Annotated in this window: 61 protein-coding genes and 1 riboswitch (2 of these 62 cut by a window edge); of the genes, 37 read left to right on the top strand and 24 right to left on the bottom strand. The window is 59.8% G+C overall.

What is annotated here, in order from left to right; all coding sequences use genetic code 11:
• The 10 genes from OF385_RS16460 to OF385_RS16415 form a co-directional block, all read left to right on the top strand.
• On the top strand, window positions 1–1,227 hold the 3' portion of the coding sequence (locus tag OF385_RS16460; RefSeq protein ID WP_264276375.1) for a M18 family aminopeptidase. The gene continues 54 nt to the left of window position 1, outside the view; the window shows 1,227 of its 1,281 coding nt (coding positions 55–1,281); its start codon lies off the left edge, out of view; it ends in the stop codon at window positions 1,225–1,227.
• A gap of 27 nt (window positions 1,228–1,254) precedes the next feature.
• Window positions 1,255–1,869 carry an LURP-one-related/scramblase family protein gene (locus OF385_RS16455; protein WP_264276374.1) on the top strand — a complete coding sequence of 205 codons (615 nt, stop codon included), beginning with the start codon at window positions 1,255–1,257 and terminating at the stop codon, window positions 1,867–1,869.
• Window positions 1,870–2,020: 151 nt separating this feature from the next.
• Entirely contained in the window at window positions 2,021–2,473 is a 453-nt protein-coding gene (locus OF385_RS16450) for a helix-turn-helix domain-containing protein (RefSeq protein WP_264276373.1), read from the top strand.
• 77 nt (window positions 2,474–2,550) lie between these two features.
• Window positions 2,551–4,641 carry an acyltransferase family protein gene (locus OF385_RS16445; RefSeq protein ID WP_264276372.1) on the top strand — a complete coding sequence of 697 codons (2,091 nt, stop codon included), beginning with the start codon at window positions 2,551–2,553 and terminating at the stop codon, window positions 4,639–4,641.
• 170 nt (window positions 4,642–4,811) lie between these two features.
• On the top strand, window positions 4,812–5,108 hold the full coding sequence (rpsF, locus tag OF385_RS16440) for a 30S ribosomal protein S6 (RefSeq protein WP_022874531.1): 297 nt from the start codon (window positions 4,812–4,814) through the stop codon (window positions 5,106–5,108).
• A 55-nt stretch (window positions 5,109–5,163) separates the two neighbouring features.
• Window positions 5,164–5,736: a single-stranded DNA-binding protein gene (locus tag OF385_RS16435; protein ID WP_022874532.1), complete on the top strand. Its 573-nt coding sequence runs from the start codon at window positions 5,164–5,166 to the stop codon at window positions 5,734–5,736.
• Between the two features lie 61 nt (window positions 5,737–5,797).
• Window positions 5,798–6,037, top strand: coding sequence for a 30S ribosomal protein S18 (rpsR, locus tag OF385_RS16430; RefSeq protein WP_013350683.1), 240 nt, complete (start codon window positions 5,798–5,800; stop codon window positions 6,035–6,037).
• Between the two features lie 17 nt (window positions 6,038–6,054).
• The gene (rplI, locus tag OF385_RS16425; RefSeq protein ID WP_264276371.1) at window positions 6,055–6,513 is read left to right on the top strand and encodes a 50S ribosomal protein L9; all 459 of its coding nucleotides are present in this window, start codon (window positions 6,055–6,057) and stop codon (window positions 6,511–6,513) included.
• 229 nt (window positions 6,514–6,742) lie between these two features.
• A complete protein-coding gene (locus tag OF385_RS16420; protein ID WP_264276370.1) occupies window positions 6,743–7,048 on the top strand; it encodes a helix-turn-helix domain-containing protein in 306 nt (101 codons plus the stop codon).
• Window positions 7,049–7,274: 226 nt separating this feature from the next.
• Entirely contained in the window at window positions 7,275–8,750 is a 1,476-nt protein-coding gene (locus OF385_RS16415; RefSeq protein ID WP_264276369.1) for an acetyl-CoA hydrolase/transferase family protein, read from the top strand.
• Here OF385_RS16415 and OF385_RS16410 read toward each other — a convergent pair.
• Genes OF385_RS16410 through OF385_RS16400 form a run of 3 tightly spaced genes read right to left on the bottom strand, consistent with a single transcriptional unit; the run spans window position 8,747 to window position 10,871 of the window.
• Window positions 8,747–9,811, bottom strand: coding sequence for a PQQ-dependent sugar dehydrogenase (locus OF385_RS16410; RefSeq protein WP_264276368.1), 1,065 nt, complete (start codon window positions 9,809–9,811; stop codon window positions 8,747–8,749). The two genes, OF385_RS16415 and OF385_RS16410, sit on opposite strands and share 4 nt — an antisense overlap.
• A gap of 7 nt (window positions 9,812–9,818) precedes the next feature.
• Window positions 9,819–10,409 (bottom strand): dihydrofolate reductase family protein, encoded by a 591-nt coding sequence (locus tag OF385_RS16405; protein ID WP_264276367.1) that lies wholly within the window; start codon window positions 10,407–10,409, stop codon window positions 9,819–9,821.
• 45 nt (window positions 10,410–10,454) lie between these two features.
• A complete protein-coding gene (locus OF385_RS16400; protein WP_264276366.1) occupies window positions 10,455–10,871 on the bottom strand; it encodes a PaaI family thioesterase in 417 nt (138 codons plus the stop codon).
• A 449-nt stretch (window positions 10,872–11,320) separates the two neighbouring features.
• Window positions 11,321–11,438: riboswitch (SAM riboswitch) on the top strand.
• Window positions 11,439–11,535: 97 nt separating this feature from the next.
• On the opposite strand from OF385_RS16400, the gene OF385_RS16395 reads away from it, so the two are divergent.
• The 4 genes from OF385_RS16395 to OF385_RS16380 all read left to right on the top strand — a co-directional run bounded on the left by OF385_RS16395 (window position 11,536) and on the right by OF385_RS16380 (window position 16,262).
• Window positions 11,536–12,036 (top strand): flavin reductase family protein, encoded by a 501-nt coding sequence (locus tag OF385_RS16395; protein ID WP_264276365.1) that lies wholly within the window; start codon window positions 11,536–11,538, stop codon window positions 12,034–12,036.
• Between the two features lie 656 nt (window positions 12,037–12,692).
• Window positions 12,693–14,048 (top strand): replicative DNA helicase, encoded by a 1,356-nt coding sequence (dnaB, locus tag OF385_RS16390; protein ID WP_060703562.1) that lies wholly within the window; start codon window positions 12,693–12,695, stop codon window positions 14,046–14,048.
• A 61-nt stretch (window positions 14,049–14,109) separates the two neighbouring features.
• Window positions 14,110–14,853 (top strand): ZIP family metal transporter, encoded by a 744-nt coding sequence (locus OF385_RS16385; RefSeq protein ID WP_264276364.1) that lies wholly within the window; start codon window positions 14,110–14,112, stop codon window positions 14,851–14,853.
• Between the two features lie 23 nt (window positions 14,854–14,876).
• Window positions 14,877–16,262 carry an MFS transporter gene (locus OF385_RS16380; protein WP_264276363.1) on the top strand — a complete coding sequence of 462 codons (1,386 nt, stop codon included), beginning with the start codon at window positions 14,877–14,879 and terminating at the stop codon, window positions 16,260–16,262.
• On the opposite strand, the gene OF385_RS16375 is transcribed toward OF385_RS16380, so the two are convergent.
• Both OF385_RS16375 and OF385_RS16370 read right to left on the bottom strand, forming a co-directional pair.
• Window positions 16,259–16,591, bottom strand: a complete 333-nt coding sequence (locus tag OF385_RS16375; RefSeq protein ID WP_264276362.1) for a GNAT family N-acetyltransferase — start codon at window positions 16,589–16,591, stop codon at window positions 16,259–16,261. The genes OF385_RS16380 and OF385_RS16375 overlap by 4 nt on opposite strands.
• A 17-nt stretch (window positions 16,592–16,608) precedes the next feature.
• Entirely contained in the window at window positions 16,609–17,610 is a 1,002-nt protein-coding gene (locus tag OF385_RS16370) for a pirin family protein (RefSeq protein WP_264276361.1), read from the bottom strand.
• A 105-nt stretch (window positions 17,611–17,715) separates the two neighbouring features.
• Between OF385_RS16370 and OF385_RS16365 the strand changes: the two genes are divergently transcribed.
• The 4 genes from OF385_RS16365 to OF385_RS16350 all read left to right on the top strand — a co-directional run bounded on the left by OF385_RS16365 (window position 17,716) and on the right by OF385_RS16350 (window position 20,617).
• Window positions 17,716–18,177, top strand: a complete 462-nt coding sequence (locus OF385_RS16365) for a MarR family winged helix-turn-helix transcriptional regulator (RefSeq protein WP_264276360.1) — start codon at window positions 17,716–17,718, stop codon at window positions 18,175–18,177.
• 86 nt (window positions 18,178–18,263) lie between these two features.
• Complete coding sequence (locus OF385_RS16360; protein WP_264276359.1) at window positions 18,264–18,521, top strand: hypothetical protein; 258 nt, start codon at window positions 18,264–18,266, stop codon at window positions 18,519–18,521.
• 190 nt (window positions 18,522–18,711) lie between these two features.
• On the top strand, window positions 18,712–19,899 hold the full coding sequence (locus tag OF385_RS16355) for a sensor histidine kinase (RefSeq protein WP_264276358.1): 1,188 nt from the start codon (window positions 18,712–18,714) through the stop codon (window positions 19,897–19,899).
• A 46-nt stretch (window positions 19,900–19,945) separates the two neighbouring features.
• Window positions 19,946–20,617: a response regulator gene (locus OF385_RS16350; protein WP_264276357.1), complete on the top strand. Its 672-nt coding sequence runs from the start codon at window positions 19,946–19,948 to the stop codon at window positions 20,615–20,617.
• A 22-nt stretch (window positions 20,618–20,639) separates the two neighbouring features.
• Here the strand turns inward: OF385_RS16350 and OF385_RS16345 are convergent, their stop codons facing one another.
• The 12 genes from OF385_RS16345 to OF385_RS16290 form a co-directional block, all read right to left on the bottom strand.
• Window positions 20,640–21,557, bottom strand: a complete 918-nt coding sequence (locus tag OF385_RS16345; RefSeq protein ID WP_264276356.1) for a hypothetical protein — start codon at window positions 21,555–21,557, stop codon at window positions 20,640–20,642.
• Window positions 21,554–22,807: a M16 family metallopeptidase gene (locus OF385_RS16340; protein WP_264276355.1), complete on the bottom strand. Its 1,254-nt coding sequence runs from the start codon at window positions 22,805–22,807 to the stop codon at window positions 21,554–21,556. Before OF385_RS16340 ends, OF385_RS16345 begins: the two co-directional genes overlap by 4 nt.
• Window positions 22,804–23,679, bottom strand: coding sequence for a hypothetical protein (locus tag OF385_RS16335; RefSeq protein ID WP_264276354.1), 876 nt, complete (start codon window positions 23,677–23,679; stop codon window positions 22,804–22,806). Before OF385_RS16335 ends, OF385_RS16340 begins: the two co-directional genes overlap by 4 nt.
• On the bottom strand, window positions 23,679–24,311 hold the full coding sequence (locus OF385_RS16330; RefSeq protein WP_264276353.1) for a flavoprotein: 633 nt from the start codon (window positions 24,309–24,311) through the stop codon (window positions 23,679–23,681). Before OF385_RS16330 ends, OF385_RS16335 begins: the two co-directional genes overlap by 1 nt.
• A gap of 93 nt (window positions 24,312–24,404) precedes the next feature.
• Window positions 24,405–24,578 (bottom strand): hypothetical protein, encoded by a 174-nt coding sequence (locus OF385_RS16325; RefSeq protein ID WP_264276352.1) that lies wholly within the window; start codon window positions 24,576–24,578, stop codon window positions 24,405–24,407.
• Between the two features lie 65 nt (window positions 24,579–24,643).
• A complete protein-coding gene (locus OF385_RS16320) occupies window positions 24,644–24,799 on the bottom strand; it encodes a hypothetical protein (RefSeq protein WP_022874556.1) in 156 nt (51 codons plus the stop codon).
• 46 nt (window positions 24,800–24,845) lie between these two features.
• A complete protein-coding gene (locus tag OF385_RS16315) occupies window positions 24,846–25,001 on the bottom strand; it encodes a hypothetical protein (protein ID WP_022874556.1) in 156 nt (51 codons plus the stop codon).
• A gap of 70 nt (window positions 25,002–25,071) precedes the next feature.
• Window positions 25,072–26,022, bottom strand: a complete 951-nt coding sequence (locus OF385_RS16310; protein WP_264276351.1) for a T3SS effector HopA1 family protein — start codon at window positions 26,020–26,022, stop codon at window positions 25,072–25,074.
• A 2-nt stretch (window positions 26,023–26,024) separates the two neighbouring features.
• Entirely contained in the window at window positions 26,025–27,122 is a 1,098-nt protein-coding gene (lxmK, locus tag OF385_RS16305) for a class V lanthionine synthetase subunit LxmK (RefSeq protein WP_264276350.1), read from the bottom strand.
• A gap of 37 nt (window positions 27,123–27,159) precedes the next feature.
• Window positions 27,160–27,288: a hypothetical protein gene (locus tag OF385_RS16300; RefSeq protein ID WP_264276349.1), complete on the bottom strand. Its 129-nt coding sequence runs from the start codon at window positions 27,286–27,288 to the stop codon at window positions 27,160–27,162.
• 50 nt (window positions 27,289–27,338) lie between these two features.
• Window positions 27,339–28,238 (bottom strand): ABC transporter permease, encoded by a 900-nt coding sequence (locus OF385_RS16295; RefSeq protein WP_022874560.1) that lies wholly within the window; start codon window positions 28,236–28,238, stop codon window positions 27,339–27,341.
• Window positions 28,235–29,209, bottom strand: coding sequence for an ABC transporter ATP-binding protein (locus OF385_RS16290; protein ID WP_264276348.1), 975 nt, complete (start codon window positions 29,207–29,209; stop codon window positions 28,235–28,237). Before OF385_RS16290 ends, OF385_RS16295 begins: the two co-directional genes overlap by 4 nt.
• Before the next feature lie 527 nt (window positions 29,210–29,736).
• Between OF385_RS16290 and OF385_RS16285 the strand changes: the two genes are divergently transcribed.
• Window positions 29,737–30,186, top strand: a complete 450-nt coding sequence (locus OF385_RS16285) for an SRPBCC family protein (protein ID WP_264276347.1) — start codon at window positions 29,737–29,739, stop codon at window positions 30,184–30,186.
• A gap of 17 nt (window positions 30,187–30,203) precedes the next feature.
• Here OF385_RS16285 and OF385_RS16280 read toward each other — a convergent pair whose 3' ends face one another.
• Complete coding sequence (locus tag OF385_RS16280) at window positions 30,204–30,575, bottom strand: nuclear transport factor 2 family protein (RefSeq protein ID WP_264276346.1); 372 nt, start codon at window positions 30,573–30,575, stop codon at window positions 30,204–30,206.
• A gap of 10 nt (window positions 30,576–30,585) precedes the next feature.
• Window positions 30,586–31,350 carry an SDR family oxidoreductase gene (locus OF385_RS16275; RefSeq protein ID WP_264276345.1) on the bottom strand — a complete coding sequence of 255 codons (765 nt, stop codon included), beginning with the start codon at window positions 31,348–31,350 and terminating at the stop codon, window positions 30,586–30,588.
• Window positions 31,351–31,548: 198 nt separating this feature from the next.
• On the opposite strand from OF385_RS16275, the gene OF385_RS16270 reads away from it, so the two are divergent.
• Entirely contained in the window at window positions 31,549–32,562 is a 1,014-nt protein-coding gene (locus OF385_RS16270) for an AEC family transporter (protein WP_264276344.1), read from the top strand.
• A 305-nt stretch (window positions 32,563–32,867) separates the two neighbouring features.
• Window positions 32,868–33,089, top strand: coding sequence for a hypothetical protein (locus tag OF385_RS16265; protein ID WP_264276343.1), 222 nt, complete (start codon window positions 32,868–32,870; stop codon window positions 33,087–33,089).
• 16 nt (window positions 33,090–33,105) lie between these two features.
• Here OF385_RS16265 and OF385_RS16260 read toward each other — a convergent pair whose 3' ends face one another.
• Complete coding sequence (locus OF385_RS16260; RefSeq protein WP_264276342.1) at window positions 33,106–33,300, bottom strand: hypothetical protein; 195 nt, start codon at window positions 33,298–33,300, stop codon at window positions 33,106–33,108.
• A 322-nt stretch (window positions 33,301–33,622) separates the two neighbouring features.
• Between OF385_RS16260 and uraD the strand changes: the two genes are divergently transcribed.
• From uraD to OF385_RS16225, 7 genes are all read left to right on the top strand, one after another.
• Entirely contained in the window at window positions 33,623–34,117 is a 495-nt protein-coding gene (gene uraD, locus OF385_RS16255) for a 2-oxo-4-hydroxy-4-carboxy-5-ureidoimidazoline decarboxylase (RefSeq protein ID WP_264276341.1), read from the top strand.
• 26 nt (window positions 34,118–34,143) lie between these two features.
• Window positions 34,144–34,500: a hydroxyisourate hydrolase gene (uraH, locus tag OF385_RS16250; protein ID WP_264276340.1), complete on the top strand. Its 357-nt coding sequence runs from the start codon at window positions 34,144–34,146 to the stop codon at window positions 34,498–34,500.
• A 4-nt stretch (window positions 34,501–34,504) separates the two neighbouring features.
• Complete coding sequence (gene pucL / locus OF385_RS16245) at window positions 34,505–35,428, top strand: factor-independent urate hydroxylase (RefSeq protein ID WP_264276339.1); 924 nt, start codon at window positions 34,505–34,507, stop codon at window positions 35,426–35,428.
• A gap of 75 nt (window positions 35,429–35,503) precedes the next feature.
• The gene (locus tag OF385_RS16240; protein ID WP_264276338.1) at window positions 35,504–37,039 is read left to right on the top strand and encodes a nucleobase:cation symporter-2 family protein; all 1,536 of its coding nucleotides are present in this window, start codon (window positions 35,504–35,506) and stop codon (window positions 37,037–37,039) included.
• Between the two features lie 59 nt (window positions 37,040–37,098).
• Window positions 37,099–38,061 (top strand): ROK family protein, encoded by a 963-nt coding sequence (locus tag OF385_RS16235; protein WP_264276337.1) that lies wholly within the window; start codon window positions 37,099–37,101, stop codon window positions 38,059–38,061.
• 70 nt (window positions 38,062–38,131) lie between these two features.
• Entirely contained in the window at window positions 38,132–39,343 is a 1,212-nt protein-coding gene (locus tag OF385_RS16230) for an MFS transporter (RefSeq protein WP_264276336.1), read from the top strand.
• A 154-nt stretch (window positions 39,344–39,497) separates the two neighbouring features.
• Window positions 39,498–40,103 carry a malonic semialdehyde reductase gene (locus OF385_RS16225; protein WP_264276335.1) on the top strand — a complete coding sequence of 202 codons (606 nt, stop codon included), beginning with the start codon at window positions 39,498–39,500 and terminating at the stop codon, window positions 40,101–40,103.
• A gap of 90 nt (window positions 40,104–40,193) precedes the next feature.
• Here the strand turns inward: OF385_RS16225 and OF385_RS16220 are convergent, their stop codons facing one another.
• The 3 genes from OF385_RS16220 to OF385_RS16210 all read right to left on the bottom strand — a co-directional run bounded on the left by OF385_RS16220 (window position 40,194) and on the right by OF385_RS16210 (window position 43,489).
• Window positions 40,194–41,207: a sugar phosphate isomerase/epimerase family protein gene (locus tag OF385_RS16220; protein ID WP_264276334.1), complete on the bottom strand. Its 1,014-nt coding sequence runs from the start codon at window positions 41,205–41,207 to the stop codon at window positions 40,194–40,196.
• The gene (locus tag OF385_RS16215; RefSeq protein WP_264276333.1) at window positions 41,204–42,376 is read right to left on the bottom strand and encodes a Gfo/Idh/MocA family protein; all 1,173 of its coding nucleotides are present in this window, start codon (window positions 42,374–42,376) and stop codon (window positions 41,204–41,206) included. The genes OF385_RS16220 and OF385_RS16215 overlap by 4 nt, the downstream gene beginning before the upstream one ends.
• 105 nt (window positions 42,377–42,481) lie before the next feature.
• Window positions 42,482–43,489, bottom strand: coding sequence for a LacI family DNA-binding transcriptional regulator (locus OF385_RS16210; RefSeq protein WP_264276332.1), 1,008 nt, complete (start codon window positions 43,487–43,489; stop codon window positions 42,482–42,484).
• A 327-nt stretch (window positions 43,490–43,816) separates the two neighbouring features.
• Between OF385_RS16210 and iolC the strand changes: the two genes are divergently transcribed.
• The 8 genes from iolC to OF385_RS16170 all read left to right on the top strand — a co-directional run bounded on the left by iolC (window position 43,817) and on the right by OF385_RS16170 (window position 53,987).
• Window positions 43,817–44,809, top strand: a complete 993-nt coding sequence (iolC, locus tag OF385_RS16205; RefSeq protein WP_264276331.1) for a 5-dehydro-2-deoxygluconokinase — start codon at window positions 43,817–43,819, stop codon at window positions 44,807–44,809.
• Window positions 44,810–44,811: 2 nt separating this feature from the next.
• Window positions 44,812–45,741 (top strand): deoxyribose-phosphate aldolase, encoded by a 930-nt coding sequence (locus tag OF385_RS16200; protein ID WP_264276330.1) that lies wholly within the window; start codon window positions 44,812–44,814, stop codon window positions 45,739–45,741.
• A 30-nt stretch (window positions 45,742–45,771) separates the two neighbouring features.
• Entirely contained in the window at window positions 45,772–47,703 is a 1,932-nt protein-coding gene (iolD, locus tag OF385_RS16195) for a 3D-(3,5/4)-trihydroxycyclohexane-1,2-dione acylhydrolase (decyclizing) (RefSeq protein ID WP_264277957.1), read from the top strand.
• A gap of 43 nt (window positions 47,704–47,746) precedes the next feature.
• The gene (locus OF385_RS16190) at window positions 47,747–49,261 is read left to right on the top strand and encodes a CoA-acylating methylmalonate-semialdehyde dehydrogenase (RefSeq protein WP_264276329.1); all 1,515 of its coding nucleotides are present in this window, start codon (window positions 47,747–47,749) and stop codon (window positions 49,259–49,261) included.
• 29 nt (window positions 49,262–49,290) lie between these two features.
• Window positions 49,291–50,211: a sugar phosphate isomerase/epimerase family protein gene (locus OF385_RS16185; RefSeq protein ID WP_264276328.1), complete on the top strand. Its 921-nt coding sequence runs from the start codon at window positions 49,291–49,293 to the stop codon at window positions 50,209–50,211.
• Window positions 50,212–50,253: 42 nt separating this feature from the next.
• On the top strand, window positions 50,254–51,267 hold the full coding sequence (locus OF385_RS16180; RefSeq protein WP_264276327.1) for a Gfo/Idh/MocA family protein: 1,014 nt from the start codon (window positions 50,254–50,256) through the stop codon (window positions 51,265–51,267).
• 7 nt (window positions 51,268–51,274) lie between these two features.
• A complete protein-coding gene (locus tag OF385_RS16175) occupies window positions 51,275–52,159 on the top strand; it encodes a sugar phosphate isomerase/epimerase family protein (protein ID WP_264276326.1) in 885 nt (294 codons plus the stop codon).
• A 340-nt stretch (window positions 52,160–52,499) separates the two neighbouring features.
• Window positions 52,500–53,987, top strand: a complete 1,488-nt coding sequence (locus OF385_RS16170; RefSeq protein WP_264276325.1) for a sugar porter family MFS transporter — start codon at window positions 52,500–52,502, stop codon at window positions 53,985–53,987.
• A 54-nt stretch (window positions 53,988–54,041) separates the two neighbouring features.
• Here the strand turns inward: OF385_RS16170 and OF385_RS16165 are convergent, their stop codons facing one another.
• Window positions 54,042–55,043: a LacI family DNA-binding transcriptional regulator gene (locus tag OF385_RS16165; protein WP_264276324.1), complete on the bottom strand. Its 1,002-nt coding sequence runs from the start codon at window positions 55,041–55,043 to the stop codon at window positions 54,042–54,044.
• 96 nt (window positions 55,044–55,139) lie between these two features.
• Between OF385_RS16165 and OF385_RS16160 the strand changes: the two genes are divergently transcribed.
• Window positions 55,140–55,435: the start of a Gfo/Idh/MocA family oxidoreductase gene (locus OF385_RS16160; protein ID WP_264276323.1), read on the top strand. The gene runs 796 nt beyond the window's last position; only the first 296 of its 1,092 coding nucleotides appear in the window; it begins with the start codon at window positions 55,140–55,142; its stop codon lies off the right edge, out of view.

The following is a 55,435-nucleotide window of genomic DNA, read 5'->3' as shown; positions in this document are numbered from 1 at the left end:
ACTTCCCCTTCCAGCTACCACGCGGCAGCATCGGCCGCTAAGCGCCTGGACGCTGTCGGGTTCACCGGCTTGAACGAAGCCGACGCTTGGAACTTGGTGCCAGGATCCTACTATGTGGTGCGCGACGGCGCGATTATCGCGTGGGTTCAGCCCGAGGCGGCGACCGCAACTTCCGGATTCCATATTCTCGGAGCCCACACCGACTCACCCGGTTTCAAGCTGAAGCCAAAACCCACCTCGGGATCCAATGGCTGGTGGCAGGCCGGCGTTGAGGTATATGGCGGGCCGTTGCTGAATTCTTGGCTGGACCGCGAACTGGTCCTCGCCGGACGCCTGGTGTTGAAAGACGGCAGCGAGCACTTGGCGCAGACCGAACCGATCCTGCGCATCCCTCAGCTGGCCATCCACCTCGACCGCCAGGTCAACGAGGGCCTGACCCTGGACAAGCAGACCCACACCAACCCCATCTTCGGAGCCGGGGACTTGGCTGATGCCGACATCCTGGCTGTCCTCGCCGCCTCCGCCGGTGTGGATCCAGCACAGGTGGCCGGTTACGACATTCTCACGGCCCCGGCACAGCGTGGCGAGGTCTTCGGCCACGGCAAGGACTTCTTCGCCAGCGCCCGGCTGGATAACCTCACCTCGGTGCATGCCGGAATCATCGCCCTGGTTGACCACTCGCGGAAGCCATCGGGACAGCACATTGCCATGCTGGCTGCTTTCGACCATGAAGAACTGGGTTCCAGCTCCCGTTCGGGTGCCTGTGGTCCATTCCTTGAAGAGCTGATCAACCGCATTCAGGCGTCGCTGGGCGCCGGGGTAGACGACCAGGCGCGCGCCTTGGCTAATTCGGTATGCCTTTCGGCCGATGCCGGCCATGCGGTGCACCCGAACTACCCGGAGCGCCACGACCCGGCCAACCGCCCGCAGGTCAATGCTGGTCCGCTGTTGAAGATCAACGCCAACCAGCGTTACGCCACCGACGCGGTGGGTGCTGCCGCCTTCGCCAACTGGTGCGAGCGTGCCGGCGTTCCTTACCAGGAGTTCGTCTCCAACAACCGGGTCCCTTGCGGTTCGACTATCGGCCCATTGACAGCCACCCGGTTGGGCATCCGCACCCTCGATGTGGGTGTGGCACTGCTGTCCATGCATTCGGCACGCGAGATGTGTGGCGTCGATGATCCTTGGTACCTGTCCAAGGTGACGCGCGAGTTCTTCGGGGCCTAGTTCGCCCAGCGAAGAAGGTCGGTAGCCATGCCGGCCTTCTTCGCGTTCCAAGTGCCTTGTGGCAAAAAATTTATCGGTGGCATAATCATCAGCATGACGATTTTTGCCCAAGACAGGCTCATTTTTCAGCAGACGAAGAACTTCTCGAAGAATGACTTTGCGATCCTCGACGCCGCTGGCATGCAGATTGCTCATGTTGAAACCGGTGGTAGCTCCCTGGGGCGGATGCTTGCCGGTGCCCGGGAGCTCACCGTCTTCGACGGCCCGGAGAAACCGGTCATCAAGGTCAAGGACACCATGACCATGGGGCGCGATCGTTTTGAAATCCTTGACGGAAACGACAATCCGTTGGCCAGCCTGGTCAAGCGGATCACCCTGTTCAAAACCAGGGTCACCATTTCCATGCCGGGTGAAGAACTCGTGCTGTCGGGCAGCGTATGGGATTTCGATTTCCAGATCTCCAGTCCCCGCGCAGTGCTTGGCACCGTCACTCGCCAGTGGTCCGGAATGGGCAACGCTTTGACGGGCAAGTCCACTTACGCGCTGCAGTTGGCCGGCCAACTGAGCACACAGCACCGCCAAGCGATTATTGGCTCGGTCTTAGCGCTGGACCTGATCAGAGAAAAGCAGCAACGCAATTGATGCCTCAACGGGTATATTCAATCAGGTCAGATCAATCCAGGAATTACCGGGCTGTCGGGTTGCTGACGGGTAACTGTCGTGCTCTTGTCGTGGTGGATTCGTGCCTCTTCTCGGTAGCTTTAGTGCCATGAATTAATCACGTATTGCAGAATTGCGTCGCGCCAAGGGCTGGACCCAGGAAAGCGGAATCACCGTGCGGACCATCCAGCGGCTTGAGGCCGGCAACGATGCGAGTTTGGAGTCCATCTCGCTGGTGGCCAAGGCACTGGATGTCCACGTGGGTGAATTGTTCCAAAGCGTTCAAACATCTCATTTCTCCCAAGCCGTCGAAGGACTTGAATCCCGAACCCGGGCCGAACAGGAGCGACGGAATTCCATCACCCACGGAATCATGATGATCTTCAATGCCCTTGGCATTGTGGTCACCTTCGGAACTGTCATCCTGGGAACCGCGGGAGGGCTCGGCGGGTACATCTGGCTGCTCATTCCGCTCTACTGGGGTGCCGGCAAGGTCCTTCTGGGTGCCATCGTTCGGCTGGTGGTCGATCCCAAGCTGAATGCCAAATTTCCGTTGTCCTCGCCCGCCCAGAGCGGGGACAGCTGAGCTTCCCATCTGCCGTTATCCGGGCAGATACCGTTTGATTACCTGTTGTTCATCCGGAACTGGTCAGATCGAACAATATGAGTTCGAATTCCGTGCAGGTCAAAAATTTCAGAACAGAAATCCAAGCGCTGCGTGCACTGGCAGTCCTGCTGGTGGTCGCCTACCATCTGGAACCCAATGTGGTTCCCGGCGGATATATCGGCGTTGACATCTTCTTCGTTATTTCCGGATTCCTGATTACCTCGCACTTATTGCGTGAAGCCGAACGCACCGGGCGCATCAAGCTCTCGGCATTCTTTGCCGGCAGGGCCCGGCGCATCCTGCCTGCAGCTATGCTGGTCATCCTTCTCGTCGTAGCGGCAGGGTTCATGATCTTCCCGAAGACCCAGTGGGGCACCTTGGGAACCCAGGCGCTAGCCTCGGCGTTCTCCGTGCAGAACTGGGTGCTGGCCGCTGACTCCGTGGACTACCTGGCCGCCGAGCAGGCAGCCGGCCCATTGCAGCACTTCTGGTCCCTTGGCGTCGAAGAGCAGTTCTACCTGATCTGGCCGCTGCTGATCCTCGCAGTGTGCTGTCTGGTCAAGACCACCATGCCGGGATCCCATTCGGATCACTTCGCCGCCCGCCGCCGTTGGCTGTGGCTTGTTTTCGGAGCGGTCGCCCTGCTGTCCCTGGGCTACTCGGCTTACGCAGGATACTCCGGAAACTCTGCCGGGTATTTCGTGACCACCACCCGCATCTGGGAACTGGCTATTGGAGGTTTGCTGGCCCTGGGCGTGCAGGCGCATGAGAAGGATGCGCTGCGGCTGCCGCGGTGGGCCACCGCATGGTCCACGCGAAACCTGGCCGTGCTGGTGGCGCTGATGGCCATTGGCATCGCTGCCTTCAGCTACGACGGGGCCACTATCTTCCCTGGCATTGCCGCGGCCGTGCCGGTATTCGGCTGCGCGGTGATCATTGCCGCCGGCAGCACCCGGGGCCCAGGCTCGCTGCACCGCCTTGTCAATTGGTCGCCGGTGCAGTGGGTCGGCCTGGCTTCCTATTCGCTGTATCTCTGGCACTGGCCATTGATCGTTTTCTATACCGAGCTCGCCGGGGCAAAGCCCAAGCCCCTGCAGTCACTCGCCCTGTTGACCGCTTCGCTGCTCCTGGCTTGGGCCAGCTTGAAGTTCGTGGAAACGCCGATGCGCCACCTGCGCTTACTGGCCGTGTCCCCGACGAGGTCATTGATTGCCGGCGCGGCCATGATCGCGGTGACCGCATCGGTGGCCCTGCTTCCGGGCGCGACGCAGGAGCGCTTGGTCAAGCAGGAACAGCGGGTAGCTGCTGCGCTGGCTGAACAGCGTCCCGAAGGTTTCGGTGCTGCTTCGCTCGGCCATGGGGCTCCGGCCTTTGTCACCGATCAGCACCAGGTGGTTCCGGTGCCAGCTGAGGCCGCCAAGGACCTTCCCGATATCGGCAATTGCGTGCAGAATCCGCAGTCCACGCAGATCAAGGAATGCGAGTTCGGAAACAAGGATGCCACCTTCACGGTAGCCCTGGTGGGGGACTCCCATGCAGCCCACTGGTTCGAGGCGCTCAACGAATATGCCAAGAGCAAGGGGTGGAAGGTCGTCACCTATCTGAAGAACTCCTGCCCCTTGAATGAAGCGCAACGCAAGGCGGATAAGGACGGAAGCATCAACTGCCAGGAGACGTATGAACAGAGCATGGATGCCCTGACCAAACGCAAGGACATCAACGCGGTGGTCACCTCCAGCTGGGCAGGTTCCACGTTCGTCTCCGATCCGGCCCAGGGCTTGGCGCAAACATGGGGCAAGCTCGAAGATGCCGGGATGCCGGTCTATCCCATTGTCGACACCCCGCGGCCACCACAGGATTCCTATGCCAGGGACTGCGTCGAGCAGAACATCGAGAATCCTGAAGCCTGTTCCTTCCCGGAAAAGGGCGCCTTCGGCAAGGCTGATGCCATCAAGGCGGCCGCCAAGCTGGAGCCGCGGGTCAAGCTGTTGGACTTCAGTGACCAGTTTTGCGTTGATGGCACCTGCCCGGCCGTGGTTGGCAATGTGCTGATCTACCGGGACAAGCACCACATCAGCGATACGTATATGAGCACGCTGGTCCCGATCTTCGGCCAGAGGCTGCAGCAGGCCATCGATTCCAATTAGCCATCCATGATCTAGGACACGAAGGCTTATGCTTGCGCGATGTTCTCGGGTAGGATTGAAAGGTCTGTGCCACTGCATGCCCGAAAGTTGGGCGTCTGGTGCATGGATAACGCAAGAACCTCCTGTTGCGGAAATACCGCGACCGTTTAGCCCAAAGGAGGTGGGTTCACATGCGTGCTTATGAACTTATGGTCCTCATTGATCCAGAGGTCGATGACCGCACCGTAGAGCCAACCATCGAGAAGTACCTCGAGGTTGTTCGCTCCAACGGTGGCACTATCGAAAAGGTTGATATCTGGGGTCGTCGCAAGATGGCTTACGAAATCAAGAAGAAGGCAGAAGCCACTTACGTAGTGGTGAACTACACCGCAGAACCAGCCGCTTCCGCTGAGCTTGAGCGCCAGCTGAAGATCAACGAGCAGATCCTGCGCCACAAGGTCACCCGCCCGGAAGAGGCTCGCGTTTAATTACGCAAAACCTTCCGTCGTAAGAAATAGCGTTCAATCTTTTTAAGGAGAGTCAATGGCAGGCGAGACTGTTATTACCGTTATCGGAAACCTGACCGCCGATCCGGAGCTGCGTTTTACGCCATCCGGTTCAGCCGTAGCGAACTTCACGATCGCTTCGACTCCTCGCACCTTTGACCGCCAGTCCAATGAGTGGAAGGACGGGGAAGCCCTGTTCTTGCGCGCATCGGTGTGGCGCGAGGCTGCAGAGAACGTCGCTGAAACGCTGACCAAGGGCATGCGCGTCATCGCCCAGGGTCGTTTGCGTTCACGTTCTTACGACACCAAGGAAGGTGAACGTCGCACCGTGATGGAGCTTGAGGTCGATGAAATCGGCCCATCGCTCCGTTTCGCGTCCGCCAAGGTCACCCGCACCCAGCGCTCCGGCGGTGGCAACGGTGGCTTCGGCAATGGTGGCGGTGGAGGATTCTCCAACGCACCACAGCAAGGTGCCCCAGCGCAGCAGCCGCGACAGCAGCAGCCGCAACAGGGTGGCGGATGGAATGCTCCAGCCGCTGACCCATGGAGCACCGGCGGAAACAACGGTGGCGGCTGGGGCAACCCAGGCGCTGACGAACCGCCTTTCTAAACAATATTTATTCACCATCCCGCAGATCACTCTGCGGGCTCCAAAGCTAAGGAGCTCCACGATGGCTAAGGCTGAAATCCGTAAGCCCAAACCAAAGTCCAACCCCTTGAAGGCCGCTGACATCACTGTCATCGACTACAAGGACACCGCATTGCTGCGCAAGTTCATCTCTGACCGCGGAAAGATCCGCGCTCGTCGAGTGACCGGCGTGTCCGTTCAGGAACAGCGCAAGATCGCACAGGCAATCAAGAACGCACGTGAAGTAGCCCTGCTGCCTTACTCCGGCGCTGGCCGCGGCTAAGGAAGGGATATAACATCATGGCAAAGATCATTTTGACTCACGAAGTATCCGGTCTCGGTGCTGCTGGCGATATCGTCGAGGTAAAGAACGGCTACGCCCGTAACTACCTGCTGCCACGCGGCTTCGCAATCGTCTGGACCGCTGGCGGTGAGAAGCAGGTGGAGTCGATCAAGGCTGCACGTGCTGCTCGCGCTGTTGCAAACCTTGAGGATGCTCAGGCACTTGCAGCTAAGCTGAAGTCCCAGCCGGTGAAGATCACCATCAAGGCTGGTTCCAACGGCCGCCTGTTCGGTACCGTCAAGACCACCGATATCGCTAACGCCGTAGAGGCTGCCGGTCTGGGCAAGATCGACAAGCGCAACATCGAGGTCAACGACCACATCAAGTCGACTGGCAACTACACCGCAACCGTTCGCGTACACGAGGACGTCGTTGCAAACCTGCGCCTGCAGGTTGTTGCTGCCGCAAAGAAGTAAGTCTTCTAGACTCACCTTCTGACCAACGGGTGGCGTGCATTCCGCAAGGAACGCACGCCACCCGTTGGCGTTTAATCCCGCGAACTCGACGTCACCGCCGGTTCGTGAACAATTCATCGCTTCTTCGCACGAGTTCCCGGCCAGCATCGGCGGGTCCGCGGTCTTCAGCCCATAACCTCTTAACAGATGGCAATCCTCGTCGACACAACCAAAGGAGATGGTGGAAGATATGGGTTTTGCATATGCCGATCCGCAGGCACTGACCGAGGAACAACGCGTCGCGCTCGCTGAGCACCAGCACACCGTGCGCCACCAGCCGCGCGAGCTGACCCTGAAGGAACTGCGCGAAGAGGCGAAGCTGACCCGGGCCGAACTGGCCGCACGCCTCAAGCTGCCCGTGGAGCGGATCCAGCGGCTGGAAACCGGCGACCTGGGCCGCGTGCAGCTAGCCACCTTGCGCCGATATGTGCAGGCACTTGACGCCCGAATCGAGATCACGGCCATTCGCGGCGACTCCCAGGCATCCCTGGCTTAGCCGCGCGCCGGAGCACGCTGGGGTAACCGGCCACCGCAAATAGCGGGCAACTCATCGAGAAAAGCGCCACCCACCGCTCTATCGGCCCATTCGTAGTCTGACTTGCCGGCGATAACGGCTAAAGTATTCCGGTGAGATGCAGGTTATAGACCTACGTCACAACGGAGTTTCGAAGGGGTTTATTTTGCACGAGCGTATCCAACACCGGGCCTTTGCTGATCGTCTGATGAGCGCCGAACAGGCGGCAGCATTCATCAAGCCGGGCATGACCGTAGCCATGAGCGGCTTCACCGGTGCCGGATACCCGAAAGCCGTTCCCGGCGCCCTGGCCGCCCAGATGGAACGCCAGCACGCAGAAGGCAAGGACTTCAAGATCAACGTGCTCACCGGCGCCTCCACCGCCCCTGAGCTGGACGGTGTGCTGGCCAAGGCCGAGGGCATGAACCTGCGCCTGCCCTACATGTCCGACCCGGAGCTGCGCCGCCGCATCAACGACGGCAACATGGAGTACATGGACATCCACCTCTCCCATGTCGCCCAGCACGCCTGGTTCGGCTTCTACGGCAAGATCGACGTGGCCATCGTGGAAGCCGTGGGCATCACCGCCGACGGCGACCTGATCCCCTCCAGCTCAGTGGGCAATAACAAGACCTGGCTGGAAATGGCCGACAAGGTCATCATCGAGGTCAACGAGCAGCAGTCCGCGGCCATGGAAGGCATGCACGATGTCTACTACGGCACCGCGCTGCCACCGCACCGCAAGCCCATCAACCTGACCACGGTGCGCGACCGCATCGGCCAGAAGTACTTGGACGTGGACGTGAACAAGATCGTCGCCGTGGTGAAAACCGATGCGCCCGATCGGCTCAGCCCCTTCGCCCCGGTGGATGAGACCAGCGAGAAGATCGCCGATCACCTGCTGGGTTTCCTGGACTCGGAAATCCGCGCCGGCCGCCTCTCCGAGAAGCTGCTGCCCCTGCAGTCCGGCGTCGGCAATATCGCCAACGCGGTGCTCGCCGGCCTGGCCCGCGGCGGCTACAAGGGCCTGAGCGCCTATACCGAGGTCATCCAGGACGGCATGCTGGAGCTGATCAAGGACGGCACCATCGAGTTCGCCTCCGCCACCAGCTTTTCGCTGTCTGCCGAGGGCATCGCCGAGTTCAACAAGAACGTGGAGCACTACCGCGAACGCATCCTGCTGCGCGCCCAGGAGATCTCCAACCACCCGGAGATCATCCGTCGCCTGGGCTGCATTGCATTGAACGGCATGATCGAGGCCGACATCTACGGCAACGTGAACTCCACCAACGTGCTCGGCTCCCATGTCATGAACGGCATCGGCGGCTCTGGCGACTTTGCCCGCAACGGCTACCTGTCGGTGTTCATGTCCCCATCCACTGCCAAGAGCGGCAAGATCTCGGGCATCGTTCCTTTCGCTTCGCACGTGGACCACACCGAGCACGACACCATGATCCTGATTACCGAGCAGGGCCTGGCCGATTTGCGCGGCCTCTCGCCCAAGCAGCGTGCCCAGCTGGTCATCAACAACTGCGCGCACCCCGAATACCGTCCACTGCTGCAGGACTACTTCGATCGTGCCTGCAAGGACAGCTACGGCAAGCACACCCCGCACCTGCTGGGCGAAGCGCTGAGCTGGCACCAGCGCTTCCAGGAAACCGGAGACATGCGCCCGGCCAGCTAGCCGTCGGCCTGGCCAGGGTGGATGCGCACGATCCGGTCATCGCCAGGACCGGGCCGGCCACGCCCGTCGGTGTTGTTCGTCAGCACCAGCAGCGAGCCGCCAGGATCCACCAGCACATCGCGCAGCCGGCCGAGCCGGCCATCAAGCAGCTCATGCTCGGTGGCCGGCGCGTGAAGTGCCACCGTCCGCAGCACTTCGCCGCGCAGATTCGCCAGGTAGGCGGTGCCATCGAGGATCGCCATGCCGCTGGGGCTGGCCTCGGAGGGTGGCCACTGCGCAATCGGGTCGGTATACTGCCCATTTGCGCCGTCTTTCCCCTCGACTTCGGGCCAGCCATAGTTCCCGCCGGCCTCGATGACGTTCAGCTCGTCGAAGGTGTTTTGCCCGAATTCGCTGGCGTACATGCTGCCATCATCGCTCCATGCCAAGCCCTGCACATTGCGGTGCCCATAGCTGTAGACGAGGGAATTCTCGAAGGGGTTGTCTTCCGGGATGCTTCCATCGGGTGCCATGCGCAGGATCTTGCCGCCCAGCGCCTGCAGGTCCTGGGCCTGCCCAGGGTTGGACGCATCGCCCACGCTCGCGTAGAGCATTCCATCCGGACCGATGGCCATCCGTCCGCCGTTGTGGATATTGGCCGAGGGCAGGGAGTCCAGCAGGGTCTGCGGAGCCGATAAAGACAGGTGGCCGGCGCTGCCTTGCACGGTGAACTGCTGAATGCGGTTACCGGATTCCGCGGTGGAATAGGCGTAGAGCTTATCCGGGGCGAGGAAGGCCAGGCCCAGCAGCCCGCCTTCGCCTTTGGCTGCGAGATCATTGATCCGGGAAACTTCACGGTGCTGTCCGGATTCCGCAACCTCCAGGATCCTCCCGGAATCGCGTTCGCTGACCAGCAAGGTGTCCTTGACGTAGACCATGGACCACGGAGCTTCCAAGCCGCTGGCCAGTGGTTTTGAAGTGGTTTGCGATTCGGCAGCGGGAAGTGGAGGTGGTGTTGGCGCGGAGCATCCGGCGAGGAACACTGCGCCGAGCAGCAGGCAAGTGCCCCGGATAGGCTTCATCGGGCGGCTATGCGTGCGCCGGATGATGGCGCGTCGGGCGATACGTCAGTTCCTGGATCCGACCATCCAAAAGCTTCGAATCGACAAGTTCCAAGTCATAGTCGTCGACCCCGCCGAGTACCGGAGCAGAGCCGCTATGCCCGGTCAGCACCGGGAAGATGCTCACCTGGATGAAGTCCACCAGGCCTGCCGCCAGCAGAGAATGGTTCATGGCCAGGGAACCGTGGGAGCGCAGCGGCACATCTGAGGTTTCTTTGAGCTGGGCGACAACGTCCAAGGCATCCGAACGCTCCAGCGTGGCATTAGGCCAAGACAGCGGCTCTTCCAAGGTGGTGGAGATGACGGTGGCCGGCTTGTCGTGCAAAGCCACGCCCCACGCGTCTTCAACCTCGGGATTCATCTCGATTTCTGCCCAGAAGAGACTGAATAAGCGGAAGGTGTTCGCACCGAAAACCATGCGGCATGGAGGAGTGTAGAGCCCGAGGCGATGGGCCAACAGCTCTGGCCCTTGTTTTCCCCAGTAGCCGCCCCAATCGCTGCCGGCACTGCCGAAGCCATCAAGGCTGCTGAACACGTCAAAGGTATAGGTGGCACTCATGGTAAGCCTCCGAAACTGATCCGCTGGGTGCCACCTAGGATACGCTCAGGCGCTGGGCATATCTACGTTTTGGGTGCGCAATTGTCCGCGCGAGAGTTCCTTTCCACTGGCCTCATCGGTGATGACAACTTCCCACAACTGCTGGGTTTTGCCTTGGAACAGCGCCTTGGCAGCAACCTGCACGCGCGCACCGGTGGAGGGACGCAAGAAGTCGGTGGCATTGTGCACGCCGACGGCGAATTGCCCGCGTTCGGCCACCGCGTAGCTGGCTCCGACGCTGCCGGCGCTTTCAACGATCGAGGCATACACCCCGCCATGCACTACGCCCCACGGAGTGTGGTGGTTTTCGTTCAGATCGGCATGTCCGCGCACGGACGTGGCGGTGATGTCGTCAAAGACCAGTCCGATGCTCTCGGTGAAGCGGCTGGTCTTCTCGGGGATTCGCGGTTCTGCGGAACTCATGGGTGACTCCAAAGGTGTAAGGCGCTGGGCTGCCGCACAACGGCCTAGGCTCGCAATACGTTCTTTTGCACTTTACCCGTAGATGTCCTGGGAAGATGATGGTGCGCTTCACCCAGTGGGTTCAGGCAGCTGCCCCGATATGAGCAGGGCACGCTTGGTCTCCCATGGTGCTCGAGCGGGAAATTCGGTTCCGCTACGGCGGGCGGTTTGATAAAAGCGGCGAAGGCGCAGCACCTGGTGATGCTGCCTGGCCGTCATAGGTTATTGCATTACGGCGGCGATCACATGAGCGGCTCGAGTTGCCACGGTGGGCGTGGGTAGTTCTGATGAACAAAAGGCTGTTCCAGCCCCTCAGAAGCATCTTGGTGTCGAATATTTTGTTGAATATTGCGATTTGCGAAGTGAATTGTTTGACGGTGGTTCGTCATGAGCCATATCGTTTTAAGCAGAATCAAGAGCATCAGCTAAAAGCCCTGGCTTGCTGATCGGCAACCCTCTCAACGGTAGTGGGGTGCTCCAGGTGAGGATTCGGTTCTGCTCCAAATGGCGTCAGAACAAGTACCGCGCACGGCGTGAAATCTCAGGGACAAGCACATTCGGAAGCTTCCGATCCGCCAAGTCCACTGGGTCTGACGCGGTGGGCAAGACCCGAAGGAATCGAGCCATGTCATTGAATCGTGAACTTGACCCGCTAACCCTACGCAGGGTTTTCGCTCAACATCCCTCAGGCGTGGCCGCTCTGTGTGCAGAAGTGGACGGCGTAAAAACCGGCATCGTTGCATCCTCATTCACTGTGGGGGTTTCGTTGGAGCCGGCATTGGTGATGTTTGCAGTCCAGAAGACCTCCAATACCTGGCCGAAACTGCGTGGGGCCAGCCACATCGGTGTTTCGGTTCTCAGCGATCTTAATGGAGGGGTCTGCACGCAGATCGCTTCGAAGAAGGGCGATCGATTCCTCGGTGTGGATACCGTGGTTTCTGAACAGGGCGCCCTGTTCATCGAAGAGTCCACCCTCTGGCTGGAAACATCGATTTACAACGAGGTTGAGGCAGGAGACCACTGGGTTGTGCTCTTGGAGGTGCACGGGCATCACGCATCTCAGCACTCGCCGCAGATCTTCCATGATTCTCGATTTCATTCGATCCCAGTTTCTGAACTCGTCTAACGTTTCCAAGCAGTAGGCGCATCAAGGCCTGTTGTGGATCACCTAGGTGATCCACAACAGGCCTTGATGCATTTCGTCATGCGTTGAATGTGAAGCAATAGTTATCCACGGTGTGGATAGGTGGGCCACTGTGAAAATGTGGACTACCGATAGTCTGGCGCAGGATATTTCCTCATTAATTGAGATGACTAAGGGTTTTGCCTATGCACCCACATCCACACAGTTATCCACATGGCTGTGGGTACAGTGTGTAGAACTATGCGAAAAACGCGAAAATCTCTGAATTTCGGTCGTTTGCGGCTGTTGATAACTATTGGCGGCATAGCGGTAGGTTCAATAAAATCTCTTTCTGTCCACAGTTGTGAAATTGTGAAAGGCCTAATCAGAAGCTGTTACGGTTGGGTAGTCGACATTAATCCACAGGTTTCTCCCCAGCTAGTGAACAGGCTAGTCCACAGATGAGGGTATGTTATGCACAGAGGCTGTGGATAATGGGGTTTACGTGGGTGAACATCAGCCCTACTGTTGGCCTTGGGACAGAAATATCCACAGTTGTTCATCATTGAACTGTCGGTCTCAACTGACAAGATGGACCGTTGCCATAGGGCAAGGATGAATTTTCCCAGTGGGGTCAATAGGGGATGGAAGTGTCTGTAATGAGTGCTGAGCCGGTATACGAAGGACGAGAGTCCGATGCTGGACGCAAGCCGCCACAGGATGTCGAAGCAGAGATGTCCGTGCTCGGCGGCATGATGCTATCCAAGGACGCCATTGCTGACGTTGTCGAAGCGCTCCGCGGAACCGACTTCTATCGTCCGGCCCACGAATCCATCTACGAGGCAATCATCGATTTGTACGGTCGAGGCGAGCCAGCCGACGCCGTGACCGTAGCCGACCTGCTGACCAAGCGCGGTGAAATTTCCCGCGTTGGCGGGGCCGCCTACCTCCACAATCTTATTCAGCAGGTGCCCACCGCGGCCAACGCCGGATACTATGCAGAAATCGTGCGTGAGCGTGCCGTTCTGCGACGCCTAGTTGATGCCGGTACCCGTATCGTCCAGATGGGCTACTCGCCAGACGGCGAAGTCGACGCCATCGTCAACGAAGCCCAGGCCGAGGTCTACAAGGTCGCGGAAAACCGCAGCAGTGAAGACTATGTCCGTCTTTCTGACATCATCGAAGGCACTGTCGATGAAATCGAAAACGCCGCCAATGCCGGTGACGGTATTACCGGTGTGCCTACTGGATTCTATGAATTCGACGAACTGACCCAGGGCCTGAAGGGCGGGCAGATGATTATCATCGCCGCCCGTCCGGCAGTGGGTAAATCAACTTTTGCCTTGGACTTTGCCCGGTCGGCAGCCATCAAGAACAACATGGCTACGGTCTTCTTCTCCTTGGAAATGGGCCGCAATGAAATCGCGATGCGCCTGCTTTCCGCAGAGGCATCCATCCAGCTTCAAGACCTGCGTAAGGGTTCGGTCGAAGATGCGCAGTGGACCAAGATTGCCACCACTATGGGGCGCTTGAATGAGGCGCCGCTGTTCATCGATGATTCGCCGAATATGTCCATGATGGAAATCCGAGCGAAGTGCCGTCGCCTGAAGCAGCGCAACGAGCTGCGCATGATCATCCTTGACTACCTGCAGCTGATGAGCTCGGGCAAGCGAGTGGAATCCCGTCAACAGGAAGTCTCCGAGTTCTCGCGTAACCTCAAGCTCCTGGCTAAGGAACTGGATGTTCCGCTGATTGCGTTGTCGCAGCTGAATCGTGGTTCCGAGCAGCGTACCGATAAGCGGCCAATGGTTTCGGACCTTCGTGAATCAGGTTCCATCGAGCAGGACGCCGACATGGTGATCCTGCTGCACCGTGACGACGTGTATGACAAGGAAAATCGCCCCGGCGAGGCCGATGTCATCATCGCAAAGCACCGTGCTGGTCCCACCAAAACCATCACCGTGGCATTCCAGGGCCATTACTCGCGCTTCAGCAATATGTCCTCTGAGGGTTAATCCCAGTCAGAACCAATATGGCACCTACTAAGACGGCGGATTGCTGGCTATAGTAGGTGCCATGTTCGCTTCTTTGCAGGCTTTGCTGTGGGGTACGGTGGCTGGTTCGGCCTTGCTGCTGGGATCGGGTGCCGCCTGGTGGCTGAAAATCCCGAAAATCTGGGTCTGCGCGATCATGGCCTTCGGCGCGGGAGTCCTGGTCAGCGCGCTGAGTTTTGAGCTCGTGCTCGAAGCGTTTGAGACCGGAGGATTGATGGCTACCGTGGGCGGTGTACTCGCTGGCGCCGCATTGTATTTCTCGGCCAACCGGGTATTGGACTGGCGCACCAAGAAGCGTCAGAAGGCCTCCGGCAACACCAATAGCGACAGCTCATCCGGAAGCGCATTGGCCGTGGGCGCGCTCATTGATGGCATCCCCGAGTCGGTGGCTCTGGGACTGAGCGTTGTCGCGAGCGCGAGCATCAATCCCGCCATGCTCATCGCCATCTTCATATCCAACGTGCCCGAAGGCCTAGCCAGTACGGCTCAAATGAAATCAGCCGGCCGCAAGGGTTCATCCGTTGCCATCCTGTGGGGATCCATCGCGATTTCCTGCGGTCTGGCTGCCTTTTTCGGTGCGCTGCTCATGCAATCCATGCCTGAAGAAGCCCTGGCCTTTGCCACGGCCGTGGCCGCTGGCGGAATCCTGACCATGATTGCCGACACGATGATCCCCGAGGCCTACGCTGTCGAACATGATTACACCGGGCTGTTGGTCACCGGCGGATTCCTGTCGGCCTTCGCCCTGCACGTTGTGGGCGGCTAGGAAAAAACTGGCATGATGGGGGCATGCCCCTAAGACATCGTGGCCGCACCCCTGCGCCGGCTACAGAGACCATCTACGCACCGCAATTCTTGGCCACCACCATGGGCATGTTCATTCTGGTGTTTCTCGTTGCCTTTGAATCCATGGCGGTCACCACCGTCATGCCGATGGTCAGTGAACTGCTCAATGGCGAACGCTATTTTGCGCTAGCCTTTGCCGCACCCATCGCCAGCGGAATGCTCGGCATGGTGGCTGCTGGTGAGGTCACGGACCGGTGGGGACCCAAGTACCCATTGTTCATAAGCGTAGCGATTTTCTGTGTGGGCTTGTTGATCTGCGGTTCTGCAGTAAACATGCAAATGCTCATTGCTGGAAGGATCTTGCAGGGTATCGGCGGTGGCGCCATTACCGTGGCCATCTACGTGTTGATTGCCCGAGCATATCCAGGGCATCTGCATTCAAAAATCTTCGCACTCTTCGCCACGGCCTGGGTGCTGCCGGCAATGATTGGCCCATGGCTCGCTGGCCTCATGGCAGTGCACCTTGGGTGGCGCTGGGTCTTTTCCGGCGTGGCAGTCCTGGTGCTTGTCGCCTTCTGCGCGATGATTCCGGTGCTCAAGTCCCTGGATTCCGAGCGCAACCATGACCTAGGTAAGGTATCGGTCAAACGCCTGGCGCTTGCAGGACTTACCGGGCTCGCCGTGATCTGTATGAACCTCTTGGGCAATTCGAACAGCAGCTGGTCATTGATCGGATTGGCTCTGGCGCTGGTGGTCGCCTTGCTGGCGATTCGCCCGCTCTTGCCCCGTGGAACCTTTCTTGTGCGCCGCGGGCTGCCGGCAACCATCATGACCAGGATTTTCATCACGGGCGCCTTCTTCGGCGTGGAAGTCTATCTTCCCTACCTGCTTCGCGAAGACTACTCCCTGGCCCCCGATCGGGCCGGCCTGATCCTGACCGCGTCGGCCCTGTGCTGGTCCATGGGCTCATGGCTCCAGGGAAAGCTGGGGGAGAAGATCGAGTCGGCAACCTGCATCACCCTGGGCGCCGTGGCCGGAAGCATGGCCATCGCTACCGCCTTGGCTACTGCGATCTACCACCCGCCGGTATTCGTGCTGGTGTGCGGCTGGGCCGTGGGCGGGTTTGGCATGGGGCTGATTTTCCCCCGGCAAAACGTCAACATGCTCGCTCTATCATCCAAGGAAGAACAGGGATTCAACTCCTCGGCGATGACCGTGGCAGACTCCTTGGGCAATGCCGGGGCCACGGCCATCGGCGGCGTCATCTTCGCGATGGCCGCAGCTGGCACCGGGTTCATCTCGGTGTTCACGTTCAGCCTGGTACTGATCCTGATCTTGATTGCCATCTCACCGCGCACCAAGGGAATCCCGGTTCGGCCAGTCGGCTAGCCGCGAGGCAGGAGATCCAAATGGGCCTTGGTGGGCTCAACCAGATGCTGGTCGTAGTCGTTGTGCTTGGCTACATAGCTTTTGACATATGGGCAGACCGCCACGATCTTCGCCCCGCTGGCGATGGTATTTTCCAGTGCGAACTTCACCAAGATGCCAGCTAGGCCCTGACCGCCATATTCCTCGTCCACCGTGGTGTGGAAGAAGATCCGCTCAACACCGTCAGCGCCATCATAATCCCGGTAGTGGGCAGCTCCGATGATCTTGCCGTCATCATCGAGGGCGAAGCGGCGGCGTTCGGACAAGAATACTGGCTTGATCTCGCTCATGATGGGTCTCCTTGGTTTCAGGATGGGTTGACTCGTGGACGCAGGCGAACGGTCGGCAGGGCCGGGGCTGGCAAGGCTGCTGGCGTATCGGGAGGAAAAGGACCGAAGCGGTCTTCGGAGGCATCGCCCGGCTCCGCTGAGATTTCGGCTTGCCATTGGGCGCGGAAGGCCAGGACCTCTTCATGGGTTCGACCCACAAAATTCCACCACATCAAGATATCCTCATTCAGCGGTTCACCGCCGATGAGCAGTGCCAAGACCGGTTCTTCGCCGGCGGCTAGGTGCAGTGTGGTGCACCCTGCCCGGACGAATCCCAATTCCCGCGGCGCTACCTGGTGTCCATTGACTGTGAGGCTGCCGGAGTCGACGAGCACTGCGTGCTCATGGTGCTCGGGGACCACTATGTCGATCTCGGTGTGCGGCTCAAGGCGCAGTTCCGCCCCGCTGAGCTCGGTGTGGGTGGTGACGGGGGAGACGGATTTTTGTCCAGAGATCTCGTAGCTGCCAAGGAATACCGACATGGTCCAGCCGTGGCCATTGACTGGTTCAGGTCGGTAGTTTTCAAAAGTATGTTCCATGTCGCGAGCGTGCTCTGGCAATGCGGTCCACAGCTGGGCGCCGTGCAAGATGGTGGTGTCTTCGGTGAGGATCTCAGAATGGCTGATGCCATGTCCTGCGGTCATCAGGTTGACCTCGCCCGGTCGGACGACAGCTTTGAAACCGGCAGAATCCATGTGGTTGATCTGCCCGGTGAATAGCCATGAGACTGTTTGCAATCCGGTATGGGGGTGGCGGGGGACGTTCATGCCTCCGGTAGCTTTGACATCATCGGGACCGTAATGGTCCAAGAAGCACCATGCTCCAATCAGGCTGCGCTGCTTCTGCGGCAGGGTGCGGAAGACGGTCATTGCGCGCGGACCGCCCAGCGGCACTTCGCGAGGAGTCAAGATTTCGACCTCGGCAGGGGATGCGACCTTACCGCAGTCGATTTCTGCAGGGCTGTTCTCGAGATTGCTCATGTGCCTAGGTTATGCACTGCGTTGGGCTTTGGCCACAAGGGGTGAGCAGGCGGGCGGTACGATCGAGAGATCGGTATTGATCCCATTCAAGGAGTTTGCAGCAACGTGGACAGCGCTATTCTTCCGGAAGATGACCTTCTAAAGCTTGAAAAGCAGGTGTGTTTTGGCCTGGCGGTCGCGTCGCGGTCGGTGATCTCTGCCTATAAGCCTGTGCTGGATCCGTTGGGACTGACCCACCCGCAGTATTTGGTGATGTTGGCACTGTGGGATTCCGGTCCGATGAGTGCCCGGGAATTGAGCCAACAGCTGCACCTGGATCCGGGTACGCTCTCTCCGCTGGTGAAGCGGCTTGAAACTGCCGGGCTGGTGGATAAGACCAAGAATCCGCAGGATGAACGAGCAGTGATTCTCCAGCCCACGCCAAAGGGCACCGAGCTGCGCAAGGAAGCGCTAAAAGTGCCGGTTGAGATGATGTCCCGACTGGAACTCTCGGAGAAGGACGTCGTTGAATTGAGGAATGTCCTGGATCGCCTCATTGCCGCCGGTGGCAGCGCTCCCAAGGAGTGATCAGTAATTTAGTTGGTGCACCAACTAATACTGTATGCTGAAGGCAAAAGCATCAACGCCCACGCATACTGCAGAGGACCAAGCGCATGGATGAATCGCCACTGCCAATCATCACCGATACCACCGGATTGGGTGTTGGCTACCGTGTTCTCTGGCGCCTAAAGTATTTGGGGCTGAGCATTTTTGGTCCTGCCGAACGCCGGGTCGATTCCAGCCCGCGCGAGCGTATCAAGTGGGACCGGGCCATGAAGGTCAAGGCGGCGCATGAGGTCGCGGGAACCCAGCCGGATGACCAGACGCTCTACACCGTCAGCCGCTTGGAACCACGGCGTCGACCGCAATAGCTAGCAAGTTTTAGCTATTCACCACTCTGACACCACGCACTCTGAGTCCGTCATGGAATTCGTGACGATGTCAATAACCAGCACTGGCGATGGAACAATGTCAGATATGAGAAATTGGACTGCCCGGACTGCCCGGACTGCCCGGACTGCCCGGACTGCCCGGACTGCCTGGACTGGAGATATTAAGCCGTTGCCCGGAGGCATCGTTGGTCGTCTGGTGCTGGTTCTGTTGGCCCTCGTCATGTATGTGGGGGACGTCTGGGTAGGCTCCGGAGACTCATTTGGAAAATATGGGGCGCTGAAATTGGCGCTACCTTATTTGCCGCTCGTGGCACTATCTCTTGGTGCTTTACCGGGAGCTGCCCTCTGGCTCGCATGTATATGTATTATCGCTGCAGTGGGTATGCCGGGCGCCCTTTTGGCGGGGCTAGTTTTCCCCTCAGTAATTGTTGTTGCAGGATGTTGCTACCTTCTACCTTGGCGTCAAGCAGTGCTTTTTCCTCTGCTGGGTGAAGTCCTCTTATTCTTCCTGTATTTGTTGGTTCCTGATGCTCCGTTGTTCGCGGTGGCCATGGTGGGAGTCTTTGTTGCCTTCGCTGGTGCGGCAGGACTCAGCTTGAATGCGTTTCGCCGCCGTCACGAAAGTAGCACCAAACGCATCGAGGATTTGGAAGTCGAGCAGGCAAAAATTCGCGCCAACGAACGAACCTTACTTGCACACGAGCTACACGACATCGTGGCTCATGACGTCACTATTATCGCGATGCAGGCGAGGCGCGCAGAGTTTGTGGACGACCAGAGGAAAACTTCAGAGATTCTCGAGGGAATTGGCAATTCCGCACAGCAGACATTGCAGGATCTTCGTTCGCTAGTACTGCTTCTCAAGGAAGAAGATAAAGCATCTGACGCAGCTGGCGAAAGAGCAACAGTTGGTCCGAGCATTATCGATCTGGCTGAACTTTCTGGAGAAACTACGACGGCCGTGGGTCTGGTACATGATCTGGATGCGGTGGCGGATGCGCTTCAGAGTTCAGGATATGAAGTGAAGCTCACGGTGCAGGGCGAAGTTGCCCGTATTCCAGCCAGTTTGAGGCAGGCGCTCCGCCGAACCATTCGAGAGCTGGGCACCAACGTTCTCAAACACGCGGTCCCCGCGAGCAGTGTTGAAGTGGGCCTATATGTTCGCGAGGGTAACGTTCAACTCCTAGCTACGAATGACGTATCGGACGAAAAGCCGATCGTGTCTTCAAAAACCGGGCTTGAGGCCATGCGCGCACGTTGTAGGGTTTTCGGTGGGTTTGTGGAAGCTGGCGAAGCTGATAGAGCGTGGACAACCAGCGTCACGATTCCATTAGATGGACTTTCTAAGGCAAACTAAGGGTGTAGCGCCGTGTGGTCATGGCGCCAGGTAAGAAGGAGAAGCCTTGAGCACCGTACTGCTCGTTGACGACGAAACTCTGACTCGCGAAATCTTGCGTGACTACCTTTCCTCGGATCCCACCATCCAGATCATTGGAGAAGCTGCTGACGGGAAAGCTGCTGTGCTTCAGGCTGCCGGGCTACGTCCGGACGTGATTCTCATGGACATGCAGATGCCGGTAATGGACGGGGTGGCCGCCACTGCGCAGATCCATCAAAACAATCCAGAAATCGCGATTATTGGGCTGAGTACCTTTAATACGGACCGTTACGTAGTGGACCTACTCCGTGCTGGAGCCAGCGGATATCTTGTCAAGGACGCTCAGCCTAAAGAGATCACCGAAGCAATCCACAAAGTAATGACTGGTGAATCGGTGCTTTCCGCTGAGGTAACTCGCCACGTCGTTTCCGGGCTGGCCGACTCGATTCCAGCGCAAGTTGAACCTGATGCAAAATTATCTGAGGCCCTAACTGACAAAGAGCTTGAAGTCATCGTGTTGCTTGGCAAAGGGATGAGCAATAAGGAAATGGCCGAAGAGTTGTACGTTACCGAATCGACCGTGAAGGCGCGGTTCGTTAAGGTAATGGAAAAGCTCGGAGTTCGCGACCGCGTGCAAATCCTCGTTAAGTCTATGGAATACGGGCTGTTAGATATTAGAAGGGTGCCGCGAGTCTAGCTAGCGCGTGTAATACTTCCACTTAGCTTCGGCCGAGAACTTCCAACACAGGGCGTAGTAATTGATCCATTGCGTGATCCAAGTCTTCGCGCGTTACTCGATCAAGTTCTGGTTGCGGGCTAGAGATCAATGACTGTCCCCAGTCCATGATCTGGTACTGATTCGCGGTTTGCGCCAGTTCTATCGGTGAGCGCCATGCACGACTAAGGTTTGCCAGCGCGAAGTGCTTGAGTTGTTGCACCTCGGCGTCATTCATGGCTTTGAGTTGCGCGGGCAGGGCTTGGGCGAGCATTTCGAAAACCTGCAATCCGCCGCTCCCTCGGCAAATTCCTTGCCAAGTGATGGCAGCCCGGCGTTGCACAAGACCCCGGGAAATTTGGACCGTAGCCCCGTTCCCAAGGCTCGATACCGTGCGGGGTAGCATTGCCGAAGACCCTCCCGATAATAGGCACAGTGCCAAGAAGCAGGCTGCCTCTCCGGCCTTCTGGCTTGGGTCTTGGCCGGTAATCAGTGTCTGCTGATAGCCCTGGACCATGTTTTGCTGCATTCGGCTCGGTAGCACTGCAGTTTCTGAGTCATTTCTCGGGAACAGGTCGGTAGCAGTGGCAAGGAAATTTTTGGCATCAGCGAAGGTTCCGACCAAAGCGATCGTCGGTCCGGAGACCAACGTGGAATCGAGACGCGAGGATTCGTGAGCCATGGACCGCAACCACCGCTCCAGTTGCGGCTGTTCAGCGGCAACCGTCAGAATTACTGACCCGTTGTCGCCCGAGAACTGGTGCCAAACCGGAACCGACCGGTCAGTATGGCCGAAACTCTGAGTCAACAATCGTCGAGTTTCCTGTTCATGTTGCGGGTCAGTGCGCCACGCTAGCGAGAGCACCGGGAAACTGGAACGGTCATCGGAAATTGTTAGTACTCTCTTGGCCAGGCTTCTCATGCATTCTCCTGGAGGGTTGGGGTCACATCGAGGGTATGCCACGGTTGAGTAGCTAGACGCTGCGTTGAACCTAGTAGTAGTTTGCGAAATCTTGTTGTCTGCTCCGAAAGAAGCCTTAACCGGCTCACCAGTTCATGGGCAAAGCTAGGCGATCCTCGAAGAAGCATGTCGCGAGCGGTAGTTCGTGCCAGCCGTTCATCATCATGCACGGATTTTTCAACGGTAAACAGTGCCCTTTTCGCGGCAGATAGCAAAATTGTGTCATCAACCGAGGCCAATGCTCGTAGCCTGAGCATTGGCTCCAGATCGAGTCCCGTGTCATCTACGAGGATGAATAAGTCGTTTTCGGTTAGGTCGGCTGGACCGAAGATTCCAACGCTGGAATCCAATCCGGTTTGCATTGAAAGCAGAGAAGCGGCAATCAAATCACCAAGGAACGCTTCGTTAATCGTCCGTGCGTCCGCAGCGCTGGTAGCGGCGAGCAGTCGTCTACCTGGTAAGCCAGGGTCATGAACTATTTGGTTTTTCGCCGAGTTTTGACGGGCCTCCAAGGGGTGCGATGCCGTAGCTTTTGGTGTGGATTTCGCAATCGAGACTGAACCCATTTCTTCCGCGAGGATCTCCAACATTTCGGACGGTTCTTGTGGCCCGAAAGCCACCAAAACAGCGTGTTCAGGGCGGTAGTGCTTTGCATGCAAATCTTGCAGACGCTCGACAGAAACTCTAGAAAATAAGCTCTTGTCGCCGGTACCATCGTGGCCATGCGCGTGGTCTTCCCAATATTGGCAAGTCAGGTGCGGGAACGGCAACACCTCACCAGGTGCGGGAGCCAAACGCCGGGAACGTTCGGTGCATACAGCGTGGATCTGTTCATTAATCTGCTCAGGTTTGAATGCTGGATGAAATACCTGTTCAATCACTCGGGCCGCCATGCCAGACAGATCAGAAGGTAATGCCGTTTCATAAAACTCGGTGTAGTCCATGTGAGTGTGTCCGCCCAAGACACCACCAACGCTGTTAAGTTCAGCTTCACGCTCGCTTGAGGTGATTGCCGCACTATCTTGGTAAATCAGATGCTCGAGTAAGTGAAGCATCCCTTCTTCACCCGGTTGTTCGTGCCGCATCCCTGAAGAAATGGCAAGAACGAATGTACTGTTTCGCGCTGCTGGGTTTTGAATGGCGACTGCGCGGGCACCCTGATCAAGTGTCATGCTGCGCATTTGGGCTGCCTCCAAGGGGGTCGAGTTCATGAGATTTCCTGATCAGTTGCTACCGGGTTGGATATGTAATTCGTTGCTAATCGCAAAAGCAATGCGGCCTGTTCAATTGATGCACCGGCATAGTGGTGCCAATCAAAGGCGTGGTGAACCAGTCGGAACGCACGAGCCAAGTTCAGATCAGTCAGGTTGGATACTTCGGGAAAACAGTCGAGGAGACCTTCCTCTAGCTGGTTCAACCCTGGGCCCAACAAAGGATGAAATGCCCTTAGCTCTGTAATTTCGCCCAGAACCCAGCCGAAATCGTAGATTGGGTTCGCGACGCCAGTATCTTCGCCGGTTAGTAGGCTTCCCGCTCGTGCATCGGAAGTCATGACCCAGTGGGCCATTCCGGGGCAACCGTGTACAAGTACACGATGAGGGCCTTCGCCCATTCGAATAGCCCAATCAACTAGGCGGCTCAGTCCGGCGGAGGCAAGAACGGTACGAGCTGGTTTCCAGGAGCCGTCGAGCCATGCGGCAGCGCGTTGCAAGGTGCGAGGCTTGGTGAAAGTTACTTTGGAAGCAGGACGAACATTGTGTACCTCGTTAAGCGCAGCGCCCCAGAGCTTCCCGATAGCTCGCAACTTGACCGGTTGGGGATCCAAAAGATGAATCGCGAGGGATGAACCGGCGTGGGTTCGGTAACTGCGATCCATGTTGTCGCCTTGTCCCCAAATGACCAATTCTGAATCGCGAGTTTCTTTCGTTTGCCCAGATGGCGCAAGGGTGGAAAAACCGACCGGGGCGTGTGCGCCCAGGCGATGTTGCCACGTATATACGCCGTCATGACTCGTTACTTCGGTGGCCAACAACCCTGTTTGTACCCTGAAGCCTGCGTCCGGAGTGAAGTTAACAGTCGTCATTAGCGATCCGTTGTCGAGCCGATAGTTCCAGCAATTCGTAACGTTTCGAGACGACGCAGCACTGCTGGGAAAGGTGGCGGTACCCACGCTTGAGCGATATCACTAGATTCGCTGGGTCCAGGCACCGGATCGATGACCACGAAGTTCTTTGGGGCGCGCAAAACATCCAAGATATTGGTTACCAGTGGATTGGACAGCGCGCGGGGTGGTAGCGCGGGAGCGATGCATACCGGTGCACTTGTACTGAGCGCAGCGAGTAATGAGGGGGAATCGGTAATTCCGCTGGCGAGCCGCGATGCATAGTCCAAGGTTGCGGGATAGATCAGTATGAGATCTGCCCATTCGGCTAGCTCCACATGTTCGGCGATCACCTCGTCTTCCCAATGATCGGAATGTACACGAGCACGCAAACGCGTTTCCAAGCTGTGTCGAGTGATGAAGCGGCTCGCGGAGTCTCGCATGATGATTCTGAACTGCGTGTGGGGAGCTGCGGCCAGAATCCAATCGAGCCAGAATGGCATGACTTGGGTCGCAGCAGAACCTGTCAGAACCAGCGCAACTTTACGATAGCCGAAGCCGTCCAACGAAAGATCCAGTGCCTGAGCTGGCATGGTGCTGTGCGCTGTGGTCATGGTGTTCCTCTGGGGTAGCTGTGGAATGTTGCGGCGGAGCGAATGACCGTTGCCGGCCAAGTACTCCGCCGCAGTGATTGATAGAGGTGTGTGCTAGCAACCCACGGTCAAGGTTGCGCCGATCAGAACGCCTGCGCAGAATGGGCTGGTTGCGGGGGCTTCTGCGGCTGCGTTGGCGCCGAGTTCGCTCGGTGCAGCATAGGCGGTGTGCGCCTGGGCTAGGTCGGTCAGTGCGCTGTTGTTCTCAACGATGTTGGTGTTGCTCATGATGGTTCTCCTTGATTGATTGGGTAGTGCTTGGTTTGACGGTTGGTTAATGCGTTCCCAGTGGGTTAGCAGCCGGTGCCGAGGGTAGCGCCGACGATGATGCCGATGCACAGTGGGCTGGTTGCAGGGGCTTCCGCGGCCGCGTCGGCGCCGAGTTCGTCTGGTGCGGCATAGATCGTGTGCGCCTGGGCTAAGTCGGTTAGTGCGGTGGCGTTGCTCATGATGGTGCTCCTTGATTGATTGGGTGGACTGATTCTTGTGGGTGGGTTAGCAGCCGGTGCCGAGGGTAGCGCCGACGATGATGCCGATGCACAGTGGGCTGGTTGCAGGGGCTTCTGCGGCCGCGTCGGCGCCGAGTTCGTCTGGTGCGGCATAGATCGTGTGCGCCTGGGCTAAGTCGGTTAGTGCGGTGGCGTTGCTCATGATGGTGCTCCTTAGTGATAGGCCGGCGAGACGGCATTTTTGTGATGGGTGTGTGGCCAGTGAGGAAAATTCACAGGTTGGCAGATGGCTGGTTAGGGTCGATCCGGGCCGCGGTCGCTTCTAAATTCCACGCCTGAGGTAAACCGATCTTTTCGCGGTCTTCACGGAAAAGTGCGTCGGCTAGAACCCGAGAGCGATGTTGCCCAAAGCTTAGCGACCGGTGGGACGGACGTTGATCGATACTCTCTTCGGCCAGGGCGATTCCGTTACCAAGCGGCTGGGTGAATATCGAAAGGCTATTCGGAGTGCTCGTCAGGTCTGTTATGGACCGACTGAGCATGTCTGCGATTTTTATAGCGTGCACTGCCGGTACGTAGGCAACGATCGCGTCGCTGCGGGGGTAAGCCAATGAGGATGACAGTGCTTTGAGGTGGTATCCCTTTCCCGAAGCTGCAAGCGCTCGAAGTAACGCGGGAAAGAGTTCTAAGGCTTGAGCAGGGGTTTCACAACTAAAATAGAGTCTTGCAGTGTCCGTGGAAGGCCCTGGGGAAAGCTCACCGAGAACCAGCAAATATCCTGGTGTGGTTCGAACACGCCAGCTGGGTAGACGTACGGTCAACGTCTCTTCCGCAGTGTCCCTACGTACGTCGCACTGAGGTAATAGAACCTTGACACCGCCGAGCTTCACGATGACGTGGGATTCTCCATCTACTGAAGCCGAACTTTCAAATCCACGGTCCGCTACCTGCCAGATACTTCGGTGTGGCACTAGGGGGATGAACTGCGCAGCTAGATCTTGTTCTCCGGTTGTAGGCTGGGTATCTATAAGGGGATTGCGGATGTGCAGATGCTTATAAATCTGGGCGCTCAGTTCGTTCTTGAGCTCTCCGGGACTTGACGCACCGAATTGATGCTCATCGATACTTGCCGTCATTTTCGCCAGATCCAACTGCATAGATTCTGAGATAGTAGCCAGGATGTCAGTGAAACCAGTGTCAGTTGCCGTAAGCAGGGCGTTCATTCTCAGTCCTTTCCGAAACCTAGTGCGTGGCTATATCGTGCGGGGTCCAGCAAGGCTCTACGGCCGATGCCGGCCGCTGCCCGTTCAATGCCGGGGAGCCTGGAAACCATGGCTGCCCTAGCCATTGAACGATCCACTAAATGCCACCCCAACCGTGCTGTGACGCGCAATGCCAGTTGCGTGTCATCGGTGCTGGAATTAAGCCGATAGTGGTGCCACAGCTCTTGTAGCTGCGGAACTACTGCAGCTAGCCGGTGAGATATCAGCGTTGTCGCACTGTTTTCATCAAAATATTCGGGTGGGGAATCGGCTCCGCCACGAGATGTGACCGTGTCGAGCACCGCGCGGTAAATCCATTCCCCGGCCAGTGTTCCAATGTCTCGTGCAGGGTCTCCCAGGCAGAAGTCTTCCCAATCCAACAGATTCAGCTGCGAATCGTTCAGATGAAATTGGTCCCACCGCAAATCACCGTGAATTGGTGATTTGCGGTTCGTCTCCTCAGCATCATGTAGGGCTTCGAGTGCTTGAAGAAGTTCGCCGTCCTGTTGCAACGTTGGGTACAGGCTGAGCTCTGCCAACGTGAAATCCAAGTACCTGGTACGTGTGACACCGAAGCGCAACATCTGCACCGGTAGCGTGCTACCCGCTGGTTCCAATCCGTCAGTAGGGCCTGAATGTAATCGCGCCAGTAACCTGCCGGAATCTGCCGCGAAACTCACGGGCAAAGCATCTTGGACGATCAGATGAGCCAGACTGGTTCCCGAACAGTAGTCGAACAGCAACAGGCCAGTTGATTCATCCCCTGCTAACAACTTGGGGGTGCTAGGCGCATGCTGTGGATAGTTTCTAGCAAAGGTTGAAAAGTTCATTGATCGGGCAAATGCCTGCGGTGATGTCGCAGACGTATTGAACTTCTTGACGAAGATCCGACTCCCGTCTGTTAGTTCCATGATCCAGCTGCCATTGCGTCCAGCAAATTGTGTCGGTGAAACTGTGCGGATCTGTGCCCGGCCAAGACCATCTAGTAGAGGTTGGGCCTGCTGCGCTGCCGTGGTGCCAGCTTGGGACGCTGGAGGTGAGGGATTAAGAATGACGGTCATGGCGATGCGCTTTCAGGCTATGAGGTTTGGACAGTGGCTAGGCCAGGAAGGTAGTGATGGCGTAAGCCACGGCGATGCCCATGAGGAGCAGAGCGAGATTTCGAAGGTGCTTCTTCAGCTTCGGGGATTTGGATGGGCTATTTTGCGCGGTGTTGATTTCAGGCATTGTTTTTGCCCTTTCAAAGACGTGTAGTGATCAGGTTTACGGAATTAGTATTAGTCGGCCGCGCTCAGGGAAGTACGCAGGGAGACTCGGGACCCGGTGCGCAAAGCATTGTTGCGATAAAGAAGGGTTGCAACCCAAAACAGGACAGGGATTGCCATCAAACTGAGGCCGGCGGCCGCAATCATTTGCCACATTTCAATACCGTCAAGACCGAATCGAATAGGCATCAGATAAGAGGAAAATAGCGGGACAAAGGACAGAGCATGGAGCCAGGCGTTATCAAGGTGAGTTGGTAAGACGTACAGCGAGATAACCAAAAGGACCATTTGCAATACCGACAGCGGCATGACTGCCGAAGCCAGGTCCTCCTGCCGGGCCACAGTGGCTGCCAAAGCAGTGTTGAGCAGCGCGAAGACTGCATAGCCGAGCAAGAACCACACCATGAACCACATCAATGATGGGCCCACCTGGATATCAATAAGAGAGAACCCGCCCATCACCGTGAACCCGAGTACTCCGGCACCGCCGATCACTAATAGTTGAGCCAGCGTGACCAGTCCGATACCCAGTAACTTGCCGGCAAGTAGCGGCCCGATTCCGATCTTGGTGAGCAGGATTTCAACAACTCGGGAGGACTTCTCTTCCACCACTCCGGAGGTCAAGCTTTGTGAGGAATAGACCAGAGAGGTCAGTAGCGCGCAGATCATGGCGGTGGCGAAGAGCATGCGTGGGTTCAGGTTGAAAGTATCAAGGCCCTGCGGGGAGTTGACGAGAAACCAGCCTCCAACACTTGCTGCAGCACCGACGCCCAATGTGAGCAGCCCGGTGGTCACCAGAATGGTGCGGTTTGCCGTTCGGGTGAGGATTTCCCTACGGATAACTAGTCCTGTTTCGCGTAGTGCTTGCCGTGATTTCGAAACTGTGCCGATGTTTAAGGTAGCGGTATTCATTTACTTGCCTCCGATGCTGTTGTCACTGGTTCGGTTGCGGCTGTTGTGGCCAAACCAGCCGAAATGTATTGCTTCGTGAGTAGTTCATCCAGAGAGCGTTGAACGGATTCGATGCTGCGCAGTCCACCGTGTCTCTGGGCAATGGCTAGAAGCTGCGTAGGTATGTCGCGGTCATCGCCTTCCAGGCAGACCATAACGCTGGTTCGATCTGCGGAAGACCTCGTCACGACGACGTCCCGGAGCATTGCTGTTTCAGCTGCGAAGGCATCTGCATTGTGGGAGAAGTTCAGCTGCCAACGACTTTTGCCTTCGGTTTTTAGTTCCGTGATGCTTCCGCTGGCCTTAACTCGACCTTGGTCGAGAATGCAGACCCGGTCACAGAGTCGTTCAACTAGATCCAGTTGGTGAGAAGAGAAAAGAACGCCGACTCCGCGGGCGGCTTGTTCACGGATCAATTCGCCCATGGTTGACACAGCGCTGGGATCTAAGCCAGAAAATGGTTCGTCGAGTACCAGTAGTGCTGGGTCGCCCACCAGCGAAACTGCTAACTGAACACGCTGTTGGTTGCCCAGCGAGAGATCCTGAATGAGCGTGCGTTCTCTACCCTGAAGTCCCAATGAAGAGATGAGATCATCTGCCACCGTGCGGGCAGCGGAAAGCTTATGACCTTCCAATAATGCAAAGTGGATGATCTGTTCGCGCACCGGCATTTGTGGGTAAAGTCCGCGTTCTTCAGGCATGTAACCGATGTTGCGACGATCCTGGGCGGAGATGGGTTTGCCATCCCACGTAATTTGTCCTTGATCGGCGCTCAGTAGTCCCAAGATCAACCTCATGCTGGTTGTCTTGCCGGCACCATTGCCTCCGATGAAACCGACGATCTCGCCGCGCTGGACCGAAAGATCCATGCTGTGCAAGACGGTACGGTCCCCGAAGCTGCGACTAACGCCGGTTAGCTGCAATCCGTTCATGATGGGCCCTTCCTGGTTTGGAATCGTTGTTGTTGATATCGACTGTATTAGCGGTTGAATCAAGCGACCCTGTACTTCCGTACAGTCTTGCGGTGTACAAAAGTTCAACGATTCTTGGCCCAAGAAGATCGGGTCGGTAGAGAGGCATATTGCTTTCTACATCTGGGGAGAACGGAAGAGTTCTGAGGGATTTGCAGGGACAGAATAAATCCAGCTGACAGTAGATAATTTGCGAGAACTGTTCTTTTGTATAGGTGCGAGACCGCGACCTCGATGAAAAGTAGTTGGTGGCATGCGAATGCCACGACAGATCATCCTCGCATTCACGAGTACGGAGAACACTAAATGTCTAACCTGCTTTTCACTTTCACCTTCGCCTTGAACTCGATTGCGACCAACGTGGCAGAGCCGGCGTTCTCGTCTGCCATCGTTTGTGGTACTTTTCCGCTGTTTTGCTAAGAGAATGAAAGTGATCTGAGGCCAAGGTTGGGGCTACAGCAACTTTAACTAGCGATACCATTGAACTCATGGAATCGATGACTGAACTGGTGATTGCACGACAGTTTTCCGCTCCGAAAACCGCCGTGTGGGCAGCTTTTGTAGAGCCTGAAATCATCGCGCAATGGTGGGGTCCACATGGCTGGGCAGTCAACGAAGGGTCCGTCGTTTTTGAAGCCAAAGTTGGCGGCCGCCACGAACTGGAAATGGTGCAGGTCGGCAACCCAGAGGCCAAGGTGCCGCTGAAAGCGGTGCTAACCACTTTTGATGAGTACGAGTGCCTGGTCAGTGCCGACGGACCTCATGAGATGACACTGGACCTTGTCATTGAAACCCGCATCGAGTTCAAGGAATTCGCGGGCCAGACCATGCTGACCCTGACTCAGGGCCCATTGCCCTACGAGGTGGTTGATTCGAGCACCAAGGCTTGGCATTCAGCACTGGGCAAGCTTGAATCGTTGCTCGCTGAATACTTCTAGACTGCCAACCCTACGGTTCACTGCTTCACGAAGTAGCTGCGGATCTGCTTGATCTTTGCGGTTTTGCCGGCGGAAGCGAATCTCAGGACGTGGCTGAAGTGGGTCACGGAATTATTAGTGTCGTAGCTTTGGCCATCAGCGCTTCCTTCCGCACCGTGCGTTAGCACGCTGAGAAACTGCACAGTTCGCGTTTCTGGTGCCGCAAGTATCCATTCGCGCACTGCATCCAAGCCGTCCAAGGGTCGAATTCCAGCGACGATCCACCGAACGTCCGGTGAAAGCCATTGTTCAAGTACGGGCAAGTCTTTGCGGTAAATCGTGGCTAGAACTTCGGTAATGATCTGATGCCGTGGAGCATTGCCACACGTTGAAGGGACTTCTACGTTCATTGGATTTCCCCTAGCCCCGTCCGATATAGGGCATGCCACCGGCGGTAATGGTGAACTGATTAATTGAGGTTCCCAGGGGAACCGCGGCGATATAGGCGATGGCCTGTGCCGCCTCTTCCAGCGGGAAGGTCGGCTCAACCATGCGCTGGCCACTGGGCTGCAAGGCCCCGGAATGAGCGCCAAAATCATCGAGCAGGTCACTGGCCGTATTGCCGATATCCACCTGCGTGGCACGGATGCGATAAGGGCGGCCATCAAGCTCCAACGCCTTGGTCAGCCCCGCGATTCCGTGTTTGGTCACCGTGTAGGCCACCGAATTCACCCGCGGAACCTGAGCCGAAATCGAGCCGTTGTTGATGATGCGGCCACCACCATGGGCTTTGAAATGCGCAAAGGCAGCACGGGCCGCGTTGATAGCTCCGGTCAGATTGATCTGGCTCACCTGCTCCCATTGCTCAGGGCTCAGTTCATCAATCGGCACCGATGGCCCGAAGATTCCAGCGTTATTAAAGAGCACGTCGACCGAGCCGAATCGAGCATGCGCCGCGGCGAAAAGCTCATCCACGGCTCCCGCATCGGTGACATCGGCCGGATGCACCAAAGCCGATGGATGCGACTGCGCGGCCTCTTCCAAGGTGGCCTCGGTGCGCCCTGCCAGCGCAACATTCCAACCCTGCGATAGGAGCAAGCGTGCGGTGGCACGTCCGATGCCTGAACCGGCACCAGTGATCACCACGGTGCGAGCCTGCCCATGCGGACGAGGGGACTGGGACATCTTTTCTCCTTGCCAGGTTCCAACTGCATCGGTGTAGCGTGCCTTCTCCCATCCTAGGAACCTCTGCCGGCAATACCCAGTCCAGACACCGGATGTTGCGTGGCCGCTGTGGCCGGATGGAGCCAAAGCTGCCCAAGCAACTAGGGTTGATATGTCCGGCCCACAGCATCTTGGCCGGTCAACCTTCAAAGGAGTCTTGTGTTCGTCGACGTGCTCTACGGTGTCTTGCCGCTGTTCTTCATCATGCTCATCGGCTACGGCACGAGTTACGCACCCAAATTTCCGGCCTCCGTCGAACCGGCACTGAACGTCTTCGTGTTCTACGTGGCCTTGCCTGCGCTGCTGTACAAAGTGGTGGCCCGCGCCGACATCAGCCAGGGGGTGCCCTTCTCATTCCTCTGGATCAGCATTGCCGCGACACTGCTCTTTGCCGGGCTCAGCTGGATCCTGTTCAGATACCTGCTGCGCGTGGGGAAAGCCCGCGCGCTTGCCGGAATGCTCACCACGAGTTTTGGCAACGTTTCCTATCTCGGTATTCCGGTGATCCTGGGGGTGATGGGCCCGCAGGCCGGCTTCGCCGCCGGGATGGGCCAGCTGGTGCACAACATCATCTTCATGGTCGGGTTCCCGATCCTCGCGCAGATCATGCTGCCTGCCGGGGCTGGTGCAGGGCAGCATCCTGCCAGCGGATCCCGGCTTTCGCGCACCATTCGCAACGCGCTGCTGTATAGCCCGGTCACGTGGGCCATGGTCATCGGCGGTGCCGTGGTGCTCTCGGGAATCCGCGTGCCGGATCCCATTGACGACACCATTGACCTGCTCTCCGCCGCCGCGGCTCCCGGAGCGCTCTTTGTCATCGGCATGTCCCTGAAACGCACCATCGAACGTTCACGCGCGGCCAGGAATGCGCCAGTGAAATCGGCTACGGCGCCGGCTGCGCGGGCCAAGAGCTCCATGCTGGCCATGATCATCGGCAAACTGGTGGCGCTGCCACTGCTCACCGTGCTGATGCTCCAGCTTTTTGCCCCCGGCCTGGACCGCGTGTGGTTCAACGCGGCGGTATTGATGGCCGCCATGCCGGTCAGCGCCACCGCCTACATCATGGCGCACAACGACACTGGAGATGGCGAACCCACGGCGGTGGCTATCGTGATCACCTGCCTGTTGTCCGTTATTGCATTGCCTGTGCTGGCCCAGCTGGTCCTAAAGTAATCAGCCACCGCAGCCGCACAACAGGAATATGTCTTCGGTGGCCCAGGTTTCCATGGTCTGGTCCGGAAGAGCCGTGAGTTCCGCCAATGGGGCACCTGGGAGTCAATGGGGTGTTTCCGCAATGGCCCAGTCGTGGGAATGCTTGGCTGCGCGAAACACCGTGTTCGCTGATTTTCTGGACTGCAACGGAGGGATAAAGCGGGCTCGGAAATCTCGTAAGCCAGGACGCAGCGGCAGCGGTGGACAAGCAGCTCAATGAATAGGAGCCGACACCAAAAGAGCTGGCGTCAACTCTCAAAGAGCGCGTGTATGTTGCCTTCACTGCGCTCGCCGTCATGATTGCCAGTGCTTCTCACGGACACGAGCCAACGGCCGGTGCCGCGGCACTGAGCCTCGTCGAGACTGTCGTTGCGGTGTTGATGGCGAGTTTCGTCGCGGACATCATCGCGAGCTTTACGCTGCTGATGGTGTTACTGGCCGCAGCTGGCGTTGTTGTCATCCTGCTGCAGCTGCTAGCCCATTCCTAGCCGGGAGTAGCTGGCCTTAGCTGCCGGCGGAGGCCCCAAGAATCTTGGTCCACAGCGACGGTGCGGTGCTGGAGATCCTAGGCTGCCGGACAATGTCCGGATCCAGGTTGTCGATGGACTGAAACAGTCCCGTGCGCAATGCCTCAGTCATTCCCAGGGGGCGATTCTCTTCGGCGGAGAAGTTAAATTTTGTCGGGTTGGTGGCGGTCATGGTTCCCTCCTTCGGCTGGCAATACTTTCGTATCGTGAAAACTATCTTTTATCTAGTGAAACTATTATGTGAGGCTCGACAGGGTGTTGGCAAGGGGTCTGGGCAAATAGTTTCGCGGTCGCGTGAAGATTATTTAACAAAATAAGGACGTGTAAATTTTTCGGTTTTTCTCTTGACGCAACCGCTGTGAAGTGGATTACAGTTGAGCAACAAGGTTCCACGAAACCAGCATCGAGTCGAAGCCGAAATCATGATTTTCGGTGGTAAGGGTGTTCAGCCAAGGTCCGTGGAATGTCGACCGAAGAAAAGAGCTGATCACCCGATGCACCTCGACGCATTCAACGAACTCTCCGCAGCTGAAGCAGAAACTTTCCTTCGGCCCTGCGTTGATGTCGACCGCTGGATCAACGAACTGATCTCCGCTCGTCCCTTCGCTGACCGGGACGAACTCGCTTCCTATGCGCTGAGTGGCATCACCCCCTTTGAACCGCAGGAGCTGGACCCCGCTTTGGCGCAGCACCCGCGCATCGGCGAACGAGCACAGGGCGAAAGCAAGGAAGCGGATCTTTCTCGCGGCGAGCAATCAACTTTGAATCTGGATGGGGACGCCACCGCGCGCTTGAAAGCAGCGAACCAGGACTACGAGCAGCGCTTTGACCGCGTGTTCCTCATCCGTGCCGCCGGTCGCAGCACCGAAGAGATCTTGGCCGAATGCGAACGCCGGCTGGCGAACGACGACGCCACCGAACTTGCCGAAGTCGCCACGCAGCTGCGTGAAATAGCCGTTCTTCGGCTCAACGACCTAATTACCGACTAATTCCCTCCAACTTCTAGGAGATGACCATGGCGGATGACAGCGCAGAGCGCAGCCACATCACCACCCACATACTCGACACCGGGACCGGGAGGCCTGCCTCCGGTGTCAAGGCCACGCTGGAAGCCAAGTCGGCATCCGGCTGGCAAGAAATCGGAACAGGTGCAACCGATGCGGATGGACGCATCAAGAACCTTGGGCCGATACAGGTTGAAGCCGGCCGCTACCGGATTTCTTTTGAAACCGGGGACTACTTCGGGAAGCAGGGAACGGAAAGCTTCTTCCCCGCGGTAACTATCGACTTCTTCGTGAATAACGTCGATGAGCATTACCACGTACCTCTTCTTATCAGCCCGTTTGCATATTCCACGTACCGAGGGAGCTAGAACAATGACTACCGAAATCACTGCCCCAACCCAGACCAAGATCGTGCTTGGATCCAACCAGTACGGCAAGGCGGAAGTACGCCTGGTCAAGATCACCCGCGACACCGCGCGCCATCAGATCCAGGATCTGAATGTCACCAGCCAGCTGCACGGCGACTTCAGCGCAGCCCACCAGGACGGCGACAACTCCCGCGTTGTCGCCACCGACACGCAGAAGAACACCGTGTACGGTCTGGCCCGCAATGGCGTGGGCTCCGTAGAGGAATTCCTCGTGAAACTCGGAGAGCACTTCACCGGCGAATTCGACTGGATCACCGGTGGCCGCTGGGCAGCGCAGCAGTTCTTCTGGGACCGCATCAACGATCACGACCACGCATTCTCGCAGAACAAATCCGAGGTCCGCACCGCGGTCCTGGAAATCGACGCGCAGGGCAAGAAGTCCATTGTTGCCGGCCTTGAGGATCTCACGGTCCTGAAGTCCACCGGAAGCGAGTTCCACGGCTTCCCGAGGGACAAGTACACGACCCTGAAGGAAACGACCGACCGCATCCTGGCCACCGACGTGACCGCACGCTGGCGCTACACCGAGGAGGCCATCGCCGAAGGCATCGACTTTGACGGCGTGTATTCCTCGGTGCGCAACCTGCTGCTCACGCAGTTCGCGCAGACCCACTCCTACGCACTGCAGCAGACCATGTTCCAGATGGGCCAGGCAGTTCTGGAAGCCCACCCGGAAATCGCCGAGATCAAGATGTCCCTGCCGAACAAGCACCACTTCCTTGTGGACCTGGAACCCTTCGGCCAGGACAACCCCAACGAGGTCTTCTTCGCCGCGGACCGCCCTTACGGATTGATCGAAGCGACCATCACCCGTGAAGGCACCGAAGCGAATCATCCGATCTGGGCCAATATTCCGGCATTTATCTAACCGAACAGCGTTGAGGGTGTGCCGGTGCGGACACACCGGCACACCCTTGGCAGCGACTGACGTAGGAGGTCAGCCTTGAGCGCTACACCTGATGAATCTACCAAAGGCATCCGGCCCGAGGATGTAAAACTTTCCGTAGGGAAGAGTTTTGCCTACGGCCTGCAGCACGTATTGACTATGTACGGCGGCATCATCGCCCCGCCATTGATCATCGGCAACGCCGCGGGAGTTTCGCCGGCAGATATCGGCCTATTGGTAGCCTGCTGCCTCTTCGTTGGCGGACTGGCCACTATTCTGCAAACCGTCGGCATCCCGTTCTTCGGAGCTCAACTGCCACTGGTACAGGGCACGTCCTTTGCGTCCGTGGCCACGATGGTGGCCATCGTCAATGGTGGCGGGGGTATCCAGGCGGTCTTCGGCGCCGTGCTGGTTGCAGCGCTCATCGGCTTCCTCATTGCCCCGTTCTTCGCACGAATTATCCGTTTCTTCCCGCCGGTAGTCACCGGCGTGGTCATCACGATGATCGGCATCTCGCTGACCCCGGTGGCCGCCAACTGGGCCATGGGCGGAGACGCCAAGGCCGATGACTACGGTTCGTTGTCAAACATCGGGCTGGCCGCTGGAACGCTCCTGGTAGTCCTGCTGCTGTCCAAGGTCGGCAATGCCGCGATCTCCCGAATGTCGATCTTGCTGGCCATCGTGCTGGGCACGGTAGCTGCAGCGTTGCTGGGCATGGCGGATTTCTCTCAGGTCGGGAACGGCGCGATTTTCGCCTTCCCGCAGCCGCTGGCCTTCGGCATGCCGGTGTTCGAGATCGGCGGCATCATTTCCATGACCATCGTGGTGCTGGTGATTTTGACGGAAACGACCGCGGATATCCTCGCGGTGGGCGAGATTGCCGGGTCAAAGGTTGATTCCAAACGCATCGCCAACGGCCTTCGCGCCGATATGGCTTCGTCCGCTGTGGCACCGATCTTCAATACCTTCACCCAGTCGGCCTTCGCCCAGAATGTCGGACTGGTGGCCATCACCGGCATCACCAGCCGATTCGTCGTTGCAGCCGGTGGCGGCATCCTGGTGGTGCTCGGACTGTTGCCAGTCCTAGGACGCGTGGTAGCGGCGATCCCGACTCCGGTGCTCGGCGGCGCAGGCATCGTGCTCTTCGGCACGGTAGCGGCCTCTGGAATCCGAACTTTGTCCAAGGTCAAGTACGACGGCATGAACCTGGTGATTGTCGCGGCCTCGATTGCCTTCGGCTGCATCCCGATTGTCAAAACAGACTTCTACGCCGGCTTCCCGACCTGGTTCGAGAGCATCTTCCACTCCGGTATTTCTTCGGCAGCCATCATGGCAGTGCTGCTGAACCTGCTGTTCAATGAATTCACCTTCGGCAATACCAAGAATGCCTCGGTCTTCTCGGCCGCTCCGCCTCGCATGGTGAAGCAGGACGAAATCTGTGGCCTGATCGAAGGCGACCACTTTGAAAACGGCAAGCTGATCGACAAGGAAGGCTACGAAATCCCTGTCGTCTCGCCCGATGAATTCGAGAAGATCCAAACCGGGCAGATCAAGATGCCGGTGCCGAAGTTGGCGGAATCCCAGGATCACTGAGTCCAGTTCAGTTGCCATTCTTGGGCAGAGCGGCCTGGATGCTCATAGGATAGGTAATTGTGCATCCAGCTAATCTTTCCATCGGCGTTGACATCGGTGGCACCAAAATCCTTGCAGCTCTCGTGGATGAAGAGGGAAATGTCTACGGGCAGATCCACCGCGAGACGCCAAACCATGATGTGGCCGGCACCGAACGGGCCCTGGCTGACATGATCCTTGAGCTCTCCGAGGGCAACGATCGGATGCCGGTGGGCATCGGTGCCGCTGGCTGGATGGACCGCAAAGGCAAAAACGTCCTGTTCAGCCCGCACCTGTCCTGGCGCAATGAGCCGGTGCGCGATCGCCTGATGCAGCTGGTGGGCCACGAGGTCACCCTGGTCAATGACGCTGACGCCGCCGGCTGGGCCGAACATCGTTTCGGCGCCGGACGCGGCGAGAGCGACATGGTCTGCCTGACACTGGGAACCGGGATCGGCGGGGCCGTGATCCTCGGCGGCCAGATCCATCGCGGCAAGTCAGGCATCGCCGGGGAATTCGGGCATCAGGTCATTGTCCCCGGCGGGCACCGCTGCGCCTGCGGCAACCGGGGCTGCTGGGAACAGTACGCCTCTGGTAATGCCCTGGGGCGCGAAGGCGCTGAACTGGTGCGCAGCAAGTCGCCGGTAGCCTTCCGCCTGCGCGAGGCCGTGGGGGATAACCCGGAAGCCGTGACCGGGGCAGAAGTGACCAGGCTGGCTGCCGAGGGCGATCCCGCGTGCAAGGACCTGATTGAAGATATGGGCGGCTGGCTTGGCTTGGGGATCTCCAACCTCGTTTCGGTTCTCGACCCTGGAACCATCGTGATTGGCGGCGGCCTGGGCACGGCGTCGAGGCAGCTGGTGGCTACCGCCGAAGAAACCTACCGCCGCACGCTTTCCGGCCGGGGCTACCGTCCGTTTGCGAAAATTTGCCAGGCCGAATTGGGTGCGTCGGCGGGGCTGGTTGGCGCGGCTGATCTGGCGCGGTTCAATCAACAACAGTAAAAAAGATTGACAGGACATTAAGACTTATCTAGGCTCGGATTGTTGTTCAACATGAGAGCGAGGTCTTGGTGTGAACCTGCCGGCCAAGCCAGACCGAGCTCAGGGGGCGTCCTTGGGCATAGTTCTGGTGACGTATGCGATTGCCATGTGCGGCACCACCATGCCCACCGCGCTCTATCCGACCCTGCAAGATGAGTATGGGCTGAGCACCGCAGCGTCAACCCAGCTATTCGCCATATACGCCATCGTGGTGCTCACGGTCCTGTGCCTCTTCGGATCGCTCTCCGACGCTATTGGCCGCAAGCCGGTGATGATCATCGGACTGCTCTCCTCGGCGGCCAGCGGCGCGCTGTATGCCGTTGCGGCGGACGCGCCCATGCTGTTCATCGCGCGCATCCTCTCCGGAGTCTGCGCCGGGCTCGTGACCGGTACAGCTACGGCATATCTCACTGACCTTGTTTCCAGCTCCGCACGCGGGGCGGGCATTTCCAGTGTGGCGAATATGGTCGGGTTGGGCAGCGGGCCGGCCCTGGCCGCGTTCCTCACCTACTATCTTTCGTCCACGCCGATGATCGCATTCAGCGTCCACGCCGTTCTCTCTGGAGTGTGCATGGTGCTCTTGGCGCTGACTCCGGATACGGTCGCCCACCGCGGACGGCGGCTCAAGCTCAGCTTGCCGTTGGTACCCCGTTTCGCGCTGCGCGATTATTGCCTGGGCGGCCTGATGACCCTCGGATTCGCCGTGATGGGCGGCTGCACCGCGATGACATCCATCCTGGTGGTTCGTGCCTTCGGGATTACCGACCTGAGGCTTTTGGGACTCATTGGTTCATTGATATTTGTTGCCACCACGGTGGGGCAGAAGGCCGGCGGAAAGCTGGTGAGCGAAAAGGCTTATCTAGGATTCGCTGGATTGATGATCGGTACGGCGCTCATTGCCTTGGCGCCCAGGCTGCAAGGATCAATCGCCGTCATGGCCTACCTTTTCGGGCTGCTCGTCGCGGGCCTGAGTCATGGTGCATTGTTCCCGGTAGGCCTTGGCATAGTCTTGCGGAGAATCGAACTTCGCCATCGCGGCAGTGCCAGCTCGGCCTTCTGGGTGCTGGGATACGCACTGACCGCGCTGGGGGCATTGGGCTTGGGCTGGGTGGGCCAAGTTGTTGGTGAATCGATGGCGGTCACCTGCTTCGGCATCACGATTGCCCTGTGCTCGGTTGCTTGCCTGCTCCTGCATCGGCGCTGGAGCATGGAGAGGGCAGGGAGAAGCCCTATTGCCCGTTGAGGCGCAGAAGCGGCGGGCGCAGGAGCCTGATGTGTCGCAAAACACGTCAATGGGTGGAATGCTGCTGGCGCGTTGGCGGTTGGAGACGAAGAGAACAAATTCGTGTCCGAGCATGGCCAGCACAGCGGCCTCGGGCTGATCCGAAAGGCAATCAATGACTGTTGCATCCCAGGAAACCCAGGTCGACACCGCAACGCTCAACGCCATATTTGGCGAAGCGCGCACCGCTAACGCTTTCACCGGCGAGGTCACCGAAGCGCAGGCCCAGGAAATCTACGAACTAGCCAAGTTCGGTCCCACCGCATTCAACTCCCAGCCCCTGCGCGTGACCTACGTTCGTTCGCACGAAGCCCGCGCCACCCTGGTTGACGCCATGGCTCGAGGCAACCAGGAAAAGACTGCCGCAGCTCCGCTGGTAGCGATCCTCAGCTATGACACCGCATGGCACGAACAGTGGGATAACTTCCTGCCAGGCTATAACGCGCCCAAGGCCATGTACGATGCCGACGCTGACTTCACTGCAGCCACAGGCAACAACAACGCCCACCTGCAGGCAGGCTACTTCATGCTGGCCGCTCGCAGCCTCGGCTTCGCCGTCGGCCCGATGACCGGCGCTGACTTCTCCGCTATCGATGCCTCGTTCTTCCCAGAAGGCGAACAGAAGAGCTTCCTCGTGGTCAACATCGGCCAGCCAGCGCAGAGCGAACTCGGCGCTCCCAAGGCTCGCTTCGAGTACGAGAAGGCAGTGCGCACCGTCTAATCGCGGGTCGCTGAACTCCACGAATACCAAAGGCAAGCCCGGAACTCATAACGGTGAGTTCCGGGCTTGCCTTGTCTTGGGGCCAGCGAACTAGTTCGTGGCCAGCGAGACGGCCAAGGAGGCATCGGCGTCGAGCAGCACCTTGGCAGCTACTTCCAGCCCTTCCACCCGCCCCAATTCGGTATCCTCATGCTCGATGTTCACCAGCATCTCGGGATCCACCTCGTGCAGGGCGCGAAGGAATTCGGTCCAGAAGGCCGTGTCATGGCCCTTGCCCAGTGCCACGAAGTCCCATGCCGAGTTCTTCGGCCACTCGTTGGCCCACTCGTCCTCGCCCAGGTTGGTCCGGGGTTCATCGCTGCGCAGCTTGCGGAAGCTGTTATCCAGTACGCCCTGGATGGCCGCCGCCGGATTGATGCGCACGTCCTTGGCCGCCGCGTGGAAGACCCATGATCCGAGATCGCGCACCACAGCCACCGGATCCATCTGCTGCCAGAACAGGTGCGAGGCATCAAGCTCGACGCCGATGTTGCTGGTCCCGGCCCGCTCGACCAGTTCGCGGAAGCTGGCAGGGTTGAAGGCAACATTTTGCGGATGCAGTTCCAGCGCGATCTTGACGTCGTGGTCCTGCGCCAGAGCGTCAATATCCTTCCAGAAGCTGGCGGCGAGAGAGTACTGGTAGTCCAGCTGGTCCAAGGCCGCCGAGTTCCATGCGTTGACGGCCCAGTTGACCCGGGTGGCCCCGGGTTCGCCGCCGGGTAATCCGGACATGGTCACCACGCGGTGCTGGCCCAGTCGCGCGGCGAGCTTGATACTGCGACGAATGTCCTGAGCGTGCTTGTCTCCGATGCCCGGGTTGGGGTGCAGCGGATTGCCATTGCAGTTCAATCCTGCAATCTGAACGCCGGTGTCCTGGAAAATTGCCAGGAAGTCGTCCCGCGCGGTGTCGCTTTCAAGGATCTGGTCAATATTCGGTACATGGGTGGGCGGCAAGAATCCACCGGTGTTCAGTTCAATGCCGGTGAGTCCGAGGTCGGCAATGACCTTCAGGGCTTCGTGCAGGGGGCGGTCGTGGAGGATGGCGTTGTAGACTCCGAGTTTCACAGGGCGACCTGCTTTCCGTCATTGCTTGCGGACTGGACGACAGCCTGCAGGATTTTCATGTTGTGCACGCCTTCATCGAAGGTTGCGTTGGCAGGCAGGTTTGTCGCTGCACCGCACACTTCGTCGAGGAAAGCGCGGGCCTGATAGCCGAAAGCGTCGTTTTGCCCGAAGCCAACCCCTGGAGCATCCATCGGCAGCCCGCCGCCGATGTAGGCGTGCTCTGGGCCGAGATTGACCGTGCGGTAGCCGTTGGTAGCAGCCGCGCCGTCGCTGAGCATGATTTCGATTTGCGAGGGATTCAGCTGGTTGAAGCGTGCCGCGCCCTTTTCGCAGAATACTTCGAAAGTCAGCGTGTTCGGATGCCCGGCCGCGACGCGGGAAACTTCCAGGCTTCCCGATGCCTGGGGGAATTGGACGTTGAACGCTGCGTAGTCGTCGTTCTCCACCGGCTCGGACTTGTCGCTCAGTTCCACGAGATCGTGGCCCGTGACGGCGCCGGCTGGCAGGAAGCGCTCGGTAATGCTCGTGCGCAGCTGGCCGCCGCTGACCGAGGTGATATCACCGGCCAGGAATTCGGCAACATACGCAAGGTGGCTTCCGACGTCGGCCAATGCACCAGAGCCGGGCTGGCCTTTGAACCGCCAGCTCATCGGCGCCTGCGTGCTGTGGCCGTAGTCGGTCCAGTAGCGGCCAGAGAAGTGCAGCACCTTGCCCAGCGTGCCATCGTTGATCAAGTCGCGGATTGCCGCGATCCCTGGGGTGCGGCGGAAAGTGAATCCAACGCGGGCTACGGACGAGGCATTGCGCGCCGCGTCAGCCATCGCCTCCGCCTCCTCCAAGGTGTCGGCCAGCGGCTTCTCGCACAGGACGTGCTTTCCCGCGGCGAGCAGCCCTTCCACTGCTTCGCGGTGGAAGCGGTTGGCGATAACGACCGAAACCACATCAATGTCGGGATCTGCGGCGACTTCTTGCCATGAGCCGAGCGCCTTCTCGTAGCCGTAGCGCTTGGCGACCTTCGCGGCGAGCTCGGTATTCACGTCGGCCACGGCCACATAGCGCAGCGGTGGCAAATCCGGGTTGTACAGAGTCGGTGCGGTGCGGTAGCCAGCAATGTGCGACAGCCCGGCCATGCCGGCACCAATGACGGCAATGCCGATAGATTTTGTCACGGAATTTCTCCTGGGAAAATTGAATCAACGGATATTTTGGAGCGCTCCAAAAAAGTGTAGAACCGGATTCGGCGAATGGTCAAGAGTTCTTCCGGGAAGAATTAATCAGGTCTCGCGTGCGCTCGCGCAGGTCCCGCGTTCAACCAGGGCGGGTTCCAGGGAAACGACCTGGGGAGCCCGCCCAGGGTCCGCAAGGCGCGACAGGACTTGCTCGGCGACGTGCAATCCCACGGCGTGATTCCGGCTGTCAACCGTGGTCAAGCGCAACAGCTGGGTGTCGGCCAGCGGCGAATTATCGTATCCGACGATTGACAGATCCTCGGGAACGCACAGGCCGTTCTCCCGGGCTGCGGCCAGGGCCCCCATGGCCATGGAATCATTGCCGGCCAGGATGGCGGTGGTCTCGGGCGAGCTTCGCAGCAACTCCATGGCGCACAAGTATCCGCTGTGCTCGGTCGTCAGCTCGCCGAGGGTGACAACGTGTTCGGCCAGGCCTGCGGATTCAACGGCATCCCGGTACCCCAGGATTCGCAGGTGCGAGGATCCGCCGCCGCCTGCGATGTGGCCGATGTTCCGGTGCCCCAGGGAAATGAGGTGCTCAACGGCCCGCCTGGCGCCCAAGCGGTCATCGCTGGCAGCGATATCAGCGCCGGGCACCTTGGTGGCCCTGTTGCCTGCGATGATCACCGGGATCTGGGAGGGAAAGCGCATGGCGGGCGTCGGCTCGGTGGCCAGCACCAGTGCTTCGACCCGGGTGCTGAGAAATCCGTCCAATGGGTCCGACTCGACATGGGCATTGAGCGTGCGATCGGAGACCGCGATGCGCAATCCCGCGCTGGCCAGCCCTTCCTGGAGGCCGCGCAGCAGCTCCACGAACCAGACGTTCGTGTAGTCATCGATGACCACGCCGACAGTCTGGCTGGTTCCGCCGGCCAGCGCGGTGGCGGCGTGGCTGGGACGGTAGTCCAATTCCTCGATGGCCGCCAGCACGGCCGCGCGACGTGGAGCAGAGACGCTGGGGGAGCCGCGCAGCACCAGGGAGACCAGTGATTTGGAAACGCCGGCGGCCTGGGCAACGTCATAGATGGTTGCACGACGGCGTCCTGTGGCCACGGTTCCTCCTGGGTGTCGCAGATGCTTCCTTAAGAGCCTAGCGTTTCCCGCGGCCCGGGCCGGCTTTGTCCGGCAGATCCTCGGCGTCCAAGTCATAAAGTCAGGACATAGTATTGAGAAATTTTCTTAATTTTCTGTGTCGCCGGGGCACGAAAAACACTGATTTTCCGGGGATTTCCGCCGCTTGTGTTACTCATGTTGTAAATATGTCAGTACAAACCTTTGACAGGCGCTGTCTGATGGTGCAAAGTATTTCCTGTGGCACCGTTCACATTGTCGGCAGCTGGCCGACCCCTGAACTCCTGACTCGAAAGGACGTCGATCCGCGTGACTTACGACGTACTCACCCTCGGACGCATCAGTGTTGATGTCTACCCGAATGACATCGGCGTATCCCTGGCCGACGTGAACTCCTTCGGCAAGTACCTCGGCGGTTCTGCCACCAACGTTGCAGTAGCAGCAGCCCGCCACGGGCGCGACACCGGCGTGATCACCAAGGTTGGCGACGACGACTTCGGGACCTTCCTGGAACGCGAGCTGGACCGCTACAACGTGGACCGCTCCCTGGTCACCCGCGACGCCAGCCTGCAGACCCCGGTCACCTTCTGCGCCATCCTGCCACCAGATGACTTCCCGCTGTACTTCTACGGCCGCTTCCCGATGGCCCCGGACTGGAACATCAACACCAGCGACATCGACCTGGACGCCGTCAAGAATTCCAGGATCTTCTGGAGCACCGTCACCGGCCTGAGCCGCGAACCATCACGCAGCGCCCAGCTGGCAGCCTATGAAGCCCGCCCAGCCGGCTCGCTGGCCGAAGGCCAGTTCACCATCCTGGACCTGGATTACCGCCCGATGTTCTGGGATTCGGTGGAACAGGCCCGCGAACAGGTTACCGCGGCCCTCGCCTCCGCCACCGTCGCCATCGGCAACGACGCCGAGTGCACCGTTGCCGTCGGCGAAGGGACTCCCGACGAGCAGGCCGACCGCCTTCTGGAGGCCGGGGTGCAGATCGCCGTGGTCAAGCTCGGCCCCGAAGGCGTGATGGCCAAAACCCGCACCGAACGCGTGGTCTCCGCGCCGGTGCCCGTGCAGACCGCCAACGGACTGGGCGCAGGAGACTCCTTCGGCGGAGCCTTCTGCCACGGACTGCTCTCCGGCTGGCCGCTGGAACAGGTATTGGACTACGCCAACGCCGCCGGCGCCATCGTCGCCTCCCAGGTCGCCTGCTCCGACGCCATGCCGACCCCCGAAGAAGTGAACTCCCTGCTGGCCGAGCGCGGCCGCACCGTTCCCGCCTCCCAGAAAGATCTGGTCTAGTCATGCAACAGGTAACCGAACTGAGCGTGGATCGCGAAGACCCGCGCCGCTATGAATCCCTCACCCGCCAGCGTCTCGAGGACCCGGCCTCGGTGCAGCGCGCCGCGGCCGCCCGCCGGAAGCATGCCGGACCGGTGCTGGGACGCCAGAACTTCATCATCGCCGCGGACCATCCGGCTCGCGGGGCCCTGTCGGTCGGCAAGCGCGCCACCGCCATGGCCGACCGCCGCGAGCTGCTGGACCGGTTGCAGATCGCCCTGCAGAATCCTGCCTGCGACGGGGTGCTCGCCTCCCCGGATATCCTCGATGACCTGCTGCTGCTCGGTGCTCTGGAAGGCAAGCTGGTCTTCGGCTCGATGAACCGCGGCGGACTGACCGGCCTGGTCAACGAGATCGACGACCGGTTCACCGGGCACACCGCCTCCGCCCTGGCAGCCCTGGGCGCCGACGGCGGGAAAATGCTCACCCGGATCAGCTACGAGGACCAGGACACCGTCAAGACCCTACAGGCCACCGCCGACGCGGTCTCCGACTTGGCCCGGCACCAGCTGGTCGCGATGGTCGAGCCGTTCATCTCCAAGCGCGTGGAAGGCAAGGTCGTCAACGACCTGCGCCCCGACGCGGTCATCAAGTCCATGGGCATCGCCGCAGGGCTGGGCGAATCCAGCGCCTACACCTGGCTGAAGATCCCGGTGGTGGCGGAGATGGAGCGGGTCATGGCCGCCACCACCTTGCCCACGGTCCTGCTCGGCGGGGACCCGGCCGGCAGCCCGGATGAGGTCTTCGCCTCCTGGCAGGCCGCCCTGGCGCAGCCCGGAGTCCAGGGCCTGACCGTGGGACGCACCCTGCTCTACCCCGAAGATGGCGACGTGGCCGCCGCCGTGGCCACCGCCGCATCGCTACTGAACACCACCGCACCGGCACGAAGCTGAGAAGGACAAAGCTCGATGACTACACGCACAATGACCGTCGCCCAGGCGGTTGTGGAATTCCTCGGCCGCCAGTACACGGTGGATTCCATCGGCGGAACCCAGTACCGTGAACGGCTGATCCCTGGCATGTTCGGCATCTTCGGCCACGGCAATGTCGCCGGCGTAGGCCAGGCGCTGAAGCAGTGGCAGGCCAAGGACCCAAGCCTGATGCCTTACTACCAGGGCCGCAACGAGCAGGCCCAGTCGCACCAGGCCGTCGCCTACGCGCGGCACACCCGACGCCGGGCCACCTACGCGGTCTCCACCTCCATCGGCCCGGGCTCCTCCAACCTGCTGACCGGCGCGGCGCTGGCCACGGCCAACCGCCTGCCGGTGCTGCTGCTGCCTTCGGACACCTTCGCCACCCGCGCCGCGGACCCGGTGCTGCAGCAGCTGGAAATGCCGCACGGCTATGACATCACCGTCAATGATGCCTTCCGCCCGCTGTCCAAGTACTTCGATCGCGTCACCCGCCCGGAGCAGCTGGCCAGCGCCCTGCACCACGGGCTGCGGGTGCTCACCGACCCGGCGGAAACCGGTGCGGTGACCATCTCGCTGCCCCAGGACGTGCAGGCCGAGGCCTTCGACTTCCCGGAAGAATTCTTTGCCGAGCGCGAGTGGAAGATCCGCCGCCCCGAGCCAGAGGCCCAGGATATCGCCGAAGCGGCCAGGATGATCCGCGCCGCCAAGCGCCCGCTGATCGTGGCCGGCGGCGGGGTGCTCTACGCCTTTGCCACCGGGGAACTGGCCGAATTCTGCGAGGCCACCGGCATCCCGGTAGGCAATACCCAGGCTGGCGTGGGCGTGCTGCCCTGGGACTCGAAGTACTCGCTGGGCGCCATCGGCTCCACCGGAACCACCGCCGCCAATGCGCTGGCCGAGCAGGCGGATCTGATCATCGGCATCGGCACCCGCTACGAGGACTTCACCACCGCCAGCCGCACCGCCTTCCAGAACCCCGACGTGAAGTTCGTGAACATCAACGTCGCGGCCCTGGATGCCTACAAGCACGGCACCGTGCTGCCGGTAGTGGCCGACGCCCGCAAGGCCCTGATTGCCCTGCGCGAAGCCTTGACCGGCTACCGGGTGGACGGTGCCCTGGAAGTCCAGGCCGCCAGCGAAAAGCAGCGCTGGGATGCCACCGTGGACGAGGCCTTCGCCGAGCGCCTCTCGCCGCTGGTCAGCCAGAACGCCATCATCGGCGCGGTCAACCAGGCCATGGACCCCCGGGACGTCGTGGTCTGCGCCGCCGGATCGCTGCCCGGGGACCTGCACAAGATGTGGCGGGTTTCGGACCCTTACGGCTACCACGTGGAATACGGATACTCCTGCATGGGCTACGAGATCGCCGGCGGGCTGGGGATCAAGCGCGCAGCGATCGACGAGGCTGCGCGCGGGAACCAGGAGCACCGCGACGTGGTGGTCATGGTGGGCGACGGCTCGTACCTGATGATGCACACCGAGCTGGTCACCGCCGTGGCCGAGGGGCTGAAGCTGATCACCGTGCTGATCCAGAACCACGGCTACGCCTCCATCGGCGCCCTGTCCGAGTCCCTGGGCTCCCAGCGCTTCGGCACGAAGTACCGCACGCTGGATGCCGAGCACCACAGCTTCGATGACGGAGCCACCTTGCCGGTGGACCTGGCCACCAACGCCGAATCCCTGGGCGTGAAGGTCATCCGGATCGCCCCGGGACCGAACGCCATCGACGACCTGTCAGCGGCGGTGGCCGAAGCCAAGGCCGCACCGGAGGGCTCGGGACCCATCCTGATCCACATCGAATCGGACCTCTACGCCGATGCTCCATCGAGCGAATCCTGGTGGGATGTCCCGGTCAGCGAAGTCGCCGAGCTGGAGAGCACCCAAACGGCCTACCAGAACTACACCAAGCACAAGGCACGCCAAAAGCCCCTGCTGGGCTAAGGCAGAAACCAGAAAACTTCAGAACTTCAAAGGAAGAACAGCAATGACTACCATCGCCACCGACGTCGCAGAAATCCTGCACTACATCAACGGCGCCCCTTCGGCGGGCACCGGCACCGAAACCCAGCCGGTCTACAACCCAGCGACCGGCGAGGTCACCGGCCAGCTGCGCCTGGCCAATGACGAGGACCTGGCCCAGGCCGTCGCCATCGCCAAGGCAGCGTCCGAAACCTGGGGCGAAGTATCGATCGCCAAGCGCAGCAAGATCCTCTTCCGCTTCCAGCAGCTGCTCACCGAGCACACCGACGAGCTGGCCCGCATCATCACCAGCGAGCACGGCAAGGTCCTCTCGGACGCCGCCGGCGAAATCAGCCGGGGCATCGAAGTCGTCGAGTACGCCTGCGGCATCTCGCAGTCGCTGAAGGGCGAATACTCCGACCAGGTCTCCACCGGCATCGATGTCTTCTCCTTCCGCCAGCCACTGGGCGTGGTCGCCGGCATCACCCCGTTCAACTTCCCGGTCATGGTGCCGCTGTGGATGGCCCCGGTGGCCATCGCCACCGGCAACGCCTTCATCCTCAAGCCATCCGAGCGCGACCCGTCCGCCTCGCTGCTGATCGCCCAGCTGTTCAAGGAGGCCGGCCTGCCAGACGGTGTCTTCCAGGTGCTGCACGGCGGCAAGGACACCGTGGACGGACTGCTGTCGCACCCTGATATCGACGGCATCTCCTTCGTCGGCTCCACCCCGATCGCCAAGTACGTGCACGAAACCGCCACCAAGCACGGCAAGCGCGTGCAGGCACTGGGCGGGGCGAAGAACCACGCAGTCATCATGCCGGATGCCGATATGGACCTGGCCGCCGACCACATCAACGCCGCCGCCTTCGGCTCCGCCGGCCAGCGCTGCATGGCCATCTCCGTGGCCGTGGCCGTCGGCGATGCCGCCGACGCCCTGGTGGATAAGCTCGCCGAGCACGCCGGCAAGGTCAACGTCTCGCATGGCTTTGATGAGAAGGCCGATATGGGTCCGGTCATCACCCCGGCCTCCAAGTCCCGCCTGCAGAAGATCGTTGGCGAAGCCGAGCAGGCCGGCGCCGCACTGGTGATCGACGGACGCGACCTGGTGGTCAAGGACCACGAAAACGGCTTCTTCGTCGGCCCGACCATCATCGACAAGGTTAGCCGCGAAATGAGCGCCTACACCGAGGAGATCTTCGGCCCGGTCCTGGTGGTGCTGCGCGTGGATTCCCTGGACGAGGCCATCGATGTGGTCAACGCCAACCCCTACGGCAATGGCACCGCCATCTTCACCTCCTCCGGCGCCCACGCCCGCACCTACACCCGCCGCATCCAGGTGGGCATGGTCGGCGTGAACGTGCCGCTGCCGGTGCCGGTGGCGTGGCACTCCTTCGGCGGCTGGAAGGACTCGCTATTCGGCGAGCACCACATCTATGGCCCGGACGGCGTGCGCTTCTACACCCGCGGCAAGGCCATCACCCAGCGCTGGCCAGAACCAGCCAAGGGCACGGCCGCGACTTTCAACTTCCCATCCAACTAGCCTTTTCAGCCAGAGAAACGGTACGCATCATGGCACAGAACATCACCATCGGAACGGCTCCTGACTCCTGGGGCGTCTGGTTTGCCGATGACCCGAAGCAGACCCCGTGGCAGCGCTTCCTCGACGAGGTGGCCGAAGCCGGCTACAAGACCATCGAGCTGGGCCCCTACGGCTACCTGCCGACCGACCCTTCCCGGCTCGCTGATGAGCTGGCCGCCCGCGACCTGAACGTCTGCGCCGGCACCGTGTTCACCGCCTTCCACCGCGGGATCGACGGCAGCGCCAACGCCTGGGAAGAAGCCTGGGAGCCGGCCCGCAAGGTCGCCGAGCTGACCGCCGCCATGGGCGGCGAGCACATCGTGGTCATCCCGGCGATGTGGCGTGATGACGTCACCGGGCAGGCACTGGAACCGGGCATCCTGGAAGCCGAAGGCTGGGACTCGCTGGCCAAGGGCCACGACCGGTTGGGCAGGATCCTGCAGGAGGAATTCGGGCTCAAACAGCAGTTCCACTCCCACGCGGACTCCCACGTCTGCGGCCAGGGCGACATCGAGAAGTTCCTCGAAGTCACCGACCCGCAGTTCACCACCCTGTGCCTGGACACCGGCCACGCCGAATACGGCGGAGCCTCCAGCGTGGATCTGATCCGCCGCTTCCCGGAACGCATCGGCTACCTGCACCTGAAGCAGATCAACCCGGACATCCTGGCCACCGTGCGCGAGCAGGACATGACCTGGGCCGCGGCCAACCTGGCCGGGGTCATGTGCGAGCCGCCATCGGGCCTGCCCGACCTGAACGAGGTGCTGCAGGAAGTGGAGAAGCTGGGCCGCCCGATCTTCGGCATTGTGGAGCAGGACATGTACCCGGTCGCCGATTTCTCGGTGCCGCTGCCGATTGCCACGCGCACGCGGAACTATCTGCACAGCTGCATCTCCCGCACCCACGTTTAAGCAAGACCGAACCTAGCCAAAAATTTCTTGAAAGGACATATCGTGCCAGAGATCCTGCGCGTTGCCGTCGTTGGGGCCGGACGCATGGGCGCTGACCACATCCAGCGAATCCACCACCGTATTTCCGGCGCCGAGGTGGCTGCCGTGGTCGACATCGACCTGGACCGGGTCAACGCCGCCATTGACGGCGTCCCCGGCGCTAAGGGCTACACCGACCTGGACACCGCGCTCGCCGGCGGAGACGTGAACGCGGTCCTGCTCGCCACCCCGGGCTTCCTGCACCACGATGCACTGCTGAAGGTGCTGGAAGCGGATATCCCGGTATTGTGCGAAAAGCCGCTGACCCCGGATGCCGCATCCTCGTGGGAGATCGTCGAGGCCGAGGCGAAGCTGGGCCGCAAGCGCATCCAGGTGGGCTTCATGCGCCGCTTTGATGCCGAGTACCAGCAGCTGCGCCAGCTGATCGAGAACCAGGGCCTGGGCGAACTGCTGGTGCTGCACCACCAGCACCGCAACCCGAGCACCCCGGAAGGGTTCACCAACGAAATGCTGATCAATGACTCGGTGGTGCACGAGTTCGACGCGATCCGCTTCTTCACCGGCGAGGAAATCACCAGCGTGCAGGTGCGCCTGGGCAAGGCCACCCGCAATGCGCCCAATGGGCAGCATGATCCGCAGCATGTCTTGCTGGAAACCACCTCGGGCGTGCTCGCTGACGTGGAGATCTACGTCAATGCGAAGTTCGGCTACGAGGTGGCCACCCAGGCGTCCTTCGAAGACGGCATCGTGTCCATCGGCAACGATGCCGGACCTTACGTGCGTACCGCAGGCCAGTGGGGCGGCAAGGTCACCCCGGGCTTCGAGGAGCGCTTCGGGGCGGCCTACGACACCGAAATCCAGTCCTGGGTTGACGCAGCATTGCAAGGCGAAATCGGCGGACCGAACGCATGGGATGGCTACGCGACCGCAGCCTGCTGCGAAGCGGGCGTCGAGGCCCAGCGCACCGGCGCCAAAATCGACGTAGTGCTGAACAGCAAGCCGGATCTCTACAACTAGGAACATCATGAAATTCGCATTGGATCCGACCCCGTTCCATTCCACGCACTCGGTACTGGAGTTTCCCAGGATCGCCGCGGAATTGGGCTATGACTACATCCAGCTGACCCCGCACCCGGACGTCATCCCGTTCTTCACCCACCCGAAGGCCGATGACGAGCTGGTGGCGAAGCTCGCCGCGCAGTGCAAGGCGACCGGCGTGGGCATCGCCTCGGTGCTTCCGGTGCTGCGCTGGTCCTCACCCGATGAGAATCTGCGCCAGGCCGCGGTGCGCTACTGGAAGCGCGCCATCCAGATCGCCGTGGATCTTGGCGTGACCCAGATGAACACGGAATTCTCGGGACGCCCTGAGCGCGCCGAGGAATCCGAGGCCGCGTTCTACCGCTCCATGGAGGAACTGGTGCCGATCATCGAGCGCGAAGGCATCAACGTGGCCATCGATCCGCATCCGGATGATTTCGTGGAGGAGGGCCTGGCCGCCTGGCGGGTGATCCGCGGGGTGAATTCACCGAACCTGTCCTTCGTCTATGTGGCCTCGCATTCCTTCCACATGAAGGACCAGCCACTGGAGATCATGGAGACCGTGGGGGAGCGGCTTCGCGTGGTCCATGTCGCCGACACGATGGACCACCATGCTTCGCACGGCCTGCGCTACATCACCAATCCGCCGGGCAACCCGGTGCGGGTGCACCAGCACCTGAAGGTGGGCGACGGCGACGTGAATTGGGATGAGTTCTTCTCCGGGCTGGTGGCCAATGGCTTCACCAACCGCGAGGAGAGCGTGATGGTCTCAAGCGTTTTCGCGGAGAACGAGAACGCCGTGGAAGTCTCGAAGTACCAACTGGAGCAGATGCGCAGCCGAGTAGCCGCCGCGCAGGGCGCACGCCAGTAGCGCTAACCCGCCACCAAGGCGATGCTTCATGGCAAGAACCGAACCGCTAATGGTTCGGTTCTTGCCATTTAACTCAGCGAAGCTTGCTCGAGGCTCAGGCATGCACCAAGGCCGCGAATTTGTCAGGACAAATTCAAGAAAACTATTGCCAATGTAACCCTGATGACGTATTGTCCTTACATAGGGGCTGTGAAGCCCATCACTTTCAGTTTAAGGGCGGGGTTCACGATGATGCGATGTAGTACCCGCCACCCCGAAGGGAAGACGTCGGATCACAGCTGATCCGATGCGCAGCCGCAGGCTAGCAGAGCTTCCACCCGGGAAAATCTAAGGAGTTTCCATGTCCAGTGCGCAGAATGTTTCTGCCAGATCGAGTTTGCCGCCCCTGACTGCGGGGCCTCATTCAAAGCGGCTCGGATTGATCTCCATCGTCGCCTGCTTTGGTGGCTTGCTCTTCGGCTATGACACCGGTGTGGCCAATGGCGCCGAAGGTCCCATGGCCGCCGAGCTGGGATTGAACCTCCTGCAGGTTGGCGTAGTGATCAGCTCCCTGGTCTTTGCGGCGGCGATCGGCGCACTGGTTTGCGGCCGAATTTCTGATGCTTGGGGACGTCGCAAGGTCATCCTGGTTCTCGCCGGCCTGTTTCTCTGCGGGACTTTGCTGGTGATTCTGTCTCCGGCTTCCGGAGAGTATGGAACTTTTTCGCCTCTTGGATTTGCGGTATTGGTTTCCGGGCGAATCATGCTTGGGCTGGCCGTGGGCGGTGCCTCTACCGTAGTTCCGGTGTATCTGGCCGAGCTTGCTCCCTATGAAATTCGCGGTTCAATCACTGGACGCAACGAGCTGGCCATCGTTATCGGACAGCTATCGGCATTTATCGTCAACGCTGTCCTTGCGGTGACGCTCGGCCACCTTGACGGGGTCTGGCGGCTCATGTTTGCCGTGTGTGCTCTTCCCGCCATCGCCCTCTTCTTCGGCATGCTGCGCATGCCGGAGTCGCCGCGCTGGCTGGTTGAGAAGGGTCGATATGCGCAGGCCTTGCGGGTGCTCAAGACTGTCCGCTCGCCGGAGCGCGCTCTGGCCGAGGTCCACGAGGTAGAAATCATCGCTCAGCGGGAGAAGAGCGAAAACAAGAAGGTTGGCTGGAAAGCAATCTTGGAGAATAAATGGCTGCGCCGGATCATCCTGATTGGTATCGGGGTCGGCATGGCGCAGCAGTTGACCGGCATCAATTCGATCATGTATTACGGTACGCGTGTTCTTGAGGAATCAGGCATGTCAGCTGAACAGGCGGTCCTGGCGAATATCGCGTTCGGCGCCGTCGCTGTCATTGGTGGAGTGATCGCGTTGCGCAACATGGACCGTCTGGATCGGCGCACGACATTCCTCATTGGATTGAGCCTGACCACGGTGTGCCATTTGCTCGTCGCGTTCGCTGGAATCCTCCTTCCCGTCGGAAGCGTTGCCAGGCCCATCGTAATCATGATTCTTGTCGTGGCCTTCGTGCTCTCCATGCAAACCTTCCTCAACATCGCAGTGTGGGTGTGGCTCGCCGAAGTCTTCCCGCAGCATATGCGAGGACTTGGAATTGGAATTTCGGTATTCTTCGTGTGGATCACCAACGGATTCTTGGCCCTGTACTTCCCGACGTTGATCTCGGGCGTCGGAATCACTGGATCATTCTTCCTTTTCGCCGGGGTAGGTGTTCTGGCCTTGATCTTCGTGGCCACCCAGGTTCCGGAGACGCGTGGGCGTTCCCTCGAAGATCTCGAAGAGGACGTCACTACAGGGGCGATTTACCAGCTGAAGTCCTCTGCCGGCTCGTAGCGCTGACCGGACGATTAATGGATAAAGGCTCCACGGTTGTGGAGCCTTTATCCGTTAACCGATATATTCTGCGGTGCTGCCTCGCACCACCAGGTGCGGTGCGTGGATGCTTGAGGCGCCGGTGGCCTGCAGCGCCGCCTGCATGGCGGCCTCCGCCAGGGCGTTCACGTCCTGGCGGACGCTGGTCAGATCCGCCTGTGCCAGCCGGGCAAACTCGCTGTCGTCATAGCCGGTGAGGCTCATCTGCCCCGGCACCCCCAGGTTGCAAAGGTCAAGGGCCCGTCGGGCTCCCAGTGCTGCCCGGTCGTTAAAGGCCAGCACGGCCGTGGCGCGTTGCGCCGGGGAGGTAGTCTCCAGATAGCCGCGCAGGACCTCGAAGGCCGTGGCATCATCCGCGCCGGCGGCCAGGATCTCTGCCGCGGCCTGGGCGCGTTCGGCAGCGACCCGGAAGGCCTCCCGGCGTTGTTGCGCCGCAACGGCGGATCCGCCATCCAGGTGCAGAAGCCGGGTGTGGCCCAGCTGCACCAGGTGGTTGACCAGCTGCTCGATGCCGGCAGCTTCATCGGTGATGATCGAGGGCAATCCTTCGACCTCGCGCAGCAGGCTGATGACGGGAAGCTGTTTGGCCACCCCGTTGAGCTGGGTGGCGGGAAGTTCCGGGAAGATGCCGATCACCGCCTCGACTCCCGCGTCGATGAGGGTGTTGAGCACCCGGCGCTCATCGCGGTGCCTGCCGGTGGCCCCCAAGATGATCTCGAAGCCCTTCGCGTCGGCTTGGGCGAACAGGGCATCGGCCAACTCCGCGTGCAGCGGCTCACCGAGCGCGAGGGCCAGGCCCAAGGTCCGGCTGCGTCTGCTGCGCAGGGAGCGGGCCCGTGAATCAGGGCGGTAGCCCAGATCTGCCGCGGCCTGCTTGACCCGTGCCCGCGACTCCTCGCTGGCCCCCTCGGCCCCACGCAGCACGATGGAGGCCAAGGCGACCGAGACTCCAGAAGCGCGAGCGACATCGGCAAGGGTGGGGCGCTTGGCAGGGCGTGGGGCCGAAGTTGTGGGCATGGGCCAAACTTTCTTCTAGAACGTTATAGACAGGTGTTCTCCAGTGTGCCATGATTTTCCTGAACCCCAAATATAGAACGTTCTAGGAGAGTCTTCATGGCTTATCAATCATTGCCGGAATCCAGCGTCCAGCCGCTGCGCATTGCCGTCATCGGCACCGGGTGGATCGGTGCGTTCCACGCCCGTACCGTGGCCCAGTACCTGCCCGACGCACAGCTGCACGTTGTCGCTGACCCGGCACCGGGGCGTGCCGCGGCACTGGCCGCCGAACTCGGATGCACCAGCTACACCCAAGACATTGCCGAGGTCTTCGCCGACGAAACCGTGGATGCCGTGGTCATCGGGGCCCCTTCGAGTTTCCACGCCGGCCTGATTGCCCAGGCCGCCGCGGC

Origin of the sequence: Glutamicibacter sp. JL.03c (genome assembly GCF_025854375.1) — a bacterium.
In the GTDB taxonomy this organism is placed as follows: domain Bacteria; phylum Actinomycetota; class Actinomycetes; order Actinomycetales; family Micrococcaceae; genus Glutamicibacter.
Note: the sequence above shows the minus strand (reverse complement) of the source record. Positions and strands in the feature narration are given on the sequence as shown.

Coding starts and splice junctions, on each gene's coding strand:
- OF385_RS16455 (WP_264276374.1), top strand. CDS start 1,255: ATGCCGGCCTTCTTCGCGTTCCAAGTGCCTTGTGGCAAAAAATTTATC.
- OF385_RS16445 (WP_264276372.1), top strand. CDS start 2,551: ATGAGTTCGAATTCCGTGCAGGTCAAAAATTTCAGAACAGAAATCCAA.
- rpsF (WP_022874531.1), top strand. CDS start 4,812: ATGCGTGCTTATGAACTTATGGTCCTCATTGATCCAGAGGTCGATGAC.
- OF385_RS16435 (WP_022874532.1), top strand. CDS start 5,164: ATGGCAGGCGAGACTGTTATTACCGTTATCGGAAACCTGACCGCCGAT.
- rpsR (WP_013350683.1), top strand. CDS start 5,798: ATGGCTAAGGCTGAAATCCGTAAGCCCAAACCAAAGTCCAACCCCTTG.
- rplI (WP_264276371.1), top strand. CDS start 6,055: ATGGCAAAGATCATTTTGACTCACGAAGTATCCGGTCTCGGTGCTGCT.
- OF385_RS16420 (WP_264276370.1), top strand. CDS start 6,743: ATGGGTTTTGCATATGCCGATCCGCAGGCACTGACCGAGGAACAACGC.
- OF385_RS16415 (WP_264276369.1), top strand. CDS start 7,275: ATGAGCGCCGAACAGGCGGCAGCATTCATCAAGCCGGGCATGACCGTA.
- OF385_RS16410 (WP_264276368.1), bottom strand. CDS start 9,811: ATGAAGCCTATCCGGGGCACTTGCCTGCTGCTCGGCGCAGTGTTCCTC.
- OF385_RS16405 (WP_264276367.1), bottom strand. CDS start 10,409: ATGAGTGCCACCTATACCTTTGACGTGTTCAGCAGCCTTGATGGCTTC.
- OF385_RS16400 (WP_264276366.1), bottom strand. CDS start 10,871: ATGAGTTCCGCAGAACCGCGAATCCCCGAGAAGACCAGCCGCTTCACC.
- OF385_RS16395 (WP_264276365.1), top strand. CDS start 11,536: ATGTCATTGAATCGTGAACTTGACCCGCTAACCCTACGCAGGGTTTTC.
- dnaB (WP_060703562.1), top strand. CDS start 12,693: ATGAGTGCTGAGCCGGTATACGAAGGACGAGAGTCCGATGCTGGACGC.
- OF385_RS16385 (WP_264276364.1), top strand. CDS start 14,110: ATGTTCGCTTCTTTGCAGGCTTTGCTGTGGGGTACGGTGGCTGGTTCG.
- OF385_RS16380 (WP_264276363.1), top strand. CDS start 14,877: ATGCCCCTAAGACATCGTGGCCGCACCCCTGCGCCGGCTACAGAGACC.
- OF385_RS16375 (WP_264276362.1), bottom strand. CDS start 16,591: ATGAGCGAGATCAAGCCAGTATTCTTGTCCGAACGCCGCCGCTTCGCC.
- OF385_RS16370 (WP_264276361.1), bottom strand. CDS start 17,610: ATGAGCAATCTCGAGAACAGCCCTGCAGAAATCGACTGCGGTAAGGTC.
- OF385_RS16360 (WP_264276359.1), top strand. CDS start 18,264: ATGGATGAATCGCCACTGCCAATCATCACCGATACCACCGGATTGGGT.
- OF385_RS16345 (WP_264276356.1), bottom strand. CDS start 21,557: ATGAGAAGCCTGGCCAAGAGAGTACTAACAATTTCCGATGACCGTTCC.
- OF385_RS16340 (WP_264276355.1), bottom strand. CDS start 22,807: ATGAACTCGACCCCCTTGGAGGCAGCCCAAATGCGCAGCATGACACTT.
- OF385_RS16335 (WP_264276354.1), bottom strand. CDS start 23,679: ATGACGACTGTTAACTTCACTCCGGACGCAGGCTTCAGGGTACAAACA.
- OF385_RS16330 (WP_264276353.1), bottom strand. CDS start 24,311: ATGACCACAGCGCACAGCACCATGCCAGCTCAGGCACTGGATCTTTCG.
- OF385_RS16325 (WP_264276352.1), bottom strand. CDS start 24,578: ATGAGCAACACCAACATCGTTGAGAACAACAGCGCACTGACCGACCTA.
- OF385_RS16320 (WP_022874556.1), bottom strand. CDS start 24,799: ATGAGCAACGCCACCGCACTAACCGACTTAGCCCAGGCGCACACGATC.
- OF385_RS16315 (WP_022874556.1), bottom strand. CDS start 25,001: ATGAGCAACGCCACCGCACTAACCGACTTAGCCCAGGCGCACACGATC.
- OF385_RS16310 (WP_264276351.1), bottom strand. CDS start 26,022: ATGAACGCCCTGCTTACGGCAACTGACACTGGTTTCACTGACATCCTG.
- lxmK (WP_264276350.1), bottom strand. CDS start 27,122: ATGACCGTCATTCTTAATCCCTCACCTCCAGCGTCCCAAGCTGGCACC.
- OF385_RS16300 (WP_264276349.1), bottom strand. CDS start 27,288: ATGCCTGAAATCAACACCGCGCAAAATAGCCCATCCAAATCCCCGAAG.
- OF385_RS16295 (WP_022874560.1), bottom strand. CDS start 28,238: ATGAATACCGCTACCTTAAACATCGGCACAGTTTCGAAATCACGGCAA.
- OF385_RS16290 (WP_264276348.1), bottom strand. CDS start 29,209: ATGAACGGATTGCAGCTAACCGGCGTTAGTCGCAGCTTCGGGGACCGT.
- OF385_RS16285 (WP_264276347.1), top strand. CDS start 29,737: ATGGAATCGATGACTGAACTGGTGATTGCACGACAGTTTTCCGCTCCG.
- OF385_RS16280 (WP_264276346.1), bottom strand. CDS start 30,575: ATGAACGTAGAAGTCCCTTCAACGTGTGGCAATGCTCCACGGCATCAG.
- OF385_RS16275 (WP_264276345.1), bottom strand. CDS start 31,350: ATGTCCCAGTCCCCTCGTCCGCATGGGCAGGCTCGCACCGTGGTGATC.
- OF385_RS16260 (WP_264276342.1), bottom strand. CDS start 33,300: ATGACCGCCACCAACCCGACAAAATTTAACTTCTCCGCCGAAGAGAAT.
- uraD (WP_264276341.1), top strand. CDS start 33,623: ATGCACCTCGACGCATTCAACGAACTCTCCGCAGCTGAAGCAGAAACT.
- uraH (WP_264276340.1), top strand. CDS start 34,144: ATGGCGGATGACAGCGCAGAGCGCAGCCACATCACCACCCACATACTC.
- pucL (WP_264276339.1), top strand. CDS start 34,505: ATGACTACCGAAATCACTGCCCCAACCCAGACCAAGATCGTGCTTGGA.
- OF385_RS16225 (WP_264276335.1), top strand. CDS start 39,498: ATGACTGTTGCATCCCAGGAAACCCAGGTCGACACCGCAACGCTCAAC.
- OF385_RS16200 (WP_264276330.1), top strand. CDS start 44,812: ATGCAACAGGTAACCGAACTGAGCGTGGATCGCGAAGACCCGCGCCGC.
- iolD (WP_264277957.1), top strand. CDS start 45,772: ATGACCGTCGCCCAGGCGGTTGTGGAATTCCTCGGCCGCCAGTACACG.
- OF385_RS16190 (WP_264276329.1), top strand. CDS start 47,747: ATGACTACCATCGCCACCGACGTCGCAGAAATCCTGCACTACATCAAC.
- OF385_RS16185 (WP_264276328.1), top strand. CDS start 49,291: ATGGCACAGAACATCACCATCGGAACGGCTCCTGACTCCTGGGGCGTC.
- OF385_RS16175 (WP_264276326.1), top strand. CDS start 51,275: ATGAAATTCGCATTGGATCCGACCCCGTTCCATTCCACGCACTCGGTA.
- OF385_RS16170 (WP_264276325.1), top strand. CDS start 52,500: ATGTCCAGTGCGCAGAATGTTTCTGCCAGATCGAGTTTGCCGCCCCTG.
- OF385_RS16165 (WP_264276324.1), bottom strand. CDS start 55,043: ATGCCCACAACTTCGGCCCCACGCCCTGCCAAGCGCCCCACCCTTGCC.